Annotated in this window: 63 protein-coding genes and 1 pseudogene (2 of these 64 cut by a window edge); 42 read left to right on the forward strand and 22 right to left on the reverse strand. The window is 43.4% G+C overall.

Annotation, left to right across the window (positions count from 1 at the left end; all coding sequences use genetic code 11):
• The 9 genes from ACQ4LT_RS09650 to ACQ4LT_RS09690 form a co-directional block, all read left to right on the forward strand.
• Positions 1-528, forward strand: partial view of a nitrous oxide reductase family maturation protein NosD gene (locus tag ACQ4LT_RS09650; protein WP_445665829.1) — the end only. 726 nt of this gene lie to the left of the window's left edge; the window shows 528 of its 1,254 coding nt (coding positions 727-1,254); its start codon lies beyond the left edge, outside the window; the stop codon is at positions 526-528.
• Entirely contained in the window at positions 525-1,235 is a 711-nt protein-coding gene (locus ACQ4LT_RS09655) for an ABC transporter ATP-binding protein (RefSeq protein ID WP_445665830.1), read from the forward strand. The genes ACQ4LT_RS09650 and ACQ4LT_RS09655 overlap by 4 nt, the downstream gene beginning before the upstream one ends.
• On the forward strand, positions 1,232-2,023 hold the full coding sequence (locus tag ACQ4LT_RS09660) for an ABC transporter permease (protein WP_445665831.1): 792 nt from the start codon (positions 1,232-1,234) through the stop codon (positions 2,021-2,023). Before ACQ4LT_RS09655 ends, ACQ4LT_RS09660 begins: the two co-directional genes overlap by 4 nt.
• 144 nt (positions 2,024-2,167) lie before the next feature.
• A complete protein-coding gene (gene hemN / locus ACQ4LT_RS09665; protein ID WP_445665832.1) occupies positions 2,168-3,544 on the forward strand; it encodes an oxygen-independent coproporphyrinogen III oxidase in 1,377 nt (458 codons plus the stop codon).
• 10 nt (positions 3,545-3,554) lie between these two features.
• The gene (gene ppdK / locus ACQ4LT_RS09670) at positions 3,555-6,209 is read left to right on the forward strand and encodes a pyruvate, phosphate dikinase (RefSeq protein WP_445665833.1); all 2,655 of its coding nucleotides are present in this window, start codon (positions 3,555-3,557) and stop codon (positions 6,207-6,209) included.
• A gap of 157 nt (positions 6,210-6,366) precedes the next feature.
• Entirely contained in the window at positions 6,367-7,404 is a 1,038-nt protein-coding gene (locus ACQ4LT_RS09675; RefSeq protein ID WP_445665834.1) for a COX15/CtaA family protein, read from the forward strand.
• A gap of 74 nt (positions 7,405-7,478) precedes the next feature.
• Positions 7,479-8,198 carry an iron-sulfur cluster repair di-iron protein gene (gene ric, locus ACQ4LT_RS09680; RefSeq protein ID WP_445665835.1) on the forward strand — a complete coding sequence of 240 codons (720 nt, stop codon included), beginning with the start codon at positions 7,479-7,481 and terminating at the stop codon, positions 8,196-8,198.
• A gap of 96 nt (positions 8,199-8,294) precedes the next feature.
• Complete coding sequence (locus ACQ4LT_RS09685) at positions 8,295-10,109, forward strand: hypothetical protein (protein ID WP_445665836.1); 1,815 nt, start codon at positions 8,295-8,297, stop codon at positions 10,107-10,109.
• A gap of 34 nt (positions 10,110-10,143) precedes the next feature.
• Positions 10,144-11,529, forward strand: a complete 1,386-nt coding sequence (locus ACQ4LT_RS09690) for a tyrosine phenol-lyase (protein WP_445665837.1) — start codon at positions 10,144-10,146, stop codon at positions 11,527-11,529.
• A 144-nt stretch (positions 11,530-11,673) separates the two neighbouring features.
• Here the strand turns inward: ACQ4LT_RS09690 and ACQ4LT_RS09695 are convergent, their stop codons facing one another.
• From ACQ4LT_RS09695 to ACQ4LT_RS09715, 5 genes are all read right to left on the reverse strand, one after another.
• Positions 11,674-12,027 (reverse strand): MmcQ/YjbR family DNA-binding protein, encoded by a 354-nt coding sequence (locus ACQ4LT_RS09695; RefSeq protein ID WP_445665921.1) that lies wholly within the window; start codon positions 12,025-12,027, stop codon positions 11,674-11,676.
• Entirely contained in the window at positions 12,027-12,416 is a 390-nt protein-coding gene (locus tag ACQ4LT_RS09700) for a VOC family protein (protein WP_445665838.1), read from the reverse strand. Before ACQ4LT_RS09700 ends, ACQ4LT_RS09695 begins: the two co-directional genes overlap by 1 nt.
• An 85-nt stretch (positions 12,417-12,501) precedes the next feature.
• Positions 12,502-12,834 carry a helix-turn-helix domain-containing protein gene (locus ACQ4LT_RS09705; RefSeq protein WP_445665839.1) on the reverse strand — a complete coding sequence of 111 codons (333 nt, stop codon included), beginning with the start codon at positions 12,832-12,834 and terminating at the stop codon, positions 12,502-12,504.
• A gap of 203 nt (positions 12,835-13,037) precedes the next feature.
• Entirely contained in the window at positions 13,038-13,268 is a 231-nt protein-coding gene (locus ACQ4LT_RS09710) for a DUF6597 domain-containing transcriptional factor (RefSeq protein ID WP_445665840.1), read from the reverse strand.
• Positions 13,269-13,760: 492 nt separating this feature from the next.
• Positions 13,761-15,164, reverse strand: coding sequence for a tryptophanase (locus ACQ4LT_RS09715; protein ID WP_445665841.1), 1,404 nt, complete (start codon positions 15,162-15,164; stop codon positions 13,761-13,763).
• Between the two features lie 122 nt (positions 15,165-15,286).
• On the opposite strand from ACQ4LT_RS09715, the gene ACQ4LT_RS09720 reads away from it, so the two are divergent.
• From ACQ4LT_RS09720 to ACQ4LT_RS09755, 8 genes are all read left to right on the forward strand, one after another.
• Positions 15,287-17,362, forward strand: a complete 2,076-nt coding sequence (locus ACQ4LT_RS09720) for an acetate--CoA ligase family protein (RefSeq protein WP_445665842.1) — start codon at positions 15,287-15,289, stop codon at positions 17,360-17,362.
• A gap of 52 nt (positions 17,363-17,414) precedes the next feature.
• Positions 17,415-18,668, forward strand: coding sequence for a hypothetical protein (locus ACQ4LT_RS09725; RefSeq protein WP_445665843.1), 1,254 nt, complete (start codon positions 17,415-17,417; stop codon positions 18,666-18,668).
• 4 nt (positions 18,669-18,672) lie between these two features.
• Positions 18,673-19,059, forward strand: a complete 387-nt coding sequence (locus tag ACQ4LT_RS09730; RefSeq protein WP_445665844.1) for a group III truncated hemoglobin — start codon at positions 18,673-18,675, stop codon at positions 19,057-19,059.
• Between the two features lie 2 nt (positions 19,060-19,061).
• On the forward strand, positions 19,062-19,250 hold the full coding sequence (locus ACQ4LT_RS09735) for an acetyltransferase (protein WP_445665845.1): 189 nt from the start codon (positions 19,062-19,064) through the stop codon (positions 19,248-19,250).
• Positions 19,251-19,257: 7 nt separating this feature from the next.
• A complete protein-coding gene (locus ACQ4LT_RS09740) occupies positions 19,258-19,710 on the forward strand; it encodes a hypothetical protein (RefSeq protein WP_445665846.1) in 453 nt (150 codons plus the stop codon).
• Between the two features lie 5 nt (positions 19,711-19,715).
• Positions 19,716-19,937: a DUF3565 domain-containing protein gene (locus ACQ4LT_RS09745; RefSeq protein WP_445665847.1), complete on the forward strand. Its 222-nt coding sequence runs from the start codon at positions 19,716-19,718 to the stop codon at positions 19,935-19,937.
• Complete coding sequence (locus ACQ4LT_RS09750; protein ID WP_445665848.1) at positions 19,925-20,398, forward strand: hypothetical protein; 474 nt, start codon at positions 19,925-19,927, stop codon at positions 20,396-20,398. The genes ACQ4LT_RS09745 and ACQ4LT_RS09750 overlap by 13 nt, the downstream gene beginning before the upstream one ends.
• 150 nt (positions 20,399-20,548) lie before the next feature.
• Positions 20,549-20,956, forward strand: a complete 408-nt coding sequence (locus ACQ4LT_RS09755; RefSeq protein WP_445665849.1) for a cbb3-type cytochrome c oxidase subunit I — start codon at positions 20,549-20,551, stop codon at positions 20,954-20,956.
• A gap of 75 nt (positions 20,957-21,031) precedes the next feature.
• Here ACQ4LT_RS09755 and ACQ4LT_RS09760 read toward each other — a convergent pair whose 3' ends face one another.
• From ACQ4LT_RS09760 to ACQ4LT_RS09790, 7 genes are all read right to left on the reverse strand, one after another.
• Positions 21,032-21,523: a DUF4149 domain-containing protein gene (locus tag ACQ4LT_RS09760; protein ID WP_445665850.1), complete on the reverse strand. Its 492-nt coding sequence runs from the start codon at positions 21,521-21,523 to the stop codon at positions 21,032-21,034.
• A 97-nt stretch (positions 21,524-21,620) separates the two neighbouring features.
• Entirely contained in the window at positions 21,621-22,190 is a 570-nt protein-coding gene (locus ACQ4LT_RS09765; RefSeq protein WP_445665851.1) for a plastocyanin/azurin family copper-binding protein, read from the reverse strand.
• Between the two features lie 81 nt (positions 22,191-22,271).
• Positions 22,272-22,697: an OsmC family protein gene (locus ACQ4LT_RS09770; protein WP_445665852.1), complete on the reverse strand. Its 426-nt coding sequence runs from the start codon at positions 22,695-22,697 to the stop codon at positions 22,272-22,274.
• A gap of 24 nt (positions 22,698-22,721) precedes the next feature.
• Positions 22,722-23,837: a hypothetical protein gene (locus ACQ4LT_RS09775; RefSeq protein WP_445665853.1), complete on the reverse strand. Its 1,116-nt coding sequence runs from the start codon at positions 23,835-23,837 to the stop codon at positions 22,722-22,724.
• Positions 23,838-23,908: 71 nt separating this feature from the next.
• Positions 23,909-24,229, reverse strand: a complete 321-nt coding sequence (locus ACQ4LT_RS09780; RefSeq protein WP_445665854.1) for a metal-sulfur cluster assembly factor — start codon at positions 24,227-24,229, stop codon at positions 23,909-23,911.
• Positions 24,230-24,235: 6 nt separating this feature from the next.
• A complete protein-coding gene (locus ACQ4LT_RS09785) occupies positions 24,236-24,478 on the reverse strand; it encodes a DUF2249 domain-containing protein (RefSeq protein WP_445665855.1) in 243 nt (80 codons plus the stop codon).
• A gap of 57 nt (positions 24,479-24,535) precedes the next feature.
• The gene (locus ACQ4LT_RS09790; RefSeq protein ID WP_445665856.1) at positions 24,536-24,892 is read right to left on the reverse strand and encodes a ferredoxin family protein; all 357 of its coding nucleotides are present in this window, start codon (positions 24,890-24,892) and stop codon (positions 24,536-24,538) included.
• Between the two features lie 165 nt (positions 24,893-25,057).
• Here ACQ4LT_RS09790 and ACQ4LT_RS09795 point away from each other — a divergent pair, with 165 nt between their 5' ends.
• From ACQ4LT_RS09795 to ACQ4LT_RS09870, 16 genes are all read left to right on the forward strand, one after another.
• Positions 25,058-25,816 carry a hypothetical protein gene (locus ACQ4LT_RS09795; RefSeq protein WP_445665857.1) on the forward strand — a complete coding sequence of 253 codons (759 nt, stop codon included), beginning with the start codon at positions 25,058-25,060 and terminating at the stop codon, positions 25,814-25,816.
• 46 nt (positions 25,817-25,862) lie between these two features.
• Positions 25,863-26,492 (forward strand): helix-turn-helix transcriptional regulator, encoded by a 630-nt coding sequence (locus ACQ4LT_RS09800; RefSeq protein ID WP_445665858.1) that lies wholly within the window; start codon positions 25,863-25,865, stop codon positions 26,490-26,492.
• A gap of 276 nt (positions 26,493-26,768) precedes the next feature.
• Positions 26,769-28,136 (forward strand): MmgE/PrpD family protein, encoded by a 1,368-nt coding sequence (locus ACQ4LT_RS09805; RefSeq protein ID WP_445665859.1) that lies wholly within the window; start codon positions 26,769-26,771, stop codon positions 28,134-28,136.
• 64 nt (positions 28,137-28,200) lie between these two features.
• Entirely contained in the window at positions 28,201-29,025 is an 825-nt protein-coding gene (locus ACQ4LT_RS09810) for a phosphosulfolactate synthase (protein ID WP_445665860.1), read from the forward strand.
• A 60-nt stretch (positions 29,026-29,085) separates the two neighbouring features.
• On the forward strand, positions 29,086-29,823 hold the full coding sequence (locus ACQ4LT_RS09815; protein ID WP_445665861.1) for an acyl-[acyl-carrier-protein] thioesterase: 738 nt from the start codon (positions 29,086-29,088) through the stop codon (positions 29,821-29,823).
• A gap of 21 nt (positions 29,824-29,844) precedes the next feature.
• Positions 29,845-30,201 carry a carboxymuconolactone decarboxylase family protein gene (locus ACQ4LT_RS09820; RefSeq protein ID WP_445665862.1) on the forward strand — a complete coding sequence of 119 codons (357 nt, stop codon included), beginning with the start codon at positions 29,845-29,847 and terminating at the stop codon, positions 30,199-30,201.
• A 12-nt stretch (positions 30,202-30,213) separates the two neighbouring features.
• On the forward strand, positions 30,214-30,708 hold the full coding sequence (locus tag ACQ4LT_RS09825) for a hypothetical protein (protein WP_445665863.1): 495 nt from the start codon (positions 30,214-30,216) through the stop codon (positions 30,706-30,708).
• A gap of 28 nt (positions 30,709-30,736) precedes the next feature.
• A complete protein-coding gene (locus ACQ4LT_RS09830; RefSeq protein ID WP_445665864.1) occupies positions 30,737-30,889 on the forward strand; it encodes a hypothetical protein in 153 nt (50 codons plus the stop codon).
• A gap of 41 nt (positions 30,890-30,930) precedes the next feature.
• On the forward strand, positions 30,931-31,644 hold the full coding sequence (locus ACQ4LT_RS09835; protein WP_445665865.1) for an SDR family oxidoreductase: 714 nt from the start codon (positions 30,931-30,933) through the stop codon (positions 31,642-31,644).
• A 66-nt stretch (positions 31,645-31,710) separates the two neighbouring features.
• The gene (locus ACQ4LT_RS09840) at positions 31,711-32,457 is read left to right on the forward strand and encodes a DUF2249 domain-containing protein (RefSeq protein ID WP_445665866.1); all 747 of its coding nucleotides are present in this window, start codon (positions 31,711-31,713) and stop codon (positions 32,455-32,457) included.
• A gap of 613 nt (positions 32,458-33,070) precedes the next feature.
• A complete protein-coding gene (locus tag ACQ4LT_RS09845; protein ID WP_445665867.1) occupies positions 33,071-34,294 on the forward strand; it encodes an alginate export family protein in 1,224 nt (407 codons plus the stop codon).
• A gap of 396 nt (positions 34,295-34,690) precedes the next feature.
• On the forward strand, positions 34,691-35,824 hold the full coding sequence (locus tag ACQ4LT_RS09850) for a multicopper oxidase domain-containing protein (protein WP_445665868.1): 1,134 nt from the start codon (positions 34,691-34,693) through the stop codon (positions 35,822-35,824).
• Positions 35,825-35,863: 39 nt separating this feature from the next.
• Positions 35,864-36,658 (forward strand): formylglycine-generating enzyme family protein, encoded by a 795-nt coding sequence (locus ACQ4LT_RS09855; protein WP_445665869.1) that lies wholly within the window; start codon positions 35,864-35,866, stop codon positions 36,656-36,658.
• A complete protein-coding gene (locus ACQ4LT_RS09860) occupies positions 36,658-37,266 on the forward strand; it encodes an SCO family protein (RefSeq protein WP_445665870.1) in 609 nt (202 codons plus the stop codon). The genes ACQ4LT_RS09855 and ACQ4LT_RS09860 overlap by 1 nt, the downstream gene beginning before the upstream one ends.
• Before the next feature lie 41 nt (positions 37,267-37,307).
• Complete coding sequence (locus ACQ4LT_RS09865) at positions 37,308-37,748, forward strand: cupredoxin domain-containing protein (RefSeq protein WP_445665871.1); 441 nt, start codon at positions 37,308-37,310, stop codon at positions 37,746-37,748.
• A gap of 35 nt (positions 37,749-37,783) precedes the next feature.
• A complete protein-coding gene (locus ACQ4LT_RS09870; RefSeq protein WP_445665872.1) occupies positions 37,784-38,239 on the forward strand; it encodes a plastocyanin/azurin family copper-binding protein in 456 nt (151 codons plus the stop codon).
• A gap of 86 nt (positions 38,240-38,325) precedes the next feature.
• Here ACQ4LT_RS09870 and ACQ4LT_RS09875 read toward each other — a convergent pair whose 3' ends face one another.
• The 3 genes from ACQ4LT_RS09875 to ACQ4LT_RS09885 form a co-directional block, all read right to left on the reverse strand.
• Entirely contained in the window at positions 38,326-38,709 is a 384-nt protein-coding gene (locus tag ACQ4LT_RS09875) for a hypothetical protein (RefSeq protein WP_445665873.1), read from the reverse strand.
• 89 nt (positions 38,710-38,798) lie between these two features.
• On the reverse strand, positions 38,799-41,084 hold the full coding sequence (locus ACQ4LT_RS09880; protein WP_445665874.1) for a TonB-dependent receptor: 2,286 nt from the start codon (positions 41,082-41,084) through the stop codon (positions 38,799-38,801).
• A gap of 585 nt (positions 41,085-41,669) precedes the next feature.
• Entirely contained in the window at positions 41,670-42,707 is a 1,038-nt protein-coding gene (locus ACQ4LT_RS09885; protein WP_445665875.1) for an acyl-CoA thioesterase, read from the reverse strand.
• Between the two features lie 169 nt (positions 42,708-42,876).
• On the opposite strand from ACQ4LT_RS09885, the gene ACQ4LT_RS09890 reads away from it, so the two are divergent.
• The 7 genes and pseudogenes from ACQ4LT_RS09890 to ACQ4LT_RS09920 all read left to right on the forward strand — a co-directional run bounded on the left by ACQ4LT_RS09890 (position 42,877) and on the right by ACQ4LT_RS09920 (position 47,213).
• Positions 42,877-44,166, forward strand: a complete 1,290-nt coding sequence (locus ACQ4LT_RS09890; RefSeq protein WP_445665876.1) for a rhodanese-like domain-containing protein — start codon at positions 42,877-42,879, stop codon at positions 44,164-44,166.
• A 128-nt stretch (positions 44,167-44,294) separates the two neighbouring features.
• Positions 44,295-45,326, forward strand: coding sequence for an Atu2307/SP_0267 family LLM class monooxygenase (locus ACQ4LT_RS09895; RefSeq protein WP_445665877.1), 1,032 nt, complete (start codon positions 44,295-44,297; stop codon positions 45,324-45,326).
• Positions 45,327-45,341: 15 nt separating this feature from the next.
• A complete protein-coding gene (locus tag ACQ4LT_RS09900; protein ID WP_445665878.1) occupies positions 45,342-45,473 on the forward strand; it encodes a hypothetical protein in 132 nt (43 codons plus the stop codon).
• Between the two features lie 9 nt (positions 45,474-45,482).
• Positions 45,483-45,719: a PH domain-containing protein gene (locus ACQ4LT_RS09905; RefSeq protein WP_445665879.1), complete on the forward strand. Its 237-nt coding sequence runs from the start codon at positions 45,483-45,485 to the stop codon at positions 45,717-45,719.
• Positions 45,720-45,727: 8 nt separating this feature from the next.
• Positions 45,728-45,823: pseudogene (locus tag ACQ4LT_RS09910) on the forward strand (hypothetical protein); the annotation flags it as partial.
• A 114-nt stretch (positions 45,824-45,937) separates the two neighbouring features.
• Positions 45,938-46,366, forward strand: a complete 429-nt coding sequence (locus tag ACQ4LT_RS09915) for a hypothetical protein (RefSeq protein WP_445665880.1) — start codon at positions 45,938-45,940, stop codon at positions 46,364-46,366.
• 58 nt (positions 46,367-46,424) lie between these two features.
• Entirely contained in the window at positions 46,425-47,213 is a 789-nt protein-coding gene (locus tag ACQ4LT_RS09920) for an undecaprenyl-diphosphate phosphatase (protein WP_445665881.1), read from the forward strand.
• 202 nt (positions 47,214-47,415) lie between these two features.
• On the opposite strand, the gene ACQ4LT_RS09925 is transcribed toward ACQ4LT_RS09920, so the two are convergent.
• From ACQ4LT_RS09925 to porD, 7 genes are all read right to left on the reverse strand, one after another.
• Entirely contained in the window at positions 47,416-48,636 is a 1,221-nt protein-coding gene (locus ACQ4LT_RS09925; protein ID WP_445665882.1) for an acyl-CoA dehydrogenase, read from the reverse strand.
• Positions 48,637-48,756: 120 nt separating this feature from the next.
• Complete coding sequence (locus ACQ4LT_RS09930; protein ID WP_445665883.1) at positions 48,757-49,941, reverse strand: acyl-CoA dehydrogenase family protein; 1,185 nt, start codon at positions 49,939-49,941, stop codon at positions 48,757-48,759.
• A gap of 248 nt (positions 49,942-50,189) precedes the next feature.
• Positions 50,190-50,492 (reverse strand): ferredoxin family protein, encoded by a 303-nt coding sequence (locus tag ACQ4LT_RS09935; RefSeq protein WP_322573571.1) that lies wholly within the window; start codon positions 50,490-50,492, stop codon positions 50,190-50,192.
• Between the two features lie 122 nt (positions 50,493-50,614).
• Positions 50,615-51,943: an FAD-dependent oxidoreductase gene (locus ACQ4LT_RS09940; protein WP_445665884.1), complete on the reverse strand. Its 1,329-nt coding sequence runs from the start codon at positions 51,941-51,943 to the stop codon at positions 50,615-50,617.
• 123 nt (positions 51,944-52,066) lie between these two features.
• A complete protein-coding gene (locus ACQ4LT_RS09945) occupies positions 52,067-53,041 on the reverse strand; it encodes an electron transfer flavoprotein subunit alpha/FixB family protein (RefSeq protein WP_445665885.1) in 975 nt (324 codons plus the stop codon).
• Positions 53,042-53,142: 101 nt separating this feature from the next.
• The gene (locus ACQ4LT_RS09950; protein ID WP_445665886.1) at positions 53,143-53,913 is read right to left on the reverse strand and encodes an electron transfer flavoprotein subunit beta/FixA family protein; all 771 of its coding nucleotides are present in this window, start codon (positions 53,911-53,913) and stop codon (positions 53,143-53,145) included.
• Positions 53,914-54,070: 157 nt separating this feature from the next.
• Entirely contained in the window at positions 54,071-54,982 is a 912-nt protein-coding gene (porD, locus tag ACQ4LT_RS09955; RefSeq protein WP_445665887.1) for a type IX secretion system protein PorD, read from the reverse strand.
• Positions 54,983-55,077: 95 nt separating this feature from the next.
• Between porD and ACQ4LT_RS09960 the strand changes: the two genes are divergently transcribed.
• Both ACQ4LT_RS09960 and ACQ4LT_RS09965 read left to right on the forward strand, forming a co-directional pair.
• Entirely contained in the window at positions 55,078-55,872 is a 795-nt protein-coding gene (locus ACQ4LT_RS09960; RefSeq protein WP_445665888.1) for a hypothetical protein, read from the forward strand.
• Positions 55,872-56,723: the beginning of a ComEA family DNA-binding protein gene (locus ACQ4LT_RS09965; protein WP_445665889.1), read on the forward strand. 1,206 nt of this gene lie beyond the right edge of the window; only the first 852 of its 2,058 coding nucleotides appear in the window; it begins with the start codon at positions 55,872-55,874; its stop codon lies beyond the right edge, outside the window. The genes ACQ4LT_RS09960 and ACQ4LT_RS09965 overlap by 1 nt, the downstream gene beginning before the upstream one ends.

Consider the following 56,723-nt stretch of genomic DNA (forward strand, 5'->3'; position numbering starts at 1 on the left):
GTAGATATTGTAGATAATCATTTTGCTGATAACTGGGGTTCATCGGCATATGGAATGCTGCTAAAGGAAATTAATAGGAGTACGGTAACCGGAAATACGTTTACCAACAATTCTGTGGGTTTGTACATGGAGGCATCCAGTCGAAATAAGGTTGAAGGCAATAAGTTTGAGCAAAATGGATGGGCTGTACAATTGATGGCAAACTCCACGAATAATACATTCAGTAAAAATAATTTTATTGCTAATTCTTTTGAAGTATCTACAAACAGTAGAATGAATTACAGTAATAATTTTGATAAGAATTACTGGAGTAAATACGAGGGTTATGACCTAAATCATGATGGAACTGGGGATGTACCGCATCGTCCGGTGCGTCTGTTTTCGATTCTTGTGGAAAAACAACCGCAGTCGCTATTGCTTTTGCGAAGCTTCCTTATCGATATTCTGGATGCCGCTGAAAAATTTATGCCGGCTCTTACCCCGGAGACGCTCCTTGATTCTAAACCGCAAATGGAACCTGTGCTATGATTTCAATACAAAAATTACGCAAAGACTTTGGGGCCCGTACGGTCCTTAACGAGCTGGATTTAGAAATTCCGGTCGGACAGGCTACCGGCATCGTTGGTCCCAACGGCTCTGGAAAAACAACAACCATTAAGGCTTTACTGGGACTTGTAAAGCCCACGTCTGGAGATATTTTGGTTGATGGAAAATCAATTGAAGGAGAATGGGAGTATCGCAACAAAATTGGCTATATGCCACAAATTGCCCGCTATCCCGAAAATATGACGATTGGGGAACTGTTTCAGTTTATTAAAACTATGCGAGGCAGTGATACGGATCGTGATCAGGAACTGCTCGAATATTTTGAGCTGGATAATGAAATTGACAAGCGAATGCGCGCGCTTTCCGGTGGAATGCGTCAAAAAGTGGGCGCTATTTTGGCCATGATGTTTGATCCTGAGATCCTGATTTTCGATGAGCCTACGGCAGGTCTTGATCCCAAGTCGAGTGTGCAGTTTAAGAGACTGGTACATCGCGAAAAGGAAAAAGGGAAAACAGTCTTGCTTACTTCACATATTATGAGTGAAATAGAAGAACTGACTGATCATCTGATATTTATGGTAGAAGGAAATATTCGGTACGACGGACCAATGCGCGAGCTCATGGAACGGCAACAGGAACAGCGGCTCGAAGGTGCCGTGGCAAAAATGATGGAGGAAACAGCAGCATGAAAGCACTCACAATTTTAAAATATCAATGGAAAGATCTGCTTCGTGGCAAGTGGATTGTCGGATACGGATTGATTTATCTGCTTATTGCTGATGCAATGATTCGATTCGGGAATGCAGGTCCCAAAGCAATGCTCAGCATCTCAAACATCATGCTATTGCTGATACCCCTTGTAGGGATGATTTATGGTGCGCTGTACCTGTATCAGTCGCGGGAATTTACTGAGCTGTTACTGGCTCAACCCATCGATCGCCCCTCACTGTTTTGGGGGTTATTCGGCGGTTTGGCAGTACCATTAGCGGTTGCTTATGCATTAGGTACGGTTATTCCGATGATTTATACCGGCATGATTGTTACCGCCAGTACACAGTCAATCTTGTTGATACTACTGTTGGGCATCGCATTAACGTTGTTGTTTACCGGACTTGGTTTCTGGTTTGCCCTCAAATTTTTTGAAGATCGTGTAAAAGGACTCGGTTTTGCACTCATAAGCTGGCTCTTTTTAGCGGTACTTTACGATGGATTAGTACTGCTTGCAATATTTGCTTTCGGTGATTACCCCATTGAAAAGCCGATGCTGGCACTGGCCTTGGCAAATCCCATTGATCTGGCTCGCATTACTGTGTTACTTGAGTTTGATATTTCGGCCCTTATGGGGTATACCGGAGCAGTTTTCAATCGCTTTTTTGGCAGTATGATGGGTATTAGCGTGGCGATAAGTTGCTTAATGCTTTGGCTGGGTATTCCACTGTGGAGAAGTCAGCAACAGTTCAAGAAGAAAGATTTTTAACATATAGCCACAGATTTACACAGATAGATGAGTTTGTAAAGGACTACTTCAAAAATTTAAAATTAGACGATAGCGCGAGCGTCCGCTCGTGCTATTAGTCAATAATTCTAATCTGTGCTACGCTGTGGCCAAAGTACAAATATTATGAAAGATGTAAGCCTCGATCTCATCAAGAAATACAATGTTCAGGGACCGCGCTACACCTCGTATCCCACGGCTGTGCAGTTTCAGGAAGCCGAAGAGGATGATGTAGCATCTTTGCATCAGTACCTGATTGATCGCAATGCCGATCCCCATCCCATATCCCTCTATTTCCATATTCCGTTCTGTTTTTCACTCTGCTGGTACTGCGGTTGTACAAAGGTGATTACCAAAGATCAGGATCGCGGTGACCTCTATCTTAATTACCTGGAAAAAGAGATGGATCAGGTGGCCGAAATGTTGCACCCCGATTCGGAAGTGGTACAGATTCACTTTGGCGGAGGTACCCCTACATTTTTAAAGCCCGATCAGCTACAGCGTCTCGGCAAGGCTATCCACAGCCGATTTAATTTAACTAATGAAACAGAGTTCGGCGTCGAGATTGATCCGCGAAAATGTACCCGAGAGCATATTCAAATGCTGGCAGACATTGGTTGTAATCGTGCATCGCTTGGTGTACAGGATACGAATGAAGAAGTACAAAAAGCGATTCATCGTATCCAGCCTTTTGAGCAAACGAAGCAGGTTTCCGAGTGGCTGCGCGGAGCGGGAATAGATTCAATTAACTTCGATCTTATTTACGGTTTGCCGCTACAGAGGCTCAACACATTTCGCAAGACAATGGATGATGTGCTCAGTCTGGCACCCGACCGCTTGGCAGTATACAGCTATGCACATATCCCGAGCATGATGCCTGCCCAAAAGTTGCTCAATGAAGAAGATATGCCTTCGACCGATGAAAAGTTGTCTATGTTGCAGCTTAGTATTTCATACCTGACTGATAATGGTTATCGCTTTATTGGAATGGATCACTTTTCACGCGAAGATGAAGAACTTTCTCAAGCGATGGATGACGGTACATTACAGCGAAACTTTCAGGGATATAGTACATTGGCCGGAGCAGATCTCTACGCTTTTGGAATGTCTGGCATTTCGAATGTGGGGGAGTATTACTGGCAGAATACCAAAGAACTCCCTGAATATTATAACATATTAGATAAAAATGAGAGTCCTGTGGCCAAAGTGTTGCATCTCTGCAAAGATGATAAGTTGCGACATCATGTAATAATGCAAATTATGTGTAAGATGGGCCTCTCATTTGATGAGATCGAAGAAAAATGGGGCATAGTTTTTGAGGATTATTTTAGTAGCAGTCTTGAACGTTTGTCTGAGTTACAGGCGGATGGATTTGTGGAAGTATCAAATAATAAAATTACAATAACTGAGCGCGGCCGACTTTTTCTTCGCAATATTGCAATGTGTTTCGACAAATATTTAAACAGAAAAGAATCGACCCGCTCGTTCTCAAAAACAGTGTAAGGTGATTCTTATGGATGCTCAAAACCAAGTATTTACGTTTGGCGGTGGTAAGGGAGAAGGCGATAAATCAATGAAAAAGCTGCTTGGTGGTAAGGGAGCCAACCTTGCAGAAATGAGCAGCATTGGAATGCCCATCCCGCCGGGATTTACGATCTCTGCCAAGGTCTGTAAATATTATAATGAGCATGAGGGTGAGTGGCCGGATGGACTGGCAGAAGAAATAAATGAAAGTATTTCTCACTTAGAAGAATTAATGAACTTGCAGTTCGGGGATCCCAAGGATCCGCTGTTGGTTTCAGTTCGTTCGGGAGCGGCTGTTTCTATGCCGGGTATGATGGATACCGTCCTAAACTTAGGTTTGACAGATCAATCGGTACAGGGATTGTCTGAAAAAACCGGTAATGAGCGCTTTGCTTACGATTGCTATCGCCGTTTTATTGATATGTTCGGTGATGTGGTGATGGGCGTGGCTCATGAAAAGTTTGAAGAGGCTCTCCAGAAACTGAAGGATGAGAAAGGCGTTGAGCTGGATACCCAGCTGGATGTGGATGATCTTAAGGAGCTGGTCGATCGGTATAAAAAAGTTTATAAAAAGAATACGGGAGAAGACTTTCCCCAAGATCCCGATGATCAATTGCGATTTGCAATTAATGGTGTATTTGGTTCCTGGAATACCAAGCGAGCTATCAAATATCGAAAAATAAATACAATAACCGGTCTGCTGGGTACGGCTGTTAACGTGCAAGCGATGGTTTACGGTAATATGGGTGATGACAGTGCCACGGGCGTCTGTTTTACCCGGAACCCCTCAGATGGTGAGAATGAGCTATACGGTGAGTTTTTGATCAATGCACAGGGGGAAGATGTGGTGGCAGGTCTTCGTACGCCTCGTGATATTAAAGAGCTCAAAGAGGTGATGCCTGATTCTTATGATGAGCTGCTGGAGCTGACGGATCAACTGGAAGAGCATTACCAGGATATGCAAGATATCGAATTTACCGTACAGCAGGGGGAACTGTTTATCCTGCAAACGCGCAACGGAAAGCGGACGGGTGCGGCAGCGGTTAAAATTGCTATTGACATGGTGAATGAGGGAATTCTGGAAAAGGATAAAGCCGTAGCTAATATAGTTGAGCCCGGGCATCTCGATCAGCTATTACATCCACAGCTAAAGGAAGATGAGATTGATGAAGATGATATCCTTGGAGAAGGTTTGCCGGCATCGCCTGGCGCTGCGGTGGGGAAAGTGGTATTTGAATCTGATACGGCAGAAGAGGAGCATAGTAAAGGCAACCCGGTAATATTGGTTCGTATCGAAACAAGTCCAGAAGATGTGGGTGGAATGTCGGCTGCCGAAGGTATTCTAACATCGCGTGGCGGAATGACGAGTCACGCCGCGGTAGTAGCTCGCGGATGGGGCAAACCCTGTGTGGCTGGTTGCGATGATATCAGTATTGATTATGATGAGCAGCAATTTATAGCCGGTGATGTTACTGTTAAGGCGGGCGACTGGATTTCGATCGACGGAGCGCGCGGAACGGTAATTAACGGTAAAAAAGAGGTGGAAGCACCCCAATTTGGTGACAACTTCCGCACCTTTATGAACTGGGTGGATGAGTTTCGTGATATGAATGTGCGTACAAATGCTGATACGCCTGAAGATGCCTTACGTGCACGAGAATACGGTGCGCAGGGCATTGGGCTGGCTCGTACCGAGCACATGTTTTTTGGAGAAGAACGGATACGCGAAATGCGTCGGATGATTATATCCGAGAGCGAAGAGGAGCGTCGAAGTGCCCTGGAGAACTTGCTTCCGTATCAACGCGAAGATTTTATAGAAATTTTTGAGGCGATGGAAGGATTGCCTGTTACAGTACGATTGCTGGATCCGCCGCTGCATGAATTTCTCCCTGATGAGGAAAAAGAAGTTAAAACGCTTGCGAAGGAGCTGGGAATTAAGAAGGCTGAATTGAATCGAAAGATCCGGCTGTTGAGTGAGTTTAATCCTATGCTGGGGCACCGCGGATGTCGACTTGGAATTACCTATCCGGAAATTACCGAAATGCAGGCGCGTGCTATTTTAGAAGCGGCTGTAGACGTCAAAAGTAAAGGTAAAGAGGTGTATCCGGAAATCATGATCCCGCTGGTGGGAACCGCCGAGGAGTTTATCCATGAGCGACATGTTGTGGATGAAATTGCCGAGAAAGTATTTGCTGAAAAGGGTAGCGAGGTCGATTATAAAGTAGGTACAATGATCGAAATTCCCCGGGCGGCTCTTATTGCCGATAAAATTGCTGACGAAGCAGACTTTTTCTCTTTCGGCACGAACGATCTTACTCAGATGACGTTTGGTTATAGTCGCGATGATGCCGGCAAGTTTTTGGAGCACTATCTCAATGAAGGGATTCTTAAAAACGATCCTTTCCAGGTTCTGGACGAAGAAGGGGTTGGTCAACTCGTAGAGATGGGAGTCGAAAAAGGTCGCGATGCAAAATCTGATCTCAAGGTTGGAATTTGCGGTGAGCACGGTGGCGATCCCAGTAGTGTGGCTTTTTGCTATAACCTTGGATTAAATTACGTATCCTGTTCACCATACCGCGTTCCTATTGCACGACTTGCTGCCGCCCAGGCTTTTCTGAATTCCGGAAAAGAAGTGGTTTCATAATTCCTTCATGACTGTATTATATTTTCTTCTGCCCTCTCATTAAGAGGGGGCAGTTTTATAATTTTGTGAGGGAAAGAACTTTAATTTGAAGGACTTGAATCCTTTAAATAAATTCTGGCACAAACAATCATAAGTAACCGACGAGCGATACATTTTTGTGAATTCTTTTGAAAGAAAAGCGGTAAGAACTTGGTTCTGGACTGGAGCTATTCTCATTTTTATTATAATGGTTGTAGGAGGAATCACCCGCCTTACAGACTCCGGACTTTCGATGTCCGACTGGAGCCTTATTATGGGTGCCATCCCTCCAATGAATGAGGCGGAATGGCTGACTGCTTTTGAACGCTATAAAGAATTTCCCCAATATCAGCAGCTAAATGCCGGGATGTCGCTGGCAGAATTTAAAACTATTTTCTTTTGGGAATACCTACACCGGCTGTTGGGACGACTGATAGGTGTTGTATTTTTAATTCCGTTCGCATTTTTTTGGATCCGAGGCTATTTTAACTCCAAGACCTTACGCCGGGCATGGATTTTATTCGGATTGGGAGCGCTGCAGGGAGCCATGGGTTGGATCATGGTTCAAAGTGGTCTGGTAGATCTACCCTACGTTAGCCACTACCGATTGGCAATTCATCTGCTGTTGGCGATGCTTTTGTTCGGGTTTTGTATCTGGTATGCGCTTGATCTTTATGAGGATCAACCCGTAAAGAAAAGTCCCGATCTTCTTTCATTGAGACGATGGTCGATAGGATTGCTTATTCTATTTATTGCTCAGGTTGTTTGGGGAGCCTTCACGGCCGGACTTGATGCCGGATATATTTACAATACGTTCCCCACGATGAACGGTGATTGGGTGCCAAAAGGGACATGGACACTACAGCCAGTACTTGCAAATTTTGTAGAACATCCGGGAACAGTACAGTGGACGCACCGAATTCTTGGCACATTGTTGGGTATTGTAACGTTTGGGTTTTGGTGGCGAAATCGTAATGCTAATATTGGACACTTGGTGAAACAAAAAGCGAGAATTTTGTTGGGAATGATGCTTACACAGTATGTGCTGGGCATTTTAACGGTGATTACGCATGTGCAGCTGTTGATGGGAGTTGTACATCAAGCTGGAGCTTTTGCCGTTCTCTTTTTCTGGATCTGGTATCATTATGACATCAAATCTAATTGGGCAAATGTCTAATTTTATTCTTAATTTAAGATAAGATAGTCTTAAATACTATAAGGTTAGGGTCTTAAAAATATTAGAGTACAATTATGAGTATTACAAAAGAACGAACAATCGGACAGATTGTTAAAGATGATTACAGAACAGCACAGGTATTTCAAGAATATGGATTGGATTTCTGTTGTGGTGGAAATCGTACAATTGAAGAGGCTTGTGGGAATAAGGAGATCAATCCCAGTGAGGTTATTCAAGCCTTGGATCAGTTAAATAATGCCGGATCGAAAGAGAATAATTATGATCAGTGGTCGCTGGATTTTCTGGTGGATTATATTGTCAACAATCACCATGAATTTACCCGAAATAAATTACCTGAAATTGGCAAGTATGCAAAAAAGGTTGCTGAAGTACACGGAGACCGCCACGAGGAGTTGAATGAGATTTATTATGAGTTTACAATGCTGCATACCGAAATATTCAACCATCTGGACAAAGAGGAACGTATTTTGTTCCCTTATATTAAGCAGTTGGTAGAGGCAGAGAAGAAAGGAACTAAGCCTGAAAAACCAGAATTTGGAGAGGCTGCAAATCCTATTGCAATGATGGAAGAGGAGCATGACGAAGCGGGCACCTCGATGGCAAAAATAAGCAGGTTAAGCAACAATTTTACTCCACCTGAAGATGCTTGCACTACCTATCGATTGCTATATGAGAACTTGGAGGGTTTCGAAAAAGATCTGCATAAACACATTCACCTTGAAAATAATATTCTTTTTCCAAAAGCGCTTGAGTTGGAAAAAGAATTAGCATAAACCAAAGTTACGTTATCTACGCAATACGCTGCATTATTGTGTAGTATTATATTATATAAATGCACATAAATTTTTATATCTAAGAATAGTAAAGTCATGTCCCATTCTCCTCATAACTTTTCGATCCCCGTAATGGGAACCGGTCATTCTATTGATTCACCTATCAGGGTCGGCCCGTACGGTATTAATTCAGTAATCTCTATTGTTGATGATCTGCTGGTTGAAAAAATACGCAAGCATTATTGCAAGAAGTATGATTTCGAATACAATAATATAGCACGTAATGTTGAAGATGGCCGTGCCCGACGAATAACTGCTTACTTGGATACGGTGAAGGAAATTGTCGACAAGAAGTTCTCGGCTATAAAGAATCAACCTTTTTTTGAGAAGAACGAGAAGTCGAAGTATTTCGAGATGCTACCCGACAGCAGTACGTTAAAAGAAAAGTATAATCAGCTGATGAGTACCGAAGAGGGCAGCTTGCGCGATCGCCTGTCGTGCGAACTTTCTCGGATGATGAATGCCGGTTCCATTGACGTAAATATCATGGCCAAGGTCGATAAGCTGAATTATACTAAAGGTGGTGCTCCGATGAGTAAGGAGTTTAGTGATGCCAGTGCGGCTCTTCGCGGATATGCAAAAAGCAAAGTTTCATCCAGTCTGGTTCTATCAGCCGGATTTAACCCGCGCCTCTATAATTATATCACGGAGTTCAAGGATTTTTACCGGGATGCAAAAGGGGAGATCAAAAAGAAAATTATCCTAAAAGTGAGTGATTTTCGGTCAGCGCTGATACAGGGCAAATATTTGGCCAAAAAGGGTTTGGAGGTTTTTGAATATCGCATCGAGTCCGGATTGAACTGTGGGGGACATGCGTTTCCATCTGATGGACATTTGATGCCGAGTTTGCTTCATGAATTCTGCGAAAAACGTGATCAGCTTACAAAAGCAGTGCAGCCACTCATTGAAAAATATTACGAAGAAAATGCTGATGGCTTTCCGGATAATTGGGAAATTATTGAGCCGCGACTTACGGTTCAGGGCGGTATTGGCGTTAGTGGTGAAGCCGATCGTCTGCTGAATGATTTTGAGATGGATGCCACCGGTTGGGGTAGTCCATTCTTGCTGGTGCCCGAAGCTACAACCGTGGATAAACCCACACGTCAGCTGCTGGAAAATGCGGGTGAAAAAGAGTTATACCTAAGTGGAGTTTCTCCATTAGGGGTACCGTTTAATAACGTAAGAGATACAGGATCCGAACAGTGGCATCAAGAACGAATCGAAAAAGGTAAGCCGGGATCACCCTGTCCCAAGGGATTTTTGAAATCCAATACAGAATTTACCGAGCAGCCTATTTGTACGGCTTCAACGCAGTATCAGCTGCTTAAGCTTGATGAAATAGCACAAAGTGAGATGCCCGAGGATAAAAAAGAGAAAAAGCGAGAGAAAGTGCTGGGTAAAGCATGCTTGTGCGATCACTTGGGTAATGGTGCACTTATAAATTTAGGAATTCTGGCAGAACATCGTGCTCCTCAAGCGATCTGTCCGGGACCGAATATTGCCTATTATGATGGTGAGTATTCGCTTCGTGAGATGGCGGATCATATCTACGGTCGTAGCGAATCGCTTGCAGACGAAGAGCGTCCCCATATGTTTGCAAAGGAGATTGCGTTGTATGTCGATTACGTTGATGAGCTGGCCGAACAGCTGGATGGTGAATCGGGATTAAAGAAATTGCAAAAGTTCCAGAAGAATCTGGAAGAGGGGATGGAATATTGTTTAAAAATTGCAAATTCAGAGCCTTTTCAGGATGAAAATCTGTCGTCAATTTCGTTTACTGTATCCGAGCAGAAGCAGCGTTTGGAATCTATTGTGAATACTTACGAAGAACGCATTTCTGTTGGAGTGTAAATTAGAAATTGGAAACTTAGAATATGATATAATTATGACAGATAATCGAGAAAGGTCTTGGGCCGAACCATACAAAATTAAGATGGTGGAACCGGTTCAGATGATTAGTCGTGAGGAACGGGAAAAAGCAATTAAAGAAGCCGGTTACAATACGTTTCTGTTGCGATCGCGCGATGTGTATATCGATCTTTTAACCGATAGCGGGACTTCGGCAATGAGTGATCGCCAATGGGCAGGAATGATGATGGGAGATGAGGCTTATGCCGGCAGTGAGAATTTCTATCACCTCGAAGAAGCAATACAAAAATATTATGGATATGATCATGTCGTTCCTACCCACCAGGGGCGTGGGGCTGAGCACATGATTTCTCAGCTGATGATTGATGATGGCGATTTTGTGCCCGGCAATATGTATTTCACCACAACAAAGCTGCACCAGGAACTGGCGGGCGGTACGTTTGTGGATGTGATCATTGATGAGGCGCATGATCCGGAGAATGAGCATCCATTCAAGGCGAATGTAGACCTCAATAAGCTCGAAGATCTTATAAAAGAGAAAGGACCGGATAAAATCCCATATGTATCCATTGCTACATCAGTAAATATGGCTGGTGGACAGCCTATTTCGATGTCCAATTTGAAAGAAGTACGTGAGCTGACAAACAGGTATGATATCCCGATTATCCATGATATGACCCGCGTGGCCGAAAATGCGTATTTCATTAAGCAACGTGAGGAAGGTTATGGGGATACTCCTGTCAAGGATATAGTGCATGAGATTTGTTCGCTTACTGATGGTGCTACCATGAGTGCCAAGAAGGATGCGCTGGTAAATATCGGCGGATTTTTGGCGCTTAACGACGAAGAGCTTTTCCGAAAAGCACAAAATATGGTAGTGGTTTATGAGGGATTGCATACTTACGGCGGAATGGCCGGGCGTGATATGGAGGCGCTGGCGATTGGTATTACGGAGTCGGTAGATGAAGATCACATTCGTGCCCGCGTTGGACAGGTGCAGTACTTGGGCGAAAAGCTGATTGACATGGGCGTGCCGGTTGTGCGGCCGATTGGAAGTCACGGTGTGTTTTTAAATGCCAAGAAGATTCTGCCGCACCTAAGTCAGGATGAGTTGCCTGCACAGACGCTGGCTGCCGAACTGTATTTGGATGCCGGTATTCGAAGCATGGAACGCGGTGTTGTTTCTGCAGGACGTGATCCCGAAACAGGTAAACATAATTATCCTGATTTGGAATTGGTCCGCTTGACGATTCCACGGCGCGTATATACACAAGCCCACATGGATGTGGTCGCTGAATCGGTCGAAGCGGTTTACCAGCAGCGTGAGGATATCACCGGACTCGCTTTTGATTATGAGCCGGAGTATCTTCGATTCTTCCAGTCACGCTTTAAGAAGCGATAAGTTGATTATTGATTACTTTTTAATTACCCCTCAACTTTTCCATCCCAAGTTCTGCTTGGGATGGTTTATTTTTGTCCTGTCTTGATGTCAGCTTCATTTCTTATAACGACAAATAATGAAGTAAAAAGCGATCTCTTCCATAACTTATAAAGATTTTAGCTCTTCCTGAGTTTTCTTTGGTAGTTTGGCAACTACCAATTGGTATGAATTCGAGATCCACTCTTTTAGCAAGCCGTCCGGTACCGGATGATCCATCTTAATACTATTCCAGTGCTTTTTATTCATATGATAACCGGGGATGACAAAAGGATATTTTTCCCGGAGTTTAATTGCTTTTACCGGATCGCATTTTACATTAATTAGCTCAAAGCTATCAACGTCGGTTGCACTGAACATCTTGCCTTTTACCTTAAAGACTAAGGTCTCCTCGTCAAAGGGAAAGCTTTCTTCCGCACCGGGAAAAGAAAGGCAGAATTCTCTGTATTCTATAATATTCATCATTCTAAGACATCTGAAAAGGTCAGGATAAAGCTATTTGGATCTTGAATTGCAAACTCGCTAGCCCCGTAAAAGGTTTCGTGCATTTTCTTTATTAGATTGACTTCATCCTTTATTTCCTGATATAAACCTTCAAAGTCCTCCACTTTAATGTAAAGCGTTAATGCACCGCCGCTTTGTTGGCCTTTGAGTTCGGGGTATTCATCCCTGATGGATTCTGTCTTTTGGAACATAAGGGAAACATCATCTCTGCGTACCATTGCCCATTCCAAAACTCCTTCTTCTGGAACTGTTTGAAGAACCTCAAAATCAAGAATGTCCGTGTAAAACTCTATTGTTTTATTTACATCTTCAACCATCAAATTTGGGGTAAGGGATTGGAGCTTCATAATAAATAATAGGTATTGTGTAGTTGCGGTTATTTTCTCTCAAGTTAATTGATTTAACAGAATGAAGCTTTGTAAAAAAACGACATCATCGCATTTCAGAGGGCATAGATCCGGCCATTTTTTTGAAATCTCTGGTCAGATGGGCATGATCATAGTAGCCGTTATCAAAGGCAATATTGAGCAGGCTTTCCTGAGGTTTTTCCTTTATTAATGATTTTATATGGAGAAATCGAACTATTCGGGCATAACTTTTCATGCTAACTCCAATAGCTGATCGGAAACGTCGCTCGAACTGTCGCTTACTAATGCCAAAATTGTTGGTTAAATCGTCAATTATAATATTTCCCTTATGTTCTCTAATATATTGAACCGCGGCGGCAGGAATAGAATCAAACTTGTTATCGGATTTACTTTTCATCCTAAAAATTAGTTGATCTAATTCTGAGGATAGTTGCTTCCGGGATTCCAGGCCGACCATCCTTTCCCAGATTGATTCGTTTAAACTGGGAAATATATCATAGGCCCCGACATTTATATCCTTAAATTTATGAAGAGGAACGGAGGTTAACGGACTCATGGTCCCGGTTTTAAAGCGAATGCCCACAAGCCTGGTATCGGGAGTTACGACGACTTTTTGTATCTGGTCATCATCCCTACTGCCGATATACTTTCTTTTGATAAGTCCGCTTGCTTTTCCGCAGATGAAACAGCACTCCCAAAATTAAATATCAGATCTGTACAGCTATCGGGAAGAATATGCAGTGACTGTTTGCTGTTAGAATCCGAGATCCAATAACAGTCAACTATATTTCGGAGTGTCTTGTCAGGCAACAGCTCTTGGTAACCGCTCATCTGCAAAGAGAAATTTGATTAAAACCAATATTTGAGTCTGTATTTAAGGTAACAGAAGACTAATAACGTTTTTGTAAATAACAATATCGATACTGGGAAATTTCTTCAAGGTATAAATAAAGTCAAAACCATTTTCATCTTTATTCTCTACTTTCAAGCACAAAAGGATATATATAAAATATAATTTCTTATGTTATCTAAACTTCATACCTAATAATAAAGGGTTGATAATTATATATAATCTATTATTAATTATAGATTAGTTGTATATTAATGAGCAAATAGGAGAAAGACTTGTTCTGTATAGGGTAATACCCTTATGTTATAAACAGTTGATCAAAAAAGAGCTCTGCAACCGCAGGGCCTTTTCTTTTTTAACCCCCTCTCTTTTCTTAAAACCCCATTATTTTGTCGCGGTGTTATTTCTGTTTTGAGAACAAAATAATCCACAGATGAATTAAGGTTTATTTTGTTAAACAAGTTTAACTTTTATTACTCTGCAATTGGTTTCAGTCGGGCCGAGAAATGTCTTAGAACATCTGGACTGTCAATAATTTTATATCCGCCTAACTTATCGCGCTGTTTATAGGCAGAGATAATCACTTCAGCCAAATAATCTACATGACTTTGAGTGTACATGCGACGCGGGAAGGCTAAGCGTACGAGTTCCATGGCAGCCGGTTTTTCAGAGCCATCGGGTTGCTTACCAAACATTACGGTGCCGATTTCTACACCGCGAATGCCTCCCAGTAAATAAAGTGCATTATTAAATGACCACGCGGGATATTCCGTCGGTGGGATATGGGAAAGAATCTCCTTGGCATCCAGATATACCGCATGTCCGCCGGTAGGTTGAACAATAGGAATACCGGCATCCGTTAGTTTATCTCCAAGATAGCTGATAGAACGAATGCGATAGCGGAGATAGTCGGGATCAAGGGCTTCATAAAGTCCTTGTGCAACAGCCTCCATATCGTAGCCGGCCATGCCACCATAGGTGGGAAATCCCTCAGTAAGAATTTCAAGGTTGCGGCATTCGGATGCCAGTTCATCACTGTTTAATGCTAAGAAACCGCCAATATTTGCCATCCCGTCTTTTTTTGCACTCATGGTGCAGCCGTCGGCATAGCTAAACATCTCTTGAGCAATTTCTATAGGTTTTTTATCACTAAAACCATCTTCACGCGTTTTGATAAACCAGGCGTTTTCTGCAAATCGGCAGGCATCAATAAAGAACGGAATGTCATGTTTTCGAGCGATTTCCGAAACTCCTTTTATGTTGGCCATGCTTACCGGCTGTCCGCCCCCTGAATTATTCGTTACGGTAATCATAATAACAGGAATATTTTCGGAATCAACTTTCTGAATGGTTTCTTCCAGCTTGTCCAGATTCATATTTCCTTTAAAAGGATGATCACTTTGCGGTTGTTTACCTTCGTCGATAACGAGGTCGCGTGCCTCAGCGCCGGCATGCTCAACATGGGCGCGGGTAGTGTCGAAATGGGTGTTGCTGGGGATGACATCGTCTTCACCGGCAATGGTCGTAAAGAAAATATTTTCTGCGGCGCGTCCTTGATGAGTAGGAATAAGATGTTTGAATCCGGTAATATCCTGTACGGCTGATTCCAGCTTATAAAAGGAGGAAGATCCGGCGTATGACTCATCACTTTCAATCATACGCGCCCACTGTTTGGATGACATTGCCCCGGTGCCGCTGTCGGTGAGCAGATCAATGAGCACGTCTTTCGCTTTCAGTAGAAAAGGATTGTAGCCTGCCTCTTTGAGCAGTTGTTCGCGCTCTTCCATGGTCGTAAACCGAATGGGTTCTACCGATCGGATGCGAAAAGGTTCGATGATGGTATCTGTTTGAAAAGGAGAAAGGGACGAAGTTTCCATAGTGAATATTATGCCGATTCGAGTTTATATTTTTGAATAAAAAGAAGTGTTTTGTCTTTGACAAAGTATAATATTAACGGTAAAATAAGACAAATAACTCTTAAATATTAATTGCATCTAAAATGCTTAGTCCATTCTTCAAGCCGCAGGGTGTTGCAGTCATTGGAGCTTCTCGAAATCCACATAAATTGGGATACGGGGTGGTTCGAAATCTTAAGGAATATCGGTACCAGGGTGGGATTTATCCGATTAACAAATCGGCATCTGAGATCTTGGATCTGCCGTGCTATTCTTCTGTAGATGAGGTGCCCGATCCTGTAGATTTAGCTATTATCATTGTGCCAGCGCCAGTTGTTCCTAAGATTATAAAGCAATGCGGGCAGCGGGGTATCAAACATGCGATTGTAATTAGCGGTGGATTTAGTGAGACCGGAGAAGAAGGTCAGAAGCTGGAGAAAGAGCTTAAAAGAGTTGCCGACAAATGGGATATTAATTTTATCGGTCCCAACTGTATTGGCACAATCGATACCCATACTCCGGTGAATACAACTTTTGTAACTGGAATGCCCGAGTCAGGAGAAATTGGATTTTGTTCGCAATCGGGAGCAATGGTGGCCTCGGTGATCGACTGGGCACGTGGCGCTGGCGTAGGATTTTCGAGAATTGTGAGCCTGGGCAATCAGGTTGATATTAATGAAACACAGATGATTAGAGCGCTACATGAAGATGATCAGACCCGGGTAATTACCGCATATATCGAAGGTGTTTCGGATGGAAAAGCATTTATGGAAGTAGCCCAAAGAGCAGCAAAAGATAAACCGGTAGTAGCGTTGAAAGGGGGCCGTGGGGAGGGCGGTGCCCGAGCGGTGGCGTCGCATACGGGAGCGCTGGCCGGGAGTACGGAAGCCTATGAAGCTGCTTTTGATCGAGCTGGTGTACAGCAAGCGAGTACGATGGAGGAGATGTTTGACTGGGCGCGGGCTTTGGCTTGGCAACCACTCCCAAAAGGAAAAAATGTCGCGGTGCTTACCAATGCCGGAGGGCCAGCTATTCTGGCCGTTGACGCATTGGAGAACGTAGGATTAGAACTGGCTGAATTAACAACAGAGACTAAAAATTATTTGGAATCGCGCCTTCCTAAAGCGGCAAGCGTAAGCAATCCTGTGGATGTATTGGCGGGTTCTGGGCCGGGGACCTATGCGGTGGCGTTAGATGCATTACTTACTGACGAAACGGTGGATTCGGTTGTGGTTATACAAGCCCCGCAGGATTGGTTTTTGCCAGCCAGTTTGGCTGAGGTGGTGGGCGAAGTTGCGGGCGTTCATGACAAGCCGGTAATTACATCTATAATGGGAAAAGCCTCGGTAGAAGAGGCCCTAACAATACTGCATAAACGAAAAATTCCGAATGTCGCTTTTCCGGAGCGTGTAGCTTCAGTGCTGGCGGCCATGGTTAAGCGCAAAGAGTGGCTCGATATCCCTCAGCAAACACCTGAACGATTTACTGATTTTGATGAGGATGAAGTACAAAAGGATGTCTCAAAAAATGATTGGAAATCGTTGCTCCAGGAATATGGCATTGCGTTCCCTCCCGAAAAAAATGCCCGAAATGAGAAGGAGGCAATTAAAGCTGCTGAATCTATTGGATATCCTGTAGTTTTGAAGTTGATGTCTGAATCGGTTTCGCATAAAACGGAGGTCAACGGGGTAAAGTTAGGGCTTCGCAATTCTGATGACGTACAATCAGCATGGAAAGAGATCAGGCAGTCAGCCAAGTCCGCAGACGTAGATATGGAGGGCGTGCAGGTTCAGAAAATGCTGACCGGCGGACAAGAGGTAATTATGGGAGTTCGTCGAGATACACAGTTTGGGCCAATGGTGTTGTTTGGAACGGGAGGTACAGATGTAGAACTTCTTCAGGATGTTGAATCTGCTATTGCTCCGTTGAACCGCTTGCAGGCTGAAAAATTGATAGATGCTACGCGTGCTGGAATTAAACTCAAGGGGTGGCGTAATCAACCACCAGCTGATCGTGAAACGGTAATCAAATATTTGATGCGACTGTCACAGCTGGGAGAAGAAATGCCAAATATTGATGAGTTGGAAATGAATCCCTTATATGTGTTACCTGAAGGGCAGGGAGCTTATGCCGTGGATGTCAGGGGTACAATGGTTGAGGATGAAAAAAGGGCAGGATAGTTTAGGATTGTAAGTGAAGTAAAAAGACAATTTAGAAAGGATTGGAAAACAGGTGTCCGAGCATAATAATTTTTCTGATGACAACTATTTGAACAACCAATGGCTGTGGCATGCTTCAGTAGCCTGTTTTGTGCTGGCAGGATTAACGGGCTTTTTGTATCGGTTGGGAATGATAGGGTGGGTCCCCGGAGAGCTGTCATTGGGGAATATCCGTCATGCTCATTCACATCTCATGTTCTTTGGGTGGGCAGTGCCGCTTCCGTTGTATATCATCATGCAAAAAATTATTGACAAAACGGATGATGTAGCAAAAGGTATCAGCTGGATGAGATATTCTATTGCTGCAATCTTGTTTTTTGGATTAATGGCTTATCCTTTTTTCCTGTTCTACGGATACCGTCCCGTGGCCCTCGGATCCGCTACGTTGCCGCTATCAGTTATTTTTTCTGGCTTCGTTATGATCAGCTGGTATGGATTTATAATTGGTTATTGGCAAAGCCGCTCGTCACTTCAGGATGATGAAAGTCTGCCTTGGATTGATGGGGCACTTATTTTATTGGTGGTCTGCTCACTCGGTGCATGGGGAGTGGCTGTTATTCAGGAGTGGGCCCCGCAATCGCACCTATTGATGAAAAGCATGACGCACTTTTTCCTTGCAGCATTTACTGAGGGATGGGTGGTATTAGTGATATGCGGTATTTTGATAAGTGAACTTAAGATTGATGACCAAAACTGGTGGACTTCCCCGCAGTTTGCATTGGGAGCTATTGCTATTGGAGCGCCGCTGACGTTTCCATATGGGATATCCGAATCACTGCTTACGCCCATACTGCTGGGTACGGCGCGTTTTGGCGGCGGACTGGCAGCCATTGGTTTGTTGTTGGTAATGGGTGCTATTTTTAGATCTGGCAAATGGAAACATCCGATCTGGATTTGGCCGGTAGCATTGTTGAGCCTGAAAGGTGTCATGCAGCTGGGGGCTTCGGTAGTACCAAGCTCGTTTTGGCTGTCCGATCCCGGATTGCGCGTACTCTACCTACATATTCTTTTGCTGGGAGGGTTGACGTTATTGGCTTTTGCCTGGTTTAATAACCGATCAATGGTTCCAAATAATTTTTTTTACATTATCGGTGTTTCTATACTTGTTACACTCATTACTTTGCTCATGTTTACCGGCGTTTGGCCTCAGGTACTTTCAGGCACCTGGATTATAGATGCCTTGGCAATAGGCGCAATACTTCCCATTTTAACTGTAACTATCTATTGGATTAAGCTAACCCAATCCCCAAAGAAAATTCATAATTAGGATTATGCAGGATATTCAAAATGAAGAAGATATTACTACTTTAGTTCATGCTTTCTATGCGAAGGTAGAAGAAGATGAGCGGCTGGGACATGTTTTTAATGAGGTTGCCGATGTGGATTGGGATGAGCACCTTCCCAAGATGGTGGACTTTTGGTCGAAGATGTTATTTCGAACCGAGCGGTATAAAGGACGTCCGTTTCGCGAGCACCTGCCACTACCGATTGAGCGTGACGATTTTGGTCGGTGGGTAGGCCTGTTTATCGAAACGGTAGATGAGCATTTTGAAGGCAATCGGGCTGACTACGCAAAGGAATTAGCTGTAAATATTGCAAATTCATTCAGTACACGGATGGCGATGGATGGTAAGTTTGATCAAAATAGCGAGGACTAATTATGTCAAATACTGATCAACAATATACAGAAAGGGAATTGGCTGAATTGGTTCGAAAAGCTTGCATTGAAGCGGCGCGCGATGGATTTAAAGATGCCTCGATGAGTGGCTTATGCACAGAAGGAGCGATGGAAGCGGCAGTTAGCTCAATTCAAGAACTTGATTTAGAAAGAATAATTCCAAAAAAGTGATAAGAAGATGAAGCGATCTATATTGATCTTAGTAGTTCTATTGGGTTTTTCAATAAGTGTAATGGGATGGAGTTGGTTCCCACAGCAAAAAGCCAGCCAACCTGAAACAATGCCGCTGGTACCGATGATGCAACAACTTTTAACGGATATTCAGCAGGTTGATCGCGGAATTTATACTGAAGATTTTGGGATGATTGAGGAAGGGGCGGGAAATATATCCGATCACCCGACGATGACGCCAGAGGATAAAAAGTTGGTGAAGTCAACTTTGGGAGAAGAAATGCAGCAGTTTGTGAATTTTGATATGGTCGTACATCATCATGCGGATTCGATGCGAATAGCGGCTGTTGAACAAAATATGCAGAAAGTGCTTGAGCATTACCGCATAACTCAGCAAGGCTGTGTAGATTGTCACTCGAACTATCGCGAACCAATTTCTACGGCAAGGTTAGAAAAATAGCTGTAATGGAGCAACCCATTATAGGATTCCACAAAGACGAAGAAGACGACTGGGTAGCCGAGCTTAAGTGCGGACATAATCAGCACGTGCGGCACAATCCCCCGTGGATGCTGCGCCCCTGGGTAACAACAGAAGAGGGCAGACAGAGCCGCCTCGGAAATAAATTGAATTGCAAAAAATGTGATCGCAACGAACCTCAAGACTTTGATCCGTCATGCCAAGAATAGCACGCGTATTTATTAAAACGGGACTTATTTACTTTTTAGCTTCGCTGTTATTGGGATTAGCAGCTGAATTTAACTGGTTGCAATTTCCAGGGATAGTGCCCCTTTTTTGGCACCTGTTGATGGTCGGTTGGATTACGCAGATTATCTTTGGGGTATCCATATGGATGTTTCCCGGTCGAACCCGCGAAGAAGGATTTAAAGCACAACTTTGGGGGTGGCTCACATACATTTTTCTGAATATGGGATTATTGCTCCGTGTAATTGCAGAACCTGCTACGTATTTGATTACGGGATCGGTATGGAGTGTATTGATTGTGATATCAGCGGTAAGCCAGGTAGCGGCAGCACTGGCTTATATTATTGAACTGTGGCCCCGCATCCAATCCAAAGAGCAGCGACGCAGGCAACGCAAGAAGAAACGAAAACGACAGAAATCACAGAATACAAGCGGCAATAATTAATTAAGTTCCTTGTCATCCTGAACTTCGATGTGCCGACAGGTTTGTTTCATATTCTCTTTTAAATACTTATAAATGTTGAAAAAGTTCATCATGACACCGATAGTTTTAAGTTTGAATTCTAACTCCTAATATTCGGTAAGGAAAAAAGCTATGCCTACCCCCAGTCGCTTGATGATCAAAGCTTCGATGCTATATATGTTGGCAGGATTTGTTATCGGAGCACTGATTTTAATCAGCAAGGTGTATCCCGAGTATTCTTCGGTATGGAGCCTGCTTACAATCCATATTGAAATGAGTATTTTCGGCTGGATTATTCAGCTTACCATGGGTACGGCCTACTGGATTTTGCCACGCTACTTGAAAACGAAATCGAGAGGAAATCCAAAGCTGGCATTGGCAATGGTTGGGATGTTGAATCTTGGTATTTTAATTAATGTGGCATCCCATCTAAATATTTTGAATCCATCTGTTATAATATTAGGTCGTTTGTTGGAAGTGGGAGCCGTTGCTCTTTTCATTGGGCTGCACTGGAATCGGGCCGTGAGTTATAATAATTGATGAGTAAAAAGTGACGAATAAGAAGTAGAAAAAAATTACTTGTTACTCATTACTTTTCATTTGATACTCTACTAATTACCCTCTTAGCAAGCGCATGGCATAATAGAGGATGATCAATCCCAGTACTAAGTTAAGGCGCCCCAGCCAACTCGAAATTTTGCGTATTCGCTTTGTTTCGGGATGATCGGGCTGTTGATCCATAAGCTCAGCCGCTTTGGGACCGGCATAAAAATCGTGAAATCCACTTACGATCAGTACTAATCCAAATACAAGTAATTTTATAAATAGATATCCGCCAAAGACCTCCATCCAGAACGATCCGGTAAGCAGTTCTTCAACCGTATATCCCCGGGTTAATAAATTGGTAATGCCGGTTATAATGAGCACCACAAATAATATCCAGGAAATGCGGCTGAACTTTTTACCGACAAGCGTAAAAAATTCGCCCTTCTTATTTTTGAGTAGTTTGTGACGTGTTGCTGGGACGAGTACTCCGGCTGTAAAGAGCATGCCGCCAATCCAGAAAATAGCTGAGGTTATATGAATAAAAACCGATAAATAATACATGAGAATTTATTTCCTGTGTTAGATAACCTTATAGAAATAAAAAAGGCGACTGAGAATATCAGTCGCCTTCAGTAAAGAAAATAAACGTAAAAGAAGGTTATTCTTCTACCTTAAGCATTCCTTTCATACCGCCTGAATAGTGACCGGGAAAACTGCAGAGATACTCATATTCTCCGGTTTCTTCGGGAGCGGTAAACGTAACTTCAACCGTTTCTCCACCGGCAGCAAGATCGGTATGAGCAATAATCTGATCTTCCCTGTCGGAAGGAATGTACTCGTTATCACGTGCTTTGGAAGCAGCGTTTGCAAAGGCTGCAGCATCAGCATTCATGGTAAGTAGTACAAAGTTGTGAGCCATGGCAGATGCCGGCAGATCACTTTCGGTATATAGACGAACACGAAGTTCTTCACCGGGTGCGGCAGTTATGGTCTTGAGCAATACATAGTCGCCCATTTTTTCACCAGTAGTAATACCTTCTTCTTCGCCATCAACGACGAATTTCATTCGATCAATACCGACCATTTCGATAGTACGAATGTCGTCAGCCTGTTCGGTCGCTTGGGTATCGGCTGTCTGATCTTCAGCTTGCTGCTGGTCAGATCCACCGCCACAGGCAGTGACGAATAGCAACATCAGTGATAATAAATAGGGTGCAAAACGTGTCATAAATTTGTGTAATTCTTAGGTTAATATTTTCAAGCATATAAGATACGAAAGTATTTCGTTCTATACAGTATAAAATAGCCATTAAAGCAGGCTTGCTTCCAGGGAGATATCAGTGCCAGCCAATGCTTTAGAAACTGGGCAATTATCTTTTGCACCTTCAGCAATTTCTTTAAAATGATCTGTATCAATGTTTGGTATGTCAGCTGCACAAATAAGTTTAATACCAGTAATCGCTGGTCCGTCATCGGTAACTTCGAAGGTAACTTCAGCTTTTGTTTTGACAGATTTGGGATTATATCCCGCTTCGGCCAATTCATTGGAAAGAGCCATGGAAAAGCATCCTGCATGGGCGGCTCCAATAAGCTCTTCGGGATTAGTGCCATCTCCATCTTCGAATCGTGAAGCGAAAGAGTAGTTCCCTTGAAAAGATCCACTTCCCAACTCCATGGTTCCATTTCCGTTTTTTAGATCTCCGTTCCATTGTGCATTTGCTTGTTTAGTAGGCATATTAATATAAGGTTTTAATTGATGTTATTGATTTGTTGTTGATTTACGTTCAGTTTTTTTAATCCGAGTTTCTTTAATTAGTTGAAAACCGATCCCTCCCAAAAACAGCAAAATTGCTATTACATTTCCATAGCTGCCAACTTTTCTGATAACAGGCCACCAGGCGATGTCGCCTATCACACGCATCAGTAGAAATAGATGTAGCAAAATAAGGGGTAGGTAAAAATATTTGTGGTAGGGCACCAGTTTCCCAGAAAGTGAGGGAATGATAACGGAGGCGTGAGCGAATATCATGCTGAATACAAATCCCACAAAAAGCATGTGCAGCAGTGCATCGTAAATGGGACCGGCTGTAGGAAGACCTTGCCAGAGTCCAAATAACCCTGTTAGGATGAGCCAGCCGTATCCTGTAAGCAGACTGATGGCGCTATAGCGTGTCCAGGCTACGGATTTGATGGTACGCCGGGCAACATCGTATTTAATTAGCCAGGCAGAAACTCCGATCAGTAACAGGGAGGCAAGAATCCAGCCGGTGGAGCGATCTAAATGAGTGAGAACAAGGGTGCAAATCCATAGCAAAATAAGTGTGGTGAAAAGCTGTTGGGCACGTTTTGGGGGGCGCATGATACGGTTAAGTTCCAATCGTTCGCCAAAGATTGTCAGCATCGGGAAAGCCGCCCACCAGGTAACCAGCTCATAAATAGGAAAATGGAGTACATAAAGGATATTCCCTGCCAGTAGTGAGGCCGCTCCCAGAGCCATTATCAGGTGATAAATTTTGGGTTGCAGGTAATACAGATAGCACATCACATAAGTCAAGCCCAGAGCTCCCAACAACATGAGCCATTGTCCGGACAGTTGCAGCCCGCCCAATAGGAGAAGGGTAGAAACAGCCATTAATACCGGAGCAAAATACGCCCACTTTTTTTCAAGCGCGGCAGCTCGTTCCAATCCAATTAATGTACCTAAAAAGCCGTTTATCATTAGTGGGCCGTGGGAAAATGGAGAAATTTGTCGGGGGGCCATATCCGATAAAAAGCCAATGCGCAGCAGCCCTGAATAAAGTCCCGTAATAAGACCAATGGCTGCAAAAAACAGCAGGCTTACTAAAATATATGTAGGTGTCCTTGGGGATTTCATGTATTGATATTGGAATCAAAATTCAGGAAAAAACTGTGCCGGTTTTATTTTGATTGGCTGTTAACTTTAATTCATTGCCTCGGTGGGGGATGGGCAAAAAACTCTACGTCTTCTTTAATCATATCTACATTCCATTCCGGTTCCCAAACCAGTTTTGTCTCGTATTCTTCGACCCCTTCCATTGATTCAAGCGTTTCTTCAATTTGCTGTTGCAGATATCGACGCATGGGACAGCCCGGCGTGGTGACGGTATATTCAAGTTCTACCTTGCCATCGTCAATCAAGATGTCATATACCAGTCCCAAATCCACAATGTTGACTCCCAGTTCGGGATCAATGACTTCGCGGAGTTGCCGGACTATCTTGCGTCTATCTATGGGAGTAGAATCCATAATTCGTTATTCAGCGGTTTTGCCGATATGTACTTTCCAGACTTCAGGACCTTCTTTAAGATATTCCCAGCTAAAATTGTCCTCTCCATGTACAGCAGACATTTGGTAGCCTAACGGTTTGGGATCGTGATCATTTATAATAATAAAAGATTCTCCCACATCCAGCGCATCGTAGGTATCAAAAATGGTAGAATGCTTCTTGTGGGGAGGTATTTTTCGAACGTCGATTTCTTCTACTGTATCAGGCATTATTTTAAAAATTTTATTTGTTGAGACACGGCGTGCCGTGTCCGTGTGTTAGTTTAATTATTTTACTGCTTTTTCTTCTTCCCAGCTTTCAATTAGCTGTTCACGTTTATTTTCTTTTCCGCTCCACTTCTCAGCATTTGGCAGAGCCTCTTTGGCTTGGTTGATAACGTGATTAGTCCATTCTTCAGAAAGCCGTTCATTCAATTCGATATAATCTTCCCACTCCATTGGTACCTCATCGTCGGGATAAATAGCCTCTTCGGGACATTCGGCCACGCAAGCATCACAATCGATGCATTCAATGGGATCAATGACTAAGAAATTGGGCCCTTCCCTGAACGCATCAACCGGACAAACCGCCGCGCAGTTGGTATGCTTACATTGGATGCATGGATCGGTTACAACATACGCCATAGCTGCTAAATACTACTCGATTTCAATTGCTTCACTCCAAAGGTAGCAGTCCCTAAAATTAATATCAACTATAAAAACGGTTTTAACCTTTTTTATTGACTTGCCATAAAATCATCGATATCTTAGGGATGGATTGAAAACAAACCAAATTGACCAAATGATGTTATGAATGCTGATCAATCCCTTTCAAAACTCACTCCCGAAGCCACTATTTCAGAAATAGTTTGTTCGGATAGTGAAGCGGGTGAACTGCTTGCTTCTATCGGTTTATCACTGTCCGAACATGAGCAAGAAACGCTTCGGTCGGTTTGTCAAGATCGTAAATGGAGTGAGGTTGAAGTGTTGCAGTGGTTAAAGAAACATAGTTCAACGACGAATGGGGAAGCTTCGAACAATAAAATAGATTCAGCTCCTGATGAGGATTCTCCACTGACTAAATGGATTACATACCTGGAAGACTCGTTTATCACCCCCAATCGATCACTTTTGGATGAGTTAGACGAAAACTTTCCCCGTATCCGTAAAATACATGGAAATCAGTATCCATGGCTTAAAACGATGAAGTGGTATTTTGACAAATTCAGAGAAGTGCTCGGTATGTATTATACCTTTGAACAGGAAAAGTTTTTCCCGTTAATCAAGCGGCTTAAAAGTAATAGTAATAACAATCTGAGTCACGGGACGATCCAAAAATTAGAAAAATCGTTCAATGTAATTAACCGAGATCAGCGTCGGCTTCGGCACCTGATGAATACTATACGGGATAAAGGAAACCAGTTCGATAATCCCGGGAATGCGTGTTCAACACTGCGGATTCAAAATGAAAATTTTAACATCCTGTTTTCTCAATTAAAAGAACAGTTTAAGGTGGAGGAAGATGAGATTCTGCCGCGTATAAAAGAAGAGATAAAAGCCAAAAGTTAAGAATATATCTAACTTGTGGTCTCAAATATTAAAAATAACATCTATTATGTTTACCGGTTCAAAAAAGCAGATTGTTGATTTAATTAAACGCAAGGGAACTCTTTCTATTGATGAGGCCGTGGAAGAGATCGATCTGGCTAAAACAACCCTGCGCGAACACTTTTTGCAGTTAGAACGCGATGGATATGTAGAACGAGATTATGTGCGTTCGGGACCGGGTCGCCCAAGCCTGCAGTATCAGTTGACCTCTAAAGGGAACAGCCTTTATCCATCTTCCGAGTCGAAGCTTATTCGTAATATTATTAACTATCTTAAATCAAAGGGCAGTGAACAACTGGTCGAGGATTTTTTTGAAGATTTCTGGAATCAACGACTTGAAGAAGCGCAAGAGCGAATAAAAAATTCGTCGGCCAAAGATCTGGAATCAAAAGTTAAATTATTAATGCAGATGCTGGAAGAGGAGGGGTTTATGCCAGAGTTTGATTTTGATGAAAGTGAAGAGTCGCTGACGGTAAAAGAGTGTAACTGTCCCTTTAGCGAAGTTATCAAAGAAACACGGTTACCCTGTAAACTGGAAGAAATGTTTTATAAGAAATTATTTAATGAGAATGCAGAACGGACCAGCTATATTGCTGAGGGTGATTATTCCTGTACCTATGATATCCCTACAGATTAAAATTAAATGTATAATCCTATAGAGATGCTTAACACTGCATATTTGAAGATAAAATAGTATTAATTACTTATATATAAAAAAATAGGGACTATGGGGAAAATTATTACATCGTTTATCAATGATACCGTACGATTTTTTCGGATACAGTTTTCTAAGATCATCCAAAATGAATTTAAAACATGATATTAAAAAGATAAGCACGGTTATAAAACGAGAAAATTATTAGAATGATTTTGTGTAATTATATCAACGGAAGTCTCATAAAGAGGAGAGCTTATGATTGTTCATGAATTATCAGAATTTATCGCCAAGAGTTCATTTGATCATCTGTCAGAACAAGCAAAAGAACAGCTTAAAATTCGTCTGTTGGATTCACTGGGAACAGCTATTGGAGCCATTGAAGGTCCGCCGGTGATGGGGATCCGAAGAATGCTGGATGACTTTGGCGGTTCGGAACAGAGCACGCTCATTGGTGGTGGTAAAACGACACCCGATCGCGCGGCACTCTATAACAGCGCACTTGTCCGCTATCTGGATTTTAATGACAGCTACTTGGCCAAAGGAGAGACCTGTCACCCGAGCGATAATATCGGATCTATTTTAGCGGCGGGAGAAACTACCGATCTCAATGGCAAGGAATTCTTGACAGCACTCGGCGTTGCTTACCAGGTGCAGTGTCGACTGAGTGATGAGGCGCCCGTGCGCGATAAGGGATTTGACCACACAACACAGGGGGCCTATGCCGTGGCAGCCAGTGTCTCAAAGGCGTTGGGACTGGATGAAGAAAAAACGGCTAATGCTATCGCTATTTCTGGTACAGCACTGAATGCGCTACGGGTTACCCGTACTGGCGCCCTTTCAAACTGGAAAGGACTCGCTTATCCGCATACCGCCTTCGGTGGGACTCATGCCGCACTGCTGGCCAAATATGGCATTACCGGTCCGCCCGCCGTTTTCGAGGGCAATAAAGGATTTATGGATTCCATTGCCGGTGAATTTTCGATTGATTGGTCAAGTGAAGATCTGGAGCGTGTTACTGATACGATCATTAAAAAATATAACGCCGAGATCCATTCCCAGTCGTCTATTGAGGGGATGATTGAGTTAAAAAAGAAATATGGTTTTACGGCTGATGAAGTAGAAGATATCAATATCGAGATTTTTGATGTAGCCTACCACATTATCGGGGGCGGAGAGGAAGGCGATAAGACGATCGTACGAGCGAAGGAGGAAGCTGATCACAGCTTGCAGTATATGGTTTCGGCGGCCTTGCTCGACGGACAAGTGATGCCGGAACAATACGAGAAGGATCGCATTGAGGCTGATGACATTCAGTCGTTGTTACAAAAAGTGAAGGTTTCACCCAAGCAGGAGTACAGCGATCGCTTTCCCGATGAAATGCCGACAAAACTGACGGTGCATCTCAAAAATGGTGAGACCCATTCCATTGAAAAGCGTGATTATGAAGGTTTTCATACGCGTCCCATGAGCTGGGATACGATCATTCAAAAATTTGAAGGATTAGCCGAGCCCTATACATCCAAAGAATTACGTAATCAGATTGTTGAAACAGTTAAGAATTTTGAGCAGCATTCGGTTTCGGATCTGATGGAACTGTTAATAAAAGTAAAATTAGAATCTTAAAGAATATTTGAATTATGCGGATACGGTTTCCGTATCCCAACAAAATAAATAAAAGGTGGCTGTTATGGCCGACGAAAAAACATTCGATTTCCTCAATAAAAACGAACGAGAACCCAAACCACGCAAAACAGGCGTTACAGAGATTCGTGGTCCGTACTACGCGGTAATGGGCAAGCGATATCTCAATGATATCATGGAAACGATGGGTGAACATGTGGATTCGCTGAAGTTTTCAGGCGGATCGTTCTCCATTATGCCCAAACCGGCCGTACAAGAGCTTATCGAAATTGCCCACGATCACGACGCGTTGGTATCCACCGGCGGATTTATGGAGTACGTGCTTACACAGGGCAAAGACGCCGTTGACCAGTATATCGATACCTGCAAAGATTATGGTTTTGATATTATTGAGCTTTCGGCGGGATTTATTACCCTGCCCACTGATGACTGGCTTCGTCTGATCGAGAAAGTGCAGGATGCTGGACTCAAAGCAAAACCGGAAATCGGTATTCAGTTTGGAGCCGGCGGCGATACGGCCCAGGGCGAACTGGAATCCGAAGGTACGCTTGATACCAGTTATGCCGTCAAACAGGCCAAGCGTTTTGTAGACGCCGGGGCCTATATGATCATGATTGAATCGGAAGGCATTACTGAAAATGCTGATCCCTGGAGAACTGATGTCCCGGCCGCATTCATTAACGAAATCGGCTTGGAAAAGCTGATGTTCGAAGCGGCCGATCCCGAAGTATTCGCATGGTATATCAAGAATTACGGTCCCGAAGTCAATATGTTCGTGGATCACAGTCAGATTGTGCAGCTCGAAACGCTCCGTCGCGGTATCTGGGGCACGAAGAGCCTCTGGGGTCGCGTGTTGACGTATAAAGAGTAATCCTATTACAAAAAAAGAGTCCACCTCTGAGGTGGGCTCTTTCTAATTAAGAAACCTAAAATGTTTGAAAAGGAGTTTGACTTACGATATTTCGAGATGGGTCAACGTGGAGAAGCTACTCCTGTTACTATTTTAACGCTGCTGGAAGAAACCGCTGCCGATCATTGCCTGGATATAGGACATAGTTTATATGACCTGCTCGAGAAAAATATAGGTTGGGTGCTGCTATCAGGACGTATGGTGATGGAGCGTTATCCCAGATACAAAGAAGAAATTACCATCAAAACATGGTTATCGAGCTTCAGAACGTTCAGGGGTACCCGGGAAAACCTAATTATCGATGAAGAAGGCAATATTATTGGAAGAGCAAAAGGATACTGGCTGTTTTTTGATATAGAAAGAAGAAGACCCACCAGAATTTTTGATGAAATACTGGAAAGATGGGAGATCAATCCCGAAGAAAGTATCGAAGTGGATAGCACCGAAGTAGAAGCTCTTGATGTGGCAACATACCGGAATGAATTTGTTATTCATCGCTTTGACATGGACTCAAATGAGCACGTAAACAATCTGCAATATTTACAATGGACAATGGAAACCATACCTGACGAGATAATAGATAACTGTTATTTGCATGCTATAGACGGTAATTTTGTGGGAGAAGCAAAATATGGCCATACCATTGAATCCTTGGTTGAGCCGGCAGATTACGAACAAACTTTCGTGCATACTATTAGAGACCTGGATAGTAACAAAGTTTGCTCGACAGCCAGAACGGTATGGAGAGAACACAAATAAAGTATAAAACGAAACAAAATTATGAGTACTGACAAGGAAACTATATTTCCACCGGCAACACCTGAAATGTCAAAAAAGCGAGCGAGCTTAGCTCCTGATCAGGTAAAAGCTTTTCGGAATTTTAGCAAAGAAGTATTTAAAGAAGGAGCCCTTAATGAAAAGACCAAGCAGCTTATTGCGGTAGCAGTGGCTCATGTTACCCAATGCCCCTATTGCATTAAAGGACATACCAAGCAGGCCAAGAAAAAGGATGCTACAAACGAAGAAATTATGGAGGCTATTTGGGTGGCTTCCGAGATGCGTGCCGGTGGCGCCTATGCCCATGCAGCTTTGGCCCTTGATGAGATGGAAAAACATAATAAAACCGAAAATGATTAGGGATAAAGTTGCATGAGTTTTTGGACCCCACAAATACATTATGCTGCTACGGCTATTCATATTTTTACCGGTGTATTCTGGCTGGGCTGGATGTTTTTCATATTTCTAATTCTGCGACCCGTTTCTTCTCGTGTAGCCTCGATATCGGCAAATGAGTTAATGCCACCTATTCGAAAACGGGTTCGCAAGATTGTATTCTGGCTGATTCCGATTATTCTGCTCACCGGCCTGTATAATATGGGTTATCGTGGTCTGTTGGATTGGTCAGTGCTAACAGGCACACCTATTGGTAACCGCATGCTGTGGAAGTTAGGAGCAGCGACCCTACTTTTCAGCATTTACTATGCTGCTCCGCTGGTTATGGGTGGAGGTAAATCGAAAGGAAGTAATGCAGACTGCCACGGAAAACAGAATCCCATGGTAAAGAAAGTAACAATGATCATGCATCTGGTGGCTTTTTCTGCGGGTGTAACAGCGGCATATCTGGGAATAACTATTGGCGGATAGATAATTTTAAACTTAGGATACCGATAAGATGATGGAACAACGAATCGATTATTACAGCTTAACTCCCGATGCTCTAAAAAGCATGCAAAATATTGAAGAATATATAGGCGATTCGGATCTCGACTCTTTGCTTATAGAGCTTGTAAAATTGAGAACTTCACAAATAAATGGCTATGCCTAAAAATACTTATTGATAAAAACTAATCACACATCAAAAGGAATATGAATTTAGATTCGGCTACAGCAATTGTTACCGGTGCAAGCCGTGGGCTCGGCCTTGCAACAGCTAAATCCTTGATAAACAAAGGAGTTATTGTATATGGACTTGCCCGCAGTACCAAGACACTGGATGCTCTTAAGGATACACATGGTGATAATTTTATACCGGTAGCACTGGATATTACAAATAGAGAAAGAGTAAGTCATTGGTTTGATTCTACATTTTCTGCGGATCATACTCCTGCTATTTTGATCAACAATGCCGGTGCCGGTAATTTTGGTAAAATTGAGGAACTGCCATTCGAAGAGTGGCAAAAAATGATGGATACGAATCTGAATGGTATGTATCAGCTGACTTCTTCGGTAGTTCCACTCATGAAGCAGAGCCAGAATGTGACTCATATCATTAATGTTGGCTCTATTTTAGGGTTGACCGGAAGATCAGAAAGCTCAGCTTATTGTACGACCAAGTTTGGGATTCAGGGCTTTACCAAAGCACTACGCAAAGAGCTCAGATATGACGGCATCAAATTGAGCGCTATTCATCCGGGTTCTATTGAAACCGACTTTTTTGCAGAGTCGGGTATTGAATCTCATTCCAATATGTTGCAACCAAATGATATTTCAGACATGATTATAGCGGTGTTGGAAACCCCGGATAATATGCTTGTTGATGAAATAACGATGCGACCGCTGAATCCCAAAAGACCGAATTAATTTTCGATTTATTTAAGCACCACAAAGAATTAAGACTAATAATTAACACTAAGACAAAAATTTACTATGGCGACAACTGAACAGGAACTGGATGTACGTTCACTTATACCCATTAAAAGACACGAAAAACTGCTGAAGCTCTTTAAGGAACTGCCGGCGGGAGACAGCTTTGTCTTTATCAACGATCACGATCCCAAACCGCTCTATTACGAATTTCGATCGATATATGGTGATGTCGTCGGTTGGGAATACCTGCAGCGTGGTGGACAGGAATGGAAAGTGCGGGTAACACGTACCGAGGAGTCACAGGGACGCGAATTCGAAGATGTATCAACGTTGATGGATCTGCGAAAAGTGAATCGCAAAGATTGGAAGTACTCCGTATTTCATCGCTATGGCATGATGCTGGAAGGTGACATCATGGAGATTATCGCTGAGAAAGATCCCGAAGAAATTCGCCAGATATTTGAGAAAAAGTTTGATGGCGAATACACATGGACGTACAAGAAAGACCTGCCGGGCGAATATGTTATCCACGTTACTAAAAAAGAGGAAACCGATCCGGCCCTCGAAGATGTTTCCATCGTAAATTCATTTGACGTGCGCCCCCATGCTCCTGCCAAGCGCCACGATATGGTCTTTGATGCTTTTGACGAGCTTGAGCCCGGCGAAGCATTTGTTTTTATCAATGATCACGATCCCAAGCCTTTATATTATCAGATGGAGGCCGAAAGTGATGAGCCATTTAAATGGGAGTACCTGGAAACTATGCCCAAAGAATGGAAAGTGAAGGTGATGAAGATTGACGAATAGCATCAAACTCATTTTATCTTTCTAAAGCAATAAACTAAAATTTGTGGTCTTGCAGTATTGCAAGCCTTCTTGCAATAATTTTTGCACATCTAATTATTCCTGAAGTTAGGAGCTAACACCTGTTAAAAGGTCTCATATGTTTTGAAGGTAAGTTGAGATAAAGTATTGCTGTTCAGGGTCTGGCAAGAATATTGCTTGTATTAAAAGTGCTATTAAGACAAAATAGTCTTAATAATGAAAACTTAACTAAGGTTTGCTGGTATTATGACTGATAACTTAAAATTATTGGTCAAAGAGATAACCGGTGACCCAGTTAGGAAGTCACCACAAAGTTGGCGACCGTCAGTGATTAGCCGAAGTAGGCTATGGCGCATAATGTGATGGTACTTAAAGCTGAAGTAGATGTTTCTGTTGTAGTCTATGTACCTACACAGCTTTGGGAATGGTCGAAGTAACTATTATTGCGTCAGAAAAGCTTGGTGAATGCAAATATTTTTGCACCTTTGCGGTATATTATGTCGGGGGGGGGGCAAGCTGATCGTCAAGTAAATTATAACATCAACTACACACCTAAATCATGTTTAATTTAAGAACTATATATTCGTCTCTGTTAGTGTTCATTATATTTATTTCGTTACCAAACCTGTTATTTGGTCAGATAACGATTGATGCTGAAGTTCGGCCGAGGAGTGAATATCGCAATGGTTATCAGCTGGTGCGAACAGCTGACACGGAACCGGCATTTTTTACCTCGCAGCGTACCCGACTGGCATTCGGTTACGAATCAGAACGTTATGAAATATACATCTCTGGTCAGGATGTCCGCGTATGGGGAGAATCCGAGCAGCTTCAGGACAATGCCAACTTTAATATCCATGAGGCATGGGCGCTATTAAATCTTTCGAATCAATTTCAGCTTAAACTGGGTCGGCAGGAACTGGTATATGATGATCAGCGATTACTCGGCAGTGTAAACTGGACGCAGCAGGCGCGAAGTCACGATGCCTTACGAATGAGATATCATAACGCTGAAGCTAATTTGCAGATAGATTTGGGTGGAGCCTATAACCAGGAAACCGAGAAGGTATTTGGCAATAGCTACACGTTGAATAATTATAAGGTACTGAGCTATGTATGGGTGAATAATAAAATGGGGGATTTAGATGCCTCAGCGCTGTTTTTGACGGATGGATTCGAGTCCCAGCTTGGGCAGACTAATTTTCGTTATACGTATGGAACTCATCTCGACTATAGCAAGCAAGATTGGCAATTAAACGGCAGTGCATATATCCAAAATGGTGACGATGCCACTCGACAAAATATCTCAGCGTATATGATGGCAATAAATGGGGCGCATCGGTTTGGATCAGTCAGATTTAAAGGTGGATACGATTATCTGTCCGGAGGTAGTGCCGAAGATAGCAATCCTGCTCGAAACACATTCCATACCTTATATGCAACCAACCACAAATTTTATGGTCACATGGATTACTTTTTGAATATTCCCGTGAATACAAGAGGCGGAGGGTTGCAAGATCTGTATATTGGGACGGAATATAATGTATCCGAAGAGGCAAATATTGACCTTACTTATCACTATTTAGCGTTGACGAATAATATTCGGGATCCGCAAAACACAGGACGAACATTGGATCAATATCTGGGATCTGAATTCGACGTTTCGTTTACTTATCAGTTTGCCGAAGACATCACCTTTCGGATGGGATATTCTACGCTGTTGGGCAGTTCTTCACTGAATAATCTGCAGCTAAGAGATGGCAAGGATCTGCAGCACTGGGGGTGGGTTATGTTAGTGATATCGCCAACATATAATTAAATGATCAGCCACCGAACTCAAAGTAAAACGTATTCGTTATGATCTCGTCGAAGAATATGTTTATACAGGTATTATTAGATCACCTGTGGATACACAAAAGTTTTTCGGAGGACAACGGGCTAAAATTTTAGAAAGAATAGAAGATAAAGGTGATGAAAATCGAGAAATAATGTTTATACTATTGCGCTGGTGCAATACTGGGAAACGTTAAGTATTGCATCGATGCCATATACCTAATGGGAAAAATCTTTCTTAATAAAAAAAGGCCCGTCTGGAAGCAGGATTTTATTTCTTTTAGATAATTTTATTTTTGGCATACAATTTGTAGACATATACTCCAGAACAAACAAAAGACAAAATTGTCTTAATTCTTAATTAGCAATAAATTAAACTGCTATGAAATCAATAAAACTTACATATACACTTATAATAGGATTGTTACTGACGGGAATCTCGACCCTGAGCTATGCCCAAACTGATGAATATGAAATGGACGGTATGACTTTTGGCATGCCCGAAGCGGAAGTGTTCACTGAAGATTATGACGGACCTCCCGTTGTAGGAGATCACTTGAGTATGCTCCCGAATCTTGAGCCGCTCAATTATGAGGGCAACAAGACCCATGATGTTCGTATTGACATCCTTGCCCAGGAAATTGAGGTTGCTGACGGCGTAAAATATGAGGCTTGGACGTTCGGAGGAACCGTTCCCGGTCCGGTACTACACGTCAAAGAAGGTGACCGTATTACTTTCACGATGAAGAATCGTTCGGATGAAGAGGTAACCATTACGGAACCGACCAAAGAAGGTTCGCCCTTTATGCAGCAGGTTGCTCAGAATAATTTTATGAATGCTGAAGAGGCCACGATGCCGATGCCGCACTCAATGGATTTCCATGCGGGAACCGTAGCCAAAGATGATAAATGGCGAACAATTGGGCCTGGTGAATCGATCAAGTTTGACTGGGTTGCCAACTATCCCGGCTCATATATTTACCACTGTGGAACGCCCAGCGTGTTGATGCACACAGCCATGGGACAGCACGGCGTAGTCGTTGTTTCGCCCAAGGATGGTTATGATACAGGCTACGAGGTTGATAAGGAATATGTGGTCGTACAATCTGAATATTACCTGAAGAAAGGATCCGGAGATATGTATCAATATGATTTTGAGGCAGCTCAAAACCGGAATCCATCACACGTAGTGTTTAACGGACACCAGACAATTTTGCACGATCAGCCGCTGAAAGCGAATGCTGGAGATCGTATTCGCCTGCACGTATCAAATAATGGACCAAGTGGAACATCAAGTTTCCACGTAATTGGTGCTATTTTCGATCGCGTGTGGCTCGAAGGGCATCCATTTAATGAAATGCGTGGTATGCAGACCGTATTGTTAGGAGCATCAAGTTCAGCAACCATAGATTTAATCGTGCCTGAAGAAGGAAAATATATCCTGATTGATCACGAATTCGCTGATGCAGAAAAAGGTGCAACGGGTACTTTGAAAGCTGGTCCACGCAAGAAGTAAATCCGTAAAATATAAACACTGATTAATATATCTATTGAAATGAATATCCTGACGAACATAGCACCTGTTAAAATCACGCTGACTGTACTGGCAGTGGTGATGCTAAGCCTGCCCAATGTGGTAGGAGCCCAGGTGCTGGTTCCGTCGGGATCATTTCATTCTGTAATGCCCGAAGTAAAGGGAGAACCAGTTGCAGTTGATTCATTTTATCTGGATACGACGGCTGTAACGAATAAACAGTACCACGAATTTTTACAAGATCATGAGGATTGGCGGCCTGGAAACGTTCCGAGTATTTTTGCATACAAGGGATATCTGAAAAGCTGGGAAAGTGTCAATTCTGATGATGTTGTAAACCCGGATCAACCGGTAACAAATGTTTCATGGTATGCGGCCAATGCATATTGCCAATCGGTGGGCGGACGCTTGCCAACCCTGAATGAATGGGAGTACTCGGCACAGCTTATGGATTTTGATTCCTCTGCCGATGCCCAAGAGTTTGCCAACAGGTTAATGAGCTGGTACTCGACTTTTGATAATGAGAATATCGGAGATATAGGTTCTTCCGGAATAGAGAATCGACATGGCGTAAAAGATCAGTTTGGACTGATTATGGAATGGGTTGAAGATTTTAAGCCCGTTGTCGCAGATGATCTTTCGCTGGATTGCGGCACGGTTGGACGCATGCAGCAGCTTGGCAATGCCTACAGTTATGCGGCCTCTATCCGGTATATCACGCGCATGAGTTTTAATCCGAAAAGTACTAACAGCACCGTAGGATTTCGCTGCGCTTATGATGTAGAAACGATAGAAGAAAAAGAAGCGAGTTTATAATGAAAAAAATATTTCTCATAACGCTGTTCTTACTTACAGCTACAAGCTTGGTGGCACAGCATAATCATAGTTCGGATAACGCTCTAAGTACCACAGAAATTGATTCTGAGCACTCCATATTTCACCTGGATGCCAAGTGGACAGATCATCGCGGTGAAACGGTATCCCTTGCAGGTTTTAGTGGTGCACCGGTGATTGTGGTGATGTTTTATGGAAACTGTACTGATGTTTGTCCGATTTTAATCCAGGACGCTTGGCGGTTGTACAGCAGTGTAGATAAATCAGTCCGCGAAGATGTCAATGTGTTGGCCGTAAGTTTTGACACTGAAAATGATACGCCCGAAGTATTACGGGAATATGCTGAGTATGAGCAGCTGAATGTCCCGGGGTGGCACTTTTTGACGGCAGATGATGCCAGTGTGCGTACGCTTGCCATGATGCTGGGCGTCCAATATTCGAAGAAAAGTGACGGCCATTTTGCTCACTCTAATTTGGTTACGGTACTCGATGAGGAAGGAAGGATTGTCCAGCGAGTTGAGGGATTAAATCAGCCGATGGATACAGCTGCTGACGTAATTGAATCGATTAAACGTAAGTCGGGCAATTAATGAAATGTACAGTGGCTATATTGCTAACTATTTTTTTGTCGATGAGCGGAGGAGAAAATGTTAATGCCTCTAATCTGTCTGTAACAGATACGGTAACAGTTGAAGTCAAAGGTACTGATAGTGATGCACGATTCGATCCGGTTGTGGTGGAACTTAATCCCGGCGATGTGATACAATTTGTGGTACGCGAAGGATTGCATACGGTAACAGCGTACCATCCTGAAAACCGGCGACCACAGCGAATCCCGGCCTCGGCAAAGCCTTTCGACTCGGGACTGATGGAACGAGGCGACCAGTGGTTTTTAAGAATATCAGAAGAAGGCGTGTACGATTATTTCTGTCTGCCCCATGAAAAAATGGGTCATGTGGGTCGAATTCTTGCAGGTACTTTTGATGTTATAAAAAATTACCCCGAAGAAGGAATGCCCAGTATAGTTTTGCAAAAATTGAAAACTGAAACAAAACAGTTTTTAAATCAATAAATACATACCAATAAACCAAAAAGAGGTTACTTACAATGAAATCACTTACTAAAATTAGTCTAATACTTGCACTCATTTTTACTGGTGTTGTGTCGTCTGCAATGGCACAGCGAACCATCGAGATGGTTGGAACAGATAACATGAAGTTCAGCGTAACTTCCATCGAGGCAGAACCCGGTGAAGAAATTACAATTAAGCTTACTACTAAAAGTCAAATCCCAAAACAGGCTATGGCACACAATGTTGTGGTTATAGATAAAGATGCTAATGTAGATGAGATTGCCAATGCTTCTGCACGTGCTCGGGACAATGAATATATTGCTCCGGATTATGAGGACGAAATCATTGCTGCAACGGGACTTGCCGGTGGGGGAGAAACCGTTGAAGTGACATTTACTGTTCCCGAAGAAACGGGAGAATATGAGTATATCTGCTCATTTCCGGGACACTACCCAGCCGGTATGAAAGGAGTGCTTAAGGTTCAAAATTAGCTGCAAGCTAATCGTTTATAAATTATTAGTTTTGAAGGGCATCCTTGTTGGATGCCCTTTTGTATTTACGGTCTAAAAGAGGATAGCTACCGTTTTATTTTTGCCATACTACTATAAATGATCGCCCATACCAGTGTTCGAAGCGACATCGCTTTTAAACTGTTAAATGCAACGTCAAAGTTTATCCAGTAAAGCAAGGTGATGATGACAAGTACCAGCGTATTAAGTCCAAAAATAATCTTTGAGGCTTTCGTTGCTTTGTGATGCTGTTGCCAGATTAGAATTCCGGTTCCCAAATAAGCAAATCCCATTATGGTATTGAATATCAGCAAGGGTAAAAAGATAACATATCCGGGATTGGAGAAGCCTAAAAGTGTCGTTCCACCTACCCAAATCGTTATTAAACCAAAAGCAATAGCAATGATTGCATTGGCTGTTTGAATGAATGTACTAAGAGTTGTTTTGTTCATGCTACTGAATATTTAAACGGGTTGTTTATTGTAATTAATAAAAAAGGGGATACCTGCAAAGTATCCCCTCATGATTATATAAGTTGGTGTTATAATGATGATAGTACACTATTCCATTTTAGTTCAATAAATAAGCTGCGTCCGGGATCGTTGAGCGGCATTGTTGATCCCTGTAGACTTCGGTTCAGATGTTCGTGATAAGTAACATCAAACAGGTTGTTAACGCCCGCCGAAAGCTGAATACCGCCTCCAAGTTGAGAACTCAGCTTAAAGTTTGTAAGCAGGTATCCGTCTGTCGGCTGCTCGTCAAACGATTCGGCTACACGAGTTTGCTCCGCTACTCCGCGCAGGTGTATCTGAGGTATTAGCTTACCGCTCAGGAAGCTGTAGTCCAGTTTAAGGTTTGCCTCATAAGCCGGAATTTGTGGCAAATCTTCATCCGCCGTTACATTGCGGCCGATGGTATATGCAGTGGATAGGTTGTATCCCAACTTATTGCGACCATTGTTTTGGAACGTCAGCTCAAAGCCGTATAGAGCAGCTTCATCCACATTTACAAACTGCTTGACGCCGGGTGTGCCCATTTGTTTGGGGTTCAAATCGGGACGAACGGCCGCGCTGATATAGTCAGTTACATAACTGTAAAACAGTGATCCTTCTAAACTAATGACCTCGTTAGTATAGTTAAGCATTGCATCTACCTGGTGGTTAGCTTCGGAGTTTAGCTGCGGATTGCCTACATACTCATAAGGATCCATACCGATGGCTAAGTAGTTAACGAAGAGCTCATCCATGCCGGGATAGCGCTCCGATCGTCCAACCCAGAAGCCGGTCGTCCAGTTAGGATACAGACCTTTGGTAAAACCGGCACTGGCACTCCATCCGAGGTGTTCCTGATCGAGTTGGCCAAGGGTCTGTGCAAAATGAGGGTCTGGGTCGCTGGCATTGGAGTAGTAGTAATCAAAGCGGGATGAAATAACCACATCCCAGTCGCTTATATTCGGCTGATATTCTACGACACCGCCAAAGCGATTACGTTTACCGCCCTGCCAGACGTTATCGGTGACCGTTTGTCCAGCCATGGGTCCCAGCCCCATCTTGAAATTACGGGTACGGAAGCCCTCCATGTAGCGAAGCGTAGCATCAGTGCCGAACGTCCAGCTGCCGGATGCTGCCGGAAATACATAGGAAAGATCGTAACCGTAGGTTTCGGTGGACAGATCGGTTACAGCTTCTACCATATTCGACATTTGCCGAGTCAGATTATCCATCAGGTGTGCCACGTATGAGCCAAAAACTGAGCTTTCAAAATGTCCGTTGCCCAAGTTAGTATTTTTATAGGTCAGCGTAGCATTGGTGATGTCGTCCTCCCGCATATCCATCATCAGCGCCGGATATTCGACATCTCGCGCAAAATTCTGACTTAGCTTTGCTTTGATGGAGTTTGCATCATTTAGCTGAACGGAGGTTTCTACCGTATATTCGGCATTTGACATCCCGGCATTTACGCTGTTACCCGAACCATCCTCATAATTTTCTGTGGATGCAAAAGCCCCGTAAACGTTCGTTGTCCAACGCCCACCCTCTTTTTTGATGCCGCCGGCATAGCGCTGGCGATCGATGTTACTTTCATATCCCACCGTAAAATAGCTCGATAGAACGGGATCACGATAATAATCCGGCTGCTGCGATTTAAAGTTGATAACACCGCCAAACGAAGGTCCGTGCTTTAAGGCATAGGGACCTTTCAGGATTTCCACCTCTTCGATATGCTCCATCTGAATATGCGAAGTGGGCGGATCCATACGGTTAGGGCAGGCTCCTTGTGTTTGTAGCACACCATCCATCTCTACCATTAGCTGGTTCTTTTGAAAGCCACGCAATACGGGATCTACGCCAAAGCCGCCGCCTTTGCGGATGCCCGAAATATTGGGCGAATCTTTGAGAAACTGTCCCGCATCGTGCGAAAGGTTGACGGTCGAGATCGCATCCATAAACTGGTCGGGCTGATTGGATATCTTGCGCGCAAGCACGGTGACGGGGCTCATTGCCTGCGTAGATTTTCGCAAATAGATTGTATTAGTTCCATCTGCTAAGTCTTCTGCAGTGAATTCAACCGTTTTGCTTTTGTAGCCTACGTATGTAATGCGGAGGGTTAAAGCATCGACCTCTGCAGTGAAGCTAAATTCACCGCTGGCGTTTGTGATCGTGGTAAGATCGCCTTCGGTCCAAAGTACGTGCGCCCCGGTCAGCGGCTTATCATTTGATTGATCTAAGATTTTACCGGAAATCGTGTTCTGTGCCCAGGCAGAATTTGAGAGGGCAAAAAGGAGTAATAGTCCTATCGTTAGAGAAAAAAATTTTTGTAAACGCATAATTCTGATATAGTTCTTTTATCTGCATTATCAAAGTGATAAGCTATAGCAATAGCGTTATCATACTATTGTGCAGACTGATTATTGAATTGATTAAAAGGTCAGGAGATTATGCGCGAAGGCGGGGTGGATGGAAAATATCATCCGTAAAGACAAATAGGGGTTGCTGTGTTAGACTTGGAAAAATAGAAGTCGGAGATAAGGTAATACCAGCAAAAACTGAAACTAGCGGGGCTTTAATCTGAAATGGAGCGTTCGTGCCTATGGGTTTTTCTCCATGATGATCACAGCCACAAAGCTTTGTGTTATTGGAATCATTGTCTGATGAAGTGTAATTGCAACGGCAAGCTTTTTTTCCGTCTAACGAACAGGAGCCGCTGCAATCACCATCCATGTTGCAGGCCATTACTTCACCGTCATGATGAGCGTTTATCTCGGAGATCACCAACGGAGATAAGCTCTGCAATAATGATGCTCCCAAGAAAAGAAAGAACACCACTGACGATATGAGTTTTAGTTTATTGAGCATGCAATTCTATTAAAAGAGTAATTTATCTTAAATATAGTAAATGACTATTTGAAATGCTACTTATTGTTCTCCAAACGATCCATTCTTCGCCTATGCGCTTTCAGGTACCGTTCGTCCTCGGCATAGGTAGTGGGATAGACATCGGGCACCGGCTTTGGGTTGAGATCCTCATCCACATTTACAAACGTAAACACACAGGTATTTGATAGTGCCTTGGTTACTTTGTCCATGCTGGTGCGCTCGATATCTATTTCAAGCGTCATGGATGTTTCACCGGTGTAGACGATGCGACTGGTGAAATCAAGCTTATCGCCAATACGGATGGGCTGTAGAAAATTTATGCGGTTTACGCGGACAAATACCGGTCGATCGGGTAATATTTCTTCCGCTTGAATTAATGCCAGTTCAAAAGCTCGGCGAATGACGTATCCACCGAATATTTTATGAGGTACATTTTCCAGATCCGGATACATTCGTTCCACACTGTTGCGAATTTGTTCGCCAGCCAGTAACCCATTGAAATCATCTTTTTCTTGTGCCTTATGTAGCTCGCGTAGCATCTGATATTCCTCCTTGCTGGGCGGTTCTTCAAGGGCGTCAATCTGCTCTTGATATTTTTTTCGTCGTGCAATAGCGGCTTCATACCGCTCTTTTTCGATGTCGTTTTCATACTTTAGTGAGGGGATGGGCAGGCTTTTGGCTTCATCTCCTTCACCGATACGTGCCACCATCGTAAAATAGCAAGCGGCCATCGATTGTTCGGCCTCTTTATCCTGATCCACCCGAATGCCCACTTCCATGGATGTTCGTCCTACGTAATTGATACGCGCCCGGAGATATACATCTTTCTTGATCTCGGCGGGAACATGCAGGGCGATATCATCCACCGCCGCGGTTACCACTCGGCCTTCGGGTTCAAACTGGTGGACATAATCGAGAGCAATATCTTCAGCTAATTTATCAAGCTCTTCAAGCAAACGTCCCCACCTGATGTTACCGGGGATGTCTTTATCGATAATCTTAAACTTTTGCCGCAGTTTTGGTTCGCTGCTAAAGGGAAGTGTTCGTTCGATGGATGTTTCGAGTGGTCGCATAAATTGAAGTATTTTTAATCTTTTCTGGAGGTCACAAAGTGAGTATGCCTATTTATATGAATAATATTTTGATAAAAATCAGAAAGGTTCTTGTATTTAATATCAGTATTTGTCAAAGTAGTAGACAAATGATACCATCCTTTTTTGAAGAATCAATTAATTATTTTATATGAAAAATTTATCTACGTTTTCTACAGATGAGCTTAAATATTTTATCGATGAGAGTGCTGGAAAAGTAATTGATATTCGTCCCATTGCCGCCTATAACGGCTGGCGTCTACAGAATGAAAATCGGGGTGGACACATTCCTAAAGCTAAGAGTATTCCTCTAAAATGGACACGCTATATGGATTGGGTAGAAGTGTTGGAGGAGAAGAATATCCGAAAAGATGAACCGGCGGTGGTCTATGGATATGATGGGGAAAGTACCCGGTCGATGGCGAAAAAATTGCTTGATTTGAGCTATACCGATGTACGAATTTATGATGGTTTTTTGTCGGAATGGTCGGCTAATAAGGAGTTACCGCTGGATCGGCTGGAGCGATATCAGCAGTTGGTGCATGCGGAGTGGGTAAAACAACTGATCGATGGGGAAAGACCGCAGGAGTATGATAAAGATGATTACGTAATTTGCCACTCGCATTATGGTTATATCGAGGATTATGAAAAGGGACACATCCCGGGTGCAATTGCCCTAAATACAAACTGGCTGGAATCGACCGAAACGTGGAATAGGCGAACACCTGATGAATTGCGGAAGCGGCTGGAAAGTTTGGGAGTTCGCCACGATACCACCGTGGTAGTGTATGGACGTTTTTCGGCTCCGGTGTATGATGAAGAGCGTTTCCCCGGGAAGAGTGCAGGACATCTGGGGGCGATGCGCAGTGCGGCTATTTTACTTTATGCCGGCGTTGATGACGTCAGAATTTTAAACGGGGGTATTACATCTTGGGAAGATACGGGATATGAGCTTTCAACTAATGATGTGGATCCACAGCCTATCGAAGATTTTGGTGCTGAAATACCGGGTCGCCCGGAACTGATGATCGATACGCCCCAGGCAAAAGAATATTTAGCAGCGGATGATGCAGAATTGGTTAGCGTGCGCAGCTGGACAGAGTTTATCGGCGATCAAAGCGGCTATCACTATATCGATAAGAAAGGGCGCATTCCCGGCGCGGTGTTCGGCAATTGCGGTAGTGATGCTTATCATATGGAGAATTATCGTAATTTTGATCACACCATGCGTGAATACCAAGAAGTGGCTGAAAAGTGGATGGAGGAGGGACTAACACCTGTCAAAAAACTGGCATTCTACTGCGGAACCGGATGGCGGGGCAGCGAAGCATTTTGGAATGCCTGGCTTATGGGCTGGCCCAATGTTGCGGTCTATGACGGCGGATGGTATGAGTGGAGCAATGATCCTCAGAATCCGATAGGTACAGGTAAGCCGGAGTAGCAGATTACGCTGATCGGTATCCTCAACAGGCTATCAGTAATACCATGGAATTAGAGAAATCCATTTTTCGTTACAACCTAAACAATTACTTTAACATCAAATAAAATTAGCTTTTAAAAATAATACTCATGGAATTTGGTCTGTATACCTTTGTGGAAAATACCCCACATCCCGAGTTGGAACGCATGCTTACGCCCGATGAACGTCTTGAAAACCTGATGGAAGAAATTGAACTGGCCGACGAAGCAGGGCTTGATTTATTCGGAATCGGTGAGCATCATCGCGAAGAGTATCTATCGTCATCTCCAACTACCATTTTAGCTGCAGCGGCAGCGCGTACCGAACAGATCAGGCTCAGTAGTGCGGTAACGGTACTGGGATCGGAAGACCCGGTACGGGCGTATCAGCAGTTTGCAACCATTGATCAGCTTTCGAAGGGACGGGCCGAAATTATGGTGGGACGCGGTTCGTTTGTAGAATCTTTTCCATTATTTGGCTATGATCTGCAGGATTATGAGGAATTATTCGAGGAGAAGCTGGATCTACTGCTGAAACTTCGCGAAAGTAAAAGGATCACATGGAGCGGCGAGCATCGCCCCGATATCGATAATCGTGGAGTCTATCCGCAGCCATATCAGGATCAAATTCCCGTTTGGAGAGCAGTGGGAGGAACCCCCAAATCAGCCTATCAGGCGGGAGCACTGGGGCTGCCGATGGCGCTGGGTATTATTGGCGGACAGCCCGAACAGTTTAAGCAGTTGGCTGATATCCATAAAAGAGCAGCTGAGGAGAATGATCATGAGCCTCCCAGACTGAGTATCAATTCGCACGGATTTATCGCTGAGGATTCCAAAGAGGCAGCCGATATTGCCTTTCCCGCTTTTAAGGTAACGATGGATAAAATCGGTAAAGAACGCGGCTGGCCTCCCATGACGAGGGAAAAGTTTGAGGCTTCTCGAAGGCTACGTGGAGCCAATGCCGTTGGTGATCCGGAAGAAATTATTGATAAAGTCCTTTTTCAGCACGAAATTTTTGGTCACTATCGCTTTTTATTACAGATGAGCGTGGGATCTATCCCGCACAAAAAGCTGCTTAAATCCATTGAGCTGTTTGCCACAGAAGTAAAGCCTGCGGTAAATAAAGCGCTTAATGAAAAATAAATTAACGAGGATGCCATGGAAGATGTCAGGAAGACCTTTAAAGCACCTTGGGATTGGTTGCTGATCCTGATGACGAGCGGTATTACAATACTTCTTCTGGGACTGAATTATTATACTCCCGGAGCGATGCCCACTCTTATAACATGATCTATTATTTTGGGTGCACTCGGCCTCGGTATATTCGGTTATCATATTCAAGACGGTCAGCTTAAAATTTTACGGCTTGGCTGGTCGAAGGATATTAATTTATCAGAGATCGAAAGTGTTGAATTTAAGCCTCATGCGATGACGGGATCAGTACGAACGTTTGGTATTGGGGGAATGTTCGGCTATTTCCGGAATAGTATTTTAAAAGTTACAAAGCGTATGTTACCCATCGGAATAAAACGGTAGTTTTAACAACAGCAGAGGGCGAAATTGTAATTTCCCCTGATGATCCGGAAGCGTTTGTAACATGCACAAAATCAGTTTTAGAGGGTAATGCAGCCGGTAATTGATAATCTTTTGGAGAAATTACCGCTATTAAGAATTGATCTTATTAAAGTTTCTGTTTCAACGGTAGTTTCGTATCATTGAGCCTCATAAATTTAATCATTTAAATCTTATTACATATGTACACCGGTTTTCAACATCTGCACTCCGGCCTTGCTTACTTGGTGCTGCTCATTTTAGTTGGCGTTATCGGATATGCGTTAATGAACTTCATTAACAACAAGCCATTTACCGAAAAAGCGCGAAAATTCTCATTGGTAGGACTAATTGCCGCCCACATTCAGTTGCTAATCGGGTTAGTGCTATATTTTATTTCACCCAATGTCATGTTTTCTGGTGAAGCGATGGGGGATGCGATGTCACGCCTGTATTTGCTCGAGCACCCGCTGACTATGATCATCGGTATAGTGCTGATTACCATTGGTTATTCCAAGGCCAAAAGTGGGGATGATGATGCCGCACGATATAAGAAAATTCTTATTTTTTACGGCTTGGGATTATTTCTGATCCTGCTTCGCATTCCGTGGTCTGCATGGCCGGGCATGTAGTTTTCTTTTTTATTCTGATGTAAACTGGAAACCTTTTTTCTATGCAAAATATGGTAGTATGAGCATTATTGAAGTTATCATCCTCAGTATCATCGAAGGGATTACCGAGTTTTTACCGATTTCTTCAACGGGACACATGATTTTGGCCTCACATCTCATGGGGATGGAAAACACCGAGTTTCTCAAAACGTTTGAGATCTCCATCCAGCTTTCGGCCGTGCTGGCCATTGTGGTTATGTATCGCGATAAGTTGTTCGCTGGCCTAAAACTTTACTATAAGTTGTTTTGGGCTTTTATTCCCGTTTCTATTGTTGGACTGCTCTTTTATGATGCTATTAAAGCGGTGTTGTTTAATACGATAGTAGTGAGCGTGATGCTGATTTTGGGTGGTGTAGTACTCATCTGGCTCGATAAATGGACCCGTAACCGAGAAACCCAATACAAAAAGCTTGAAGATATCTCCACCAAGGGTGCTTTGATGATCGGAGTTGCCCAGTGCTTTGCACTTATACCTGGTACTTCACGGGCCGCAGCTACGATTATTGGTGGCGTTGGAATTGGCTATAACGAGCGACAGGCTACAGAGTTTTCCTTTTTATTGGCTATTCCTACTATGGCTGCGGCTACAGGTTATGATTTGTTTAAAACGGCTTCCGGCATATCAATGGAGCAGTTTATCTTGTTAGGAGTGGGAAGTATTTTTGCTTTTATCTTTGCTTGGATTGCTGTAAAGGGCTTTCTCAAAATTGTAGATTCCTACGGGTTTCGCCACTTTGGATATTACCGCATTGGTTTGGCAGTAGCATTTTTGGTGCTTGCTTTCGGATTTAACATCACCTTGTATTAGGGAGGGGATTTGCATAATTAATTGTGTCATGCTGAACTTGTTTCAGCATCTGTAAATAATTATTCTTCAAAAAGTTCAACTCCAGATCCTGAAATAAATCCAGGATGACATATAGGTTTTTCAAGAAAGTCTATTAGATGTTAACTAAACAAAAAAAACTCTTTGATGGGATTTTAATTCTTGTCAAAGTTTTAGTAAGGAATTACTCTTCTGGCATATCATTTCCACGGGGAACAAACGCTTGAATATCAGTAATCTCCCGGCCTAATATTAATCCGTGAATATCGTAAGTACCTTCGTAGGTGTTTACTGATTCGAGATTCATTACGTGATGGATGACGCGGTATTCGCCGGTGATACCGTTGGCGCCGTGCATATCGCGAGCTATACGTGCAATTTCTAATGCCGTTCCACAATTGTTTCGCTTGGCTAACGATACCATAGAATGATGAGAACGTCCCTCGTCTTTAAGTTTGCCAAGTCGCCATGCAAGCAGTTGCATTTGTGTGATATCCGTAAGCATGTTGGCTAACTTGGTTTGCGGCAACTGGTTTGCCCCAATAGGGTACCCAAATTGTTTGCGGTCGAGCACATATTCACGTGCTTTCTGATAGCAGAATTCTGCAGCTCCAACCGTGCCCCAGGCAATGCCGTATCGGGCAGAGTTAAGGCAGGTAAATGGACCTTTGAGTCCACGAATATCGGGAAAAGTGTTTTTGTCAGGCACAAACACATCCTCAAAAACCATTTCTCCGGTTTCGGAAGCACGAAGTGACATTTTATGTTTTGTGGACGGTGCGCTGTAGCCGTCCATATCCTTGGTTACAATAAAACCACGAATTTCTCCATCATCGTCCTTGTTTTCTTTCGCCTTCGCCCAGACAATACCCACATCAGCGATTGGGGAATTGGTAATCCACATTTTGGCACCGTTCAGGATCCAGCCGCCATCTGTTTTAATCGCAGTTGTACTCATTGAACCGGGGTCGGAACCGTGGTCGGGTTCGGTCAATCCAAAGCAGCCGATAAGTTCTCCGGTAGCGAGCTTCGGTAGAAAGCGTTCTTTCTGTTCATCCGTACCAAATTCAAAGATGGGCAGCATTACCAGCGACGATTGCACCGACATAAATGAACGGTAACCCGAATCCACGCGCTCAACTTCACGAGCGATGAGTCCATAGGCAGTTTGACTGGCATCTACACCTCCGTATTTAGGGGGGAGATAGGAACCGAGGAGTCCTAAATCGCCCATTTCAGTGGCAATTTTGGGATCGAAATATTCTTCTTGATTTCCTTTCAGGGCGCGTGGTTCTAATTTGCTCTGAGCATAGTCGCGAGCCGTCTCCATGATCATACGATCATCTTCGGAGAGCTCGGATTCAAACTGAAACGGGTCGTCAATATTAAAGCTATTGCTGGCCATGAAATAATTATTTAATGTAAGTTTTCTTTAATCGAAGGTAAATGATATGGTTGAAAGTTGCAGGTTTCAAGTGGAAGGGATATAACATTCAACTTTCAACTTGCTAACATTTAACAGCAGTTATCCCCAGAATTCTTTCTTGAGCTCACGGCCGATAATCATGCGTTGTACTTCGGAGGTGCCTTCGCCAATAGTCATCAGTTTGGCATCGCGCATAAAACGCTCAACATGATATTCCTTGATGTATCCGTAACCGCCGTGAATTTGAACCGCTTCGTTGGCAGCGCGTACTGCCAGTTCTGAGGCAAAAAGCTTTGCCATTGAGACTTCCTTTGTAAATGGCTTGTTCTGATCTTTTAGCCAAGCTGCGCGGTGGACCAACATTCGAGCCGCATCGACTTCCGTAGCTATGTTAGCAATCTTTGATTCAATAGCCTGGAAGTCGCCAATCGGAGATCCGAACTGCTTACGTTCGCCGGAATATTTTAGGGATTCTTCCAAAGCACCACGAGCAATTCCAACCGAAAGGGCACCGATCCCGATACGTCCGCCATCGAGAACCTTCATCGTATCCACAAATCCTTTGCCCAGTTCACCGAGCAGATTTTCTTCGGGTACTTCTACATCCTCAAAAATGACTTCCGTCGTATCGCTGGAATTCATTCCCAGCTTTTCCATTTTGCCACCCGATTCAACGCCATCCCAATTACCCTCAACAATAAAAGCACTGATCCCTTTCGTTCCTTTGTCAGGATCTGTTTTAGCCAAAACTACGTAAATATCTCCCACTGAGCCCTGTGTGATAAAAATTTTAGTACCATTAAGAATGTATTTATCACCTTTTTTAATAGCTGTTGTTTTCATTCCCGAAGCATCACTTCCTGAGCCGGGTTCCGTGAGGCACCAAGCTCCCAGCTTTTCACCTTTGGCAAGGGGCGTCAGGTACTTTTCTTTTTGGGATTCGTTTGCTGCCAGGGCAATATGTCCCGATGCAAGGGAAGTATGCGAGGCTACGGTCAGGGCAAGGGAAGCATCCCATCGGGCAATCTCCTCTATGGCGAGGCAAAAACTGACGTGTCCTACGCCACCGCCACCATATTTTTCGGGATGAACCATTCCCATAAAACCTTGGTCGGCTAACTTTTTTACGAGGCTGTGTGGAAATTCTTTACTGGCGTCGCGCTCTTTAACACCCGGTTTAACATGGCGCTCAACAAAATCTTTAATACTGTCGCGAATAAGTTGCTGTTCTTCTGAAAGTTCAAAACTAAGCTCAGTAGGTCCTTGCATTACGTCGGTACTCATAAGATGGAATTAAAATAGATTGGAATTTATCTCCCTATTAAAATAGAAAAATTTTGATAAATCGTTTTGGGAAACAAGCCTTACTTGGGGAAAGTATACCTTGATCAGGTAAAAATTTGTAATCAAATAATTAAAAATATTCAGGGCAAGTTTTTTAAACTGATGACTTCCTTTTGACACCAAGCATTGTAACAAGATTATGCTTTACTTTTATATCTTGTTGCTCCGCTCTGTGTGGCAACGAAAGACTATCCGAAATTCCACGTTACGCCCCGTCCAATTTCCGGATCGGGGTAATTCCAGTCCACTGCTCCCTGATCACAGGCATACATGCATGTACCACATTCGATGCAATCCTCAACCTGAAAATGTACTTGGCCGTCCTCATCCATCGTATAGCAATTTGCGGGACAAACGTAGGTTGTGCACTTGTGCGGGCATACAGAATTGCAGATATCGGTATCGACCTCAATATGGGGCTTAATATCTGATTTTGCTTGGTTGCGATAGCTGACCAATCCCAGTCGTTCTGTAAGATCAAGTAATTTCATAATAAATGATGACTTGCCATTAATTAGCAGATGTCGTTCTGAACTCGTTTCACAATCTATAAAATACTTGAGTTCAGATCCTGAAATAAATTGAGGATGACATGTTTATTGGTATTTAATTTCTATAACGATTTAGCTCCTTTAAATCCGATTTTCATGAGATCCCAGTACGAAGAGTGCTCCTTGATGGATTCACTCATGAGCTCACGCGATTTCTTTGTCGGCTCGTTGTCAATGGTAAAGAACTTCCGTCCGAAGTCACAAATCAAGTTCGGCACATCCTGGTACATCGTCGGATTATGCAGCATGTGTACCGCATCCTGAAAGGTGTTAATATCCTTCATTACATAGCTTTCTTCGAGCGCTTGTTTGTATTCCTTTAGTGTATTACTTGTAAAATCATCGCGTTCTTTAGCCTTTACAATCGTTTCTGCTCCCAGAATACCGGACCGCATTGCATAATCCATGCCCTGAATGGCTTTTCCGGCATTCATTAGCAAGTTTGCTGCCTCACCACATAGCAGAACCCCATCCTTGTACACCTCTTTGGGCATTGCCCGTTTATCTCCGGATGAAACAACATGCGCTGAATATTCCATGACTTCGCCTCCTTTGATGGTGTCCTGAATAACAGGATGAGCTTTAAAGGTATTTAATAAATCATGCGGACTTTTTTCTTTCTCCCGCATATCCTTGATCCCCGCCACTAAGCCGAGCGAAATGGTATCACGATTGGTATAGAGAAAACCTCCCCCCTCAACCCCATCGGTAGCAAAGCCGACGAACTCGTTTGACATACCACTGAGTCCATTGAGCTGAAAACGATCTTCCAGCACTTTTTGGTCGTAGCGGATGACCTCTTTGATGCCGGTCAGCATGTGATCGGCAGGAACGTAATCATCCTGTAGTCCAACCTGGCGTGTAAGTAGATTATTAACGCCCTCTGAGATAATGACGCTGTCGGCATGGAACTCTTCATCGCCAGTACGGATGCCTACTGCTTTATCATCTTCCATAAGGATTTCATCTACCTTAATATTAGTGGCGATGAATGATTCCATGGCATAGTCGCTATTGTCGATTTCTTCCTGAACCTTGCCCGCAAGCCAGCGATCAAACTTGGAACGCAGGACGACGACGCCGGAGTAGGGCGTTTCATTGAAGTGTGAGGATTTAAAATCGATGGAAAACGTTGACTGATCATCCATGAAGGTAAGCCGGCGATGGTTAATAAATCGTTCCCAGCCGCCGTCTTCCTCCTCCCAGTAATTGGGGACGAGCTTGGCCAGATCGCTACCCCAGAGTACACCGCCCGAGACGTTCTTGGATCCGGCAAATTCACCTTTTTCGATGAGTAAAAACTTCATGTTATTGCGGGCCAATGTCATAGCGGCTGCTAATCCGGCAATACCTGCACCCACAATAATACAGTCAAACTTTTCGTCCATCATAAGAAATATTGAATAATTAGTTTATTTATCTTGTCGCAATGCTCTGCGTTGCGACATCAATAACGAATTACTCGTGACGACGAAGAGCGTCGTGACGAGAGTACATTTATGACTTGAAATTTTCTATTCTTTTATCTTTTTCAATTCTTCAATAAACGGTGGCAATACTTTGTAAAGATCTCCAACGATGCCGTAATCAGCAATATCGAAAATTGGGGCATCGGGATCTTTATTGATTGCTACAATCACCTTGCTGTTGGCCATACCTGCCACGTGCTGAATGGCTCCGGAAATTCCTACGGCTATATAGAGCTGTGGCGAAACTACTTTTCCGGTCTGACCAATTTGCAGGCTCGGGTCCATAATTCCCGCTTCTGTCAATGCTCGGGAAGCACCGAGCGCGGCGTTTAGCACAGAGGCTAATTCCTCAATTAACTCCTGCCCTTCATCATCTTTGGCACCTCGTCCCGCAGCAACAATCGTTTCAGCTTCAGTAAGATCGATCTTATCACCGGAAGCACCAATAATTTCCCGAAGGGTCGCTTTAAGTTTATCTTCATCAAAACTAAAATCGATGTTTACGACTTCGCCTTCGGTGGGAGATTCATTTAGATCATATGAACCCGACCGGACGGAGACCAGAATGTTATCTCCGCTTGCTTCATTTTCCGAAAGAATCTTTGCCGCCATTACCGGACGTGTAGCTTCAATGCCACCGTCGGTAAGCTCGAATTGGGAGACATCCGACAGTACAGCTGCATCAGTATTAGCAGCTAAAGCTCCCAAAATATCTTTAGTCCCCTCGGTAGAACCAAATCCAAACACAAAGGGATTTGCTTTATCCATCACTTTGGAAAGTGCCTTAAGTAGCGGCGTGCTTTGATGGTTTTTAAAAATAGGGTCTTCAATCGTATAAATTTTAGAAGCACCATATTTTTGAACTTCCTCAACGTGATCAGAAGCATTGGCATTAATGATGACAGCTTCCGAGGTGTGGCCGTTGGCTTCAGCGAGTTCCGTCATCCTGGATAATACTTCAAGGGAAGATCGTTTTATTTTTCCGTCACTTACAGCGATGTGGGTTAGTAGAGTACTCATTTCGTTGGATAATATATTTTATAGATTATCAATTTCAATAATTGAACTATCAGCGATCAGCTTTCAGCAATCTACTGAGCTGATAGCTGAAGCCTGAAAGCTTAAATAACATTTTCTTCTTCGTCGAGGAGATGGGCTACTTTCTGTGCCAACTCGTCGGGTTCGCCTTCAAACTTCTGTCCAGGTTCACGTTCGGGCTTTTCCATGTAACCGGTTACTTTCGTTTTCGCAGAAAGGGCCGATTCATCCATGTTCATATCCGAAAGGGCAATGGTTTCCATCGGTTTACGCTTGGACTGCATAATTCCTTTCAGGCTGGGGATACGAGGCTCATTCATGTCATTCGAGCAGGTTACCAGGCAGGGTTGCGAAAGTCCGATTATCTCTTGTCCGGAATCGCCCTGCCGTTTTACTACAAGTTCATCCTCGTCCATTTCGAGTCCCACGGCATTGGTGGCGTAGGGCAGATCGAGATGTTGTGCCAGCATGCTCCCTGCCAGTCCCGCATCGGTATCCTGCGACTGTTTTCCACAGGAGATAACATCGTATTCTTTGTCTTTAAAAAAAGTTGCCAGAATCTTTGCATATACCGCTGAATCATAATCGACGTCATCTTCGGTAGTGATATGTGTGGCTTTATCGGCTCCCATAGCAAGCGCTTTTCGGATGGTTTCTTTAGCTTTATCGGGACCAACCAGCACGACTTCTACTTCGCCGTCGTGTTCTTCGGTGAGGACAAGCGCCTCCTCAACGGCCGAAGCATCGTAGGCATTGAGTACCATACGGTCGGTATCTTGAATCAGGTTGCCATCTTTAATTTGGATAGGCGCATCTACATCGGGGACTTGTTTAATACAGACGTAAAATTTCATACGATGAAAATATTTTCAGTTAGAATGGAAAAGATTTACTCCTCAGGCTGAGAATATACAAAACCTGACATTAAATATTCAGCAGGTTGCCACTTACATATAGAAACACATATAAAAAAGTGTTTGAAGTCTTAAATAGCAACGTTAGAGCTGGGAATTACTGTAATTTTTGATATTCGCTGAGATGGCTCTGATCAATGTTTGATAACATATTGTAGGCTTCCAGTCGAATTTGTGGCTCAGCATCTTCAAAGATGGAGGTTAGTTCGCGATACTTGGCATTAAAGAACATATCAAAAAGTAGGTTTGAGGAAGTTTGTCGTTGTGCTTGCTGGATTTTTTCCAATGCTGATATAATCTGGTTGCGTGCCTGCTCGGGATTATCCAAAAATTGATCAATTCCTTCTCTGTGATATTGATAAAGGGCGGCCCGAAATAGTTCGTAATTGGTTTGCAGAAGATTCGAAACTAACTGGGCTCTGTTCCGTTGGTTGCTACTGCGCGACCACCCTATAGCGGAGGTGCTTTGTGCAAGAGATAGGATGTTCTGTGCCCGTTGGTAGTATTCGGTACCGCCCAGCTCTTCAAAGCTGTCAAAATCATAACCTAAAATAATATAAATATAAAAGTCGATTAAGCTGATAAGCGGATCGAACTGGAGTTCATCATGCAGGAAGGTACGGTTGGGAGTGTACTCAAAATCCCATTCCTCGTCATTAAAGAGAAAGAGGACTGTATTGCGGGTGGTGTTATAAATCGGGCGTTGGGACCGAACAATTATTTGCGCTTTAAAATTGTAATCCTCAACGGATAATAAATTTATCTGCAGAGACATTTTGATGCGCTCGTTTTCATTGAAGTTTGCGTTGGTCCACTCGTATTGATTGATATACTCCTCAATTTGTTGAGGAAGCTTATCAAGGTAGCCCAGTGAGGTGCTATTTATTTGGCTCCGGTCGATTGTTACATTCGCATTAATTTCTTGAGCCCAAATACTTTGAGGGCCTCCTATAAAGAGGATCAAAAAAAGAAATATCGAAATATTCTTTTTTAAAGAGGAAATATTCATTTTGAATTTATAGATTACTTAAAATCATCAGAGAGACTACTTATATGATACGAAAGCTATTCGATTTACACAGATATAAGCACATTTTATTAAGTATGCTATTATTAGCGATAAGTGGCGTTGGCTCATCGGTACAAGCACAAGCCGTTATTGGTGCCAGAGAACTTGCTGTTGGACAAGCGACATCGGCCTTGCAGGGAACAGATTGGTCAATATTTGGCAATCCTGCGCTGATGTCGGAGGATGAACGTGCAGTGTCGTTTTTTGGTGTTCGCTATTTTGGTCTTTCAGAAATAACCGATATGGCTTTTTCGGGATCGTATCCTACAAAATTTGGCGTTGTGGGAGCGGGTGCGCATCGTTATGGAGATGACCTTTTTAATGAAAGCAGGTTACGGATCGGGTATAAGAATTCGTTTGCCGGATTTCATTTTGGGGCTATCATCAATTATAGCCACGTTACAATGGGAGGTGGCTATGGCTCGGCCGGGGCGCTTGGAGTAGATGTGGGAGTGGCGGCTCCTGTTGTATCTGATTTATGGATTGGAGCCAAGGCTACAAATATTAATCAGCCGGAGTATGGATCACTCAATAATGAAAAATTGCCCAGAGAGCTAAGCATCGGATTATCATATCAATTATCTGATATTGCCTTGTTTACCAGTGATGTAGTCAAGGATGTACAGTTTCCCATCTCATATCGTGGAGGTGTTGAGGTATCGGTTATTGAAAATTTAGTTGGACGTGCGGGTATTACCACCGAACCCCTGACATTTTGGGGAGGATTTGGATACAGCAGGGATTTGTGGGCTGTGAATATAGCTGTTCAGCGTCATGAAAATAGAGTGTTGGGATATAGTCCCGCCATCGATTTTAAAGTTACTTGGTAATGCGCAGCAGTCTACTATTTATACTGGGATTATTTTTTGTTATGCCGATTGTTGTGTTGGCACAGCAGCAGGATACCACCCGTTCGGAGGTACAGGATGATCTTGAAGATGCCATTGAAAACTTTGATCCCGGCGACACCGAATTTGACAGTGAACAGATGACACAGCTTCTGCAAGAGCTGGCCGAAAATCCCATTAATATTAATAATGCCAGCGTAAATGCACTGCTACAAATCCCGGGATTAAATCTTAAACTTGCTCGCGGTATCATCGCATATCGATCCGAAGTAAAACCATTCGAAACGATTGAAGAGTTGGATGAGGTATCGGGTATCGGCCGGGTAACCCTGGAACAGGTGCGTCCTTATGTAACGGTGGGAAGTGGTCTTGAGTTGAGAAAAGCGCTTTATACAAATCCGCGTTATTGGACATCTGATGGGGAGTTTCAGATGTTTTCCCGTTTTCAGCGCGACCTGCAAGAAGGAAAGGGATATCAGCAACCACCACAGGAAGGAGGGTATATCGGTAGCCCGATCAAGTATTATCAGCGTATGGGATATGAGAGCAATCACTTATCAATAAGTTTAACGCAGGAAAAAGATCCCGGTGAAGAGCTCGTAGGACCCTTTCAATTTGATCACCGCACTTGGCATGTAGCCCTTGAAAATAATGGACACTTGCAGATGTTAGTGGGTGGAGATTATAGTCTGGGTTTTGGCCAGGGATTGGTGCTTTGGAGTGGAGCTGCTTTTGGAAAAGGAAGTAATGTGGTGGGGGCTGTGAGTCGCAACGGCCGAGGCATAAAGCCTTACACATCAGCGCAGGAAACAAACTATTATCGCGGCGGGGCA

The sequence above is a fragment of the Fodinibius sp. AD559 genome (assembly GCF_052712805.1).

What these genes read in the sequence shown, in the direction of transcription:
- ACQ4LT_RS09900 (WP_445665878.1), top strand. Translation starts at nt 45,342, where the DNA reads ATGGAAGATGTCAGGAAGACCTTTAAAGCACCTTGGGATTGGTTGCTG.
- ACQ4LT_RS09750 (WP_445665848.1), top strand. Translation starts at nt 19,925, where the DNA reads ATGCCAAGAATAGCACGCGTATTTATTAAAACGGGACTTATTTACTTT.
- ACQ4LT_RS09945 (WP_445665885.1), bottom strand. Translation starts at nt 53,041, where the DNA reads ATGAGTACTCTACTAACCCACATCGCTGTAAGTGACGGAAAAATAAAA.
- ACQ4LT_RS09890 (WP_445665876.1), top strand. Translation starts at nt 42,877, where the DNA reads ATGAAAAATTTATCTACGTTTTCTACAGATGAGCTTAAATATTTTATC.
- ACQ4LT_RS09835 (WP_445665865.1), top strand. Translation starts at nt 30,931, where the DNA reads ATGAATTTAGATTCGGCTACAGCAATTGTTACCGGTGCAAGCCGTGGG.
- ACQ4LT_RS09920 (WP_445665881.1), top strand. Translation starts at nt 46,425, where the DNA reads ATGAGCATTATTGAAGTTATCATCCTCAGTATCATCGAAGGGATTACC.
- ACQ4LT_RS09925 (WP_445665882.1), bottom strand. Translation starts at nt 48,636, where the DNA reads ATGGCCAGCAATAGCTTTAATATTGACGACCCGTTTCAGTTTGAATCC.
- ACQ4LT_RS09755 (WP_445665849.1), top strand. Translation starts at nt 20,549, where the DNA reads ATGCCTACCCCCAGTCGCTTGATGATCAAAGCTTCGATGCTATATATG.
- ACQ4LT_RS09880 (WP_445665874.1), bottom strand. Translation starts at nt 41,084, where the DNA reads ATGCGTTTACAAAAATTTTTTTCTCTAACGATAGGACTATTACTCCTT.
- ACQ4LT_RS09855 (WP_445665869.1), top strand. Translation starts at nt 35,864, where the DNA reads ATGAATATCCTGACGAACATAGCACCTGTTAAAATCACGCTGACTGTA.
- ACQ4LT_RS09895 (WP_445665877.1), top strand. Translation starts at nt 44,295, where the DNA reads ATGGAATTTGGTCTGTATACCTTTGTGGAAAATACCCCACATCCCGAG.
- ACQ4LT_RS09790 (WP_445665856.1), bottom strand. Translation starts at nt 24,892, where the DNA reads ATGGCGTATGTTGTAACCGATCCATGCATCCAATGTAAGCATACCAAC.
- ACQ4LT_RS09840 (WP_445665866.1), top strand. Translation starts at nt 31,711, where the DNA reads ATGGCGACAACTGAACAGGAACTGGATGTACGTTCACTTATACCCATT.
- ACQ4LT_RS09780 (WP_445665854.1), bottom strand. Translation starts at nt 24,229, where the DNA reads ATGGATTCTACTCCCATAGATAGACGCAAGATAGTCCGGCAACTCCGC.
- ACQ4LT_RS09735 (WP_445665845.1), top strand. Translation starts at nt 19,062, where the DNA reads ATGTCAAATACTGATCAACAATATACAGAAAGGGAATTGGCTGAATTG.
- ppdK (WP_445665833.1), top strand. Translation starts at nt 3,555, where the DNA reads ATGGATGCTCAAAACCAAGTATTTACGTTTGGCGGTGGTAAGGGAGAA.
- ACQ4LT_RS09775 (WP_445665853.1), bottom strand. Translation starts at nt 23,837, where the DNA reads ATGAAATCCCCAAGGACACCTACATATATTTTAGTAAGCCTGCTGTTT.
- ACQ4LT_RS09950 (WP_445665886.1), bottom strand. Translation starts at nt 53,913, where the DNA reads ATGAAATTTTACGTCTGTATTAAACAAGTCCCCGATGTAGATGCGCCT.
- ACQ4LT_RS09800 (WP_445665858.1), top strand. Translation starts at nt 25,863, where the DNA reads ATGTTTACCGGTTCAAAAAAGCAGATTGTTGATTTAATTAAACGCAAG.
- ACQ4LT_RS09760 (WP_445665850.1), bottom strand. Translation starts at nt 21,523, where the DNA reads ATGTATTATTTATCGGTTTTTATTCATATAACCTCAGCTATTTTCTGG.
- ACQ4LT_RS09850 (WP_445665868.1), top strand. Translation starts at nt 34,691, where the DNA reads ATGAAATCAATAAAACTTACATATACACTTATAATAGGATTGTTACTG.
- ACQ4LT_RS09870 (WP_445665872.1), top strand. Translation starts at nt 37,784, where the DNA reads ATGAAATCACTTACTAAAATTAGTCTAATACTTGCACTCATTTTTACT.
- ACQ4LT_RS09730 (WP_445665844.1), top strand. Translation starts at nt 18,673, where the DNA reads ATGCAGGATATTCAAAATGAAGAAGATATTACTACTTTAGTTCATGCT.
- ACQ4LT_RS09930 (WP_445665883.1), bottom strand. Translation starts at nt 49,941, where the DNA reads ATGAGTACCGACGTAATGCAAGGACCTACTGAGCTTAGTTTTGAACTT.
- porD (WP_445665887.1), bottom strand. Translation starts at nt 54,982, where the DNA reads ATGAATATTTCCTCTTTAAAAAAGAATATTTCGATATTTCTTTTTTTG.
- ACQ4LT_RS09710 (WP_445665840.1), bottom strand. Translation starts at nt 13,268, where the DNA reads ATGAGCGGTTACCAAGAGCTGTTGCCTGACAAGACACTCCGAAATATA.
- ric (WP_445665835.1), top strand. Translation starts at nt 7,479, where the DNA reads ATGAGTATTACAAAAGAACGAACAATCGGACAGATTGTTAAAGATGAT.
- ACQ4LT_RS09830 (WP_445665864.1), top strand. Translation starts at nt 30,737, where the DNA reads ATGATGGAACAACGAATCGATTATTACAGCTTAACTCCCGATGCTCTA.
- ACQ4LT_RS09740 (WP_445665846.1), top strand. Translation starts at nt 19,258, where the DNA reads ATGAAGCGATCTATATTGATCTTAGTAGTTCTATTGGGTTTTTCAATA.
- ACQ4LT_RS09785 (WP_445665855.1), bottom strand. Translation starts at nt 24,478, where the DNA reads ATGCCTGATACAGTAGAAGAAATCGACGTTCGAAAAATACCTCCCCAC.
- ACQ4LT_RS09770 (WP_445665852.1), bottom strand. Translation starts at nt 22,697, where the DNA reads ATGCCTACTAAACAAGCAAATGCACAATGGAACGGAGATCTAAAAAAC.
- ACQ4LT_RS09765 (WP_445665851.1), bottom strand. Translation starts at nt 22,190, where the DNA reads ATGACACGTTTTGCACCCTATTTATTATCACTGATGTTGCTATTCGTC.
- hemN (WP_445665832.1), top strand. Translation starts at nt 2,168, where the DNA reads ATGAAAGATGTAAGCCTCGATCTCATCAAGAAATACAATGTTCAGGGA.
- ACQ4LT_RS09815 (WP_445665861.1), top strand. Translation starts at nt 29,086, where the DNA reads ATGTTTGAAAAGGAGTTTGACTTACGATATTTCGAGATGGGTCAACGT.
- ACQ4LT_RS09940 (WP_445665884.1), bottom strand. Translation starts at nt 51,943, where the DNA reads ATGATGGACGAAAAGTTTGACTGTATTATTGTGGGTGCAGGTATTGCC.
- ACQ4LT_RS09705 (WP_445665839.1), bottom strand. Translation starts at nt 12,834, where the DNA reads ATGAAAAGTAAATCCGATAACAAGTTTGATTCTATTCCTGCCGCCGCG.
- ACQ4LT_RS09935 (WP_322573571.1), bottom strand. Translation starts at nt 50,492, where the DNA reads ATGAAATTACTTGATCTTACAGAACGACTGGGATTGGTCAGCTATCGC.
- ACQ4LT_RS09860 (WP_445665870.1), top strand. Translation starts at nt 36,658, where the DNA reads ATGAAAAAAATATTTCTCATAACGCTGTTCTTACTTACAGCTACAAGC.
- ACQ4LT_RS09695 (WP_445665921.1), bottom strand. Translation starts at nt 12,027, where the DNA reads ATGAATATTATAGAATACAGAGAATTCTGCCTTTCTTTTCCCGGTGCG.
- ACQ4LT_RS09690 (WP_445665837.1), top strand. Translation starts at nt 10,144, where the DNA reads ATGACAGATAATCGAGAAAGGTCTTGGGCCGAACCATACAAAATTAAG.
- ACQ4LT_RS09810 (WP_445665860.1), top strand. Translation starts at nt 28,201, where the DNA reads ATGGCCGACGAAAAAACATTCGATTTCCTCAATAAAAACGAACGAGAA.
- ACQ4LT_RS09885 (WP_445665875.1), bottom strand. Translation starts at nt 42,707, where the DNA reads ATGCGACCACTCGAAACATCCATCGAACGAACACTTCCCTTTAGCAGC.
- ACQ4LT_RS09715 (WP_445665841.1), bottom strand. Translation starts at nt 15,164, where the DNA reads ATGGAAACTTCGTCCCTTTCTCCTTTTCAAACAGATACCATCATCGAA.
- ACQ4LT_RS09865 (WP_445665871.1), top strand. Translation starts at nt 37,308, where the DNA reads ATGAGCGGAGGAGAAAATGTTAATGCCTCTAATCTGTCTGTAACAGAT.
- ACQ4LT_RS09655 (WP_445665830.1), top strand. Translation starts at nt 525, where the DNA reads ATGATTTCAATACAAAAATTACGCAAAGACTTTGGGGCCCGTACGGTC.
- ACQ4LT_RS09805 (WP_445665859.1), top strand. Translation starts at nt 26,769, where the DNA reads ATGATTGTTCATGAATTATCAGAATTTATCGCCAAGAGTTCATTTGAT.
- ACQ4LT_RS09745 (WP_445665847.1), top strand. Translation starts at nt 19,716, where the DNA reads ATGGAGCAACCCATTATAGGATTCCACAAAGACGAAGAAGACGACTGG.
- ACQ4LT_RS09700 (WP_445665838.1), bottom strand. Translation starts at nt 12,416, where the DNA reads ATGAAGCTCCAATCCCTTACCCCAAATTTGATGGTTGAAGATGTAAAT.
- ACQ4LT_RS09820 (WP_445665862.1), top strand. Translation starts at nt 29,845, where the DNA reads ATGAGTACTGACAAGGAAACTATATTTCCACCGGCAACACCTGAAATG.
- ACQ4LT_RS09875 (WP_445665873.1), bottom strand. Translation starts at nt 38,709, where the DNA reads ATGAACAAAACAACTCTTAGTACATTCATTCAAACAGCCAATGCAATC.
- ACQ4LT_RS09915 (WP_445665880.1), top strand. Translation starts at nt 45,938, where the DNA reads ATGTACACCGGTTTTCAACATCTGCACTCCGGCCTTGCTTACTTGGTG.
- ACQ4LT_RS09720 (WP_445665842.1), top strand. Translation starts at nt 15,287, where the DNA reads ATGCTTAGTCCATTCTTCAAGCCGCAGGGTGTTGCAGTCATTGGAGCT.
- ACQ4LT_RS09795 (WP_445665857.1), top strand. Translation starts at nt 25,058, where the DNA reads ATGAATGCTGATCAATCCCTTTCAAAACTCACTCCCGAAGCCACTATT.
- ACQ4LT_RS09960 (WP_445665888.1), top strand. Translation starts at nt 55,078, where the DNA reads ATGCTATTATTAGCGATAAGTGGCGTTGGCTCATCGGTACAAGCACAA.
- ACQ4LT_RS09660 (WP_445665831.1), top strand. Translation starts at nt 1,232, where the DNA reads ATGAAAGCACTCACAATTTTAAAATATCAATGGAAAGATCTGCTTCGT.
- ACQ4LT_RS09825 (WP_445665863.1), top strand. Translation starts at nt 30,214, where the DNA reads ATGAGTTTTTGGACCCCACAAATACATTATGCTGCTACGGCTATTCAT.
- ACQ4LT_RS09685 (WP_445665836.1), top strand. Translation starts at nt 8,295, where the DNA reads ATGTCCCATTCTCCTCATAACTTTTCGATCCCCGTAATGGGAACCGGT.